This window comes from Nonomuraea sp. NPDC003754 (assembly GCF_053605785.1).
The window spans coordinates 1-56,548 of the sequence record NZ_JBSGJX010000044.1 but is presented as its reverse complement, the minus strand read 5'-3'; the positions used below and the strand labels follow the sequence as shown (position 1 = coordinate 56,548).

Below are 56,548 nucleotides of genomic sequence, written 5' to 3'. Positions count from 1 at the left end.
CTCGGGAGTACCCAGTTGAAGGTCCTGGCTCTGGCCGATTCCGACTCGTACCTGAAGTGGGCGGCCAGTCTCCTGGACGACCTGCCCGCCGACTGCGTGACGGAGCTCGCGGTCGTGCGCACCCCGATCACCCCCTCGCCGGAGCAGATCGCCGCCGCGGTCGCCGGGACGCGGTCCTCGGCCGTCCCCGTGCTGTCGGCGCGGGCGCTCAGGCGCGCGGCCGAACGGCTGCGGCCCGACGCGATCCTCGTGGCGTGCACGGGACCGGTCGTCGACGTGCTGGTCGCCGAGGTCCTCGACGGCCTGCGGCCGCGACCCGTCTTCGTCACGGGACTGCCCGGCATCTCGGTCCCCGCCACCGAGAAGGCCTGGCTCTTCCGCAGTGGCTGCGACCTGTTCGTCGTGCACAGCGGCAGGGAGGTCGCCGAGTTCGGCGCGCTGGCCGCCCGGCTCGGCGGGGGCGGCGCGGTGGGGCTGGCCAGGTTGCCGTTCCTGCGTGACGTGCCCCCCGTCGAGGGCGGCAACCGGGTGGTGTTCGCCACCCAGGCCAAGGTGCCGCGGCGGCGCGAGGACCGCGAGACGATCCTGCGCGCGCTGGCCACGCTCGCCGCCGCCCGGCCGGACCTCGACGTCGTGGTCAAGCTGCGGGCGCTGGAGGACGAGCGGCAGACCCACAACGAGCGCTACCACTACCAGCGGCTGTGGCGGGAGCTCGGCCTCGACGGCGACGTCCGCTTCGCGGCCGGCCCGATGCACGAGCACCTCGCGCACGCCGCCGGGTTCGTCACCGTCAGCTCGACCGCGGCGCTGGAGGCGATCGCCCAGCGGGTGCCGCTGCTGGTGCTGTCGGACTTCGGGGTGAGCGCCGAGATGATCAACCTGGTGTTCGAGGGCAGCGACGTCCTCGGCACGCTCGACGAGGTCGCGGAGGGCGCCTTCCGCTCGCCGTCGCCCGCCTGGTGCGCGGAGAACTACTTCCACCCCGCCAACCGCAGCGACTGGGTGGCGCTGCTCACCGCGCTGGTCATCGGGCCGCGCACACCGGCCAGGTCGTTGCTGGACGGGCCGGAGCACGTGGCCGCGCGCCGCCGCGCCCGCCTGCGCGTGGAGGTGCCGCCGCAGGTGCTGCGGGCCGGCTACCGCGCCAAGCGCAGGGTCCGCAGGTACATCAAGTCGTTCACCTGAACGCCACGTGCCCCGAGGGAGGCGGCTCCCTCGGGGCACGGAACACCGGTGGCCCAGTGGGCCTGAGGCCTGGCAGGCGGCCTCAGCCGAGCGTGCGGGACAGGCGGCGGCGGATGCGGCTCAGCGTGCCGGGCCGTTCCCCCTCCGGCAGCAGCCCCAGCGCCTTCAGCCGCTGCCTCTTGAAGTACCGGTCGGCGCCGTGCTCGGCGACGAACGTCTCGGTGCCGGCGCGCAGCTCGGGATGGGCTTCGCTCTGCATGCAGTACCCGACCGCGCCCACCAGGCGCGAGATCTCCACCGGCGGCGCCGCGGTGAGCCTCCCGTCCGCGGCCAGCCGGGGCAGCAGCGCGTCGATGATCGTCACCGGGATCCTGTTGCTGTTCTCGTACGGCGACAGCCGCTCCAGCACCGTCGACGTCCCGTACGAGGCCGCATCGAGCCCGAAGAAGCGGGCGGCCGTGACCAGGCCGGTCGAGAAGCATCCGACGACCAGCGCGGGCCGCAGCGCCGCGAAGCACACCTCGGCCGGCACGCTCTCGCCCGCCACGACCAGCCGCACGCCCAGCTCGTCGGCGCCGGCCCGCAGCAGCTGCGTGTGCCGCCGGCCCGCGGCGGGATGCGGCTTGAACACCACGCTGTCGTGCCCGCGCGCGACGAGCCCGCGCAGCATCGCCATGTGCAGCTCGTGCTCCTCCTCGGGCGTGACGATGTCGAGCGACGACAGGTACTGCCCCAGGATCATCGCCTCGCCGGCCATCATGTCGGGCGCGGTGCCCGCCACCTGACCGACCACCGAGAGGAACGCCTCCTGCGACAGGGTGGCGGCCGGCACGCCGTACTCCGACAGCAGCAGCGGCCGCAGCCCCGGGACCAGGTCCAGATGCAGGAGCCGGGTGACGCGCCGGAAGATCTCGGCCGGCAGCGGGTCGCGGGTCGGGCCGTAGCTCATGAGACCGTCGGAGTAGACGGTGATGGGGCAGTCACGCACCAGCCCGGCGATCGTGCGCGCCGGCGGCACCGCGATCGACTCGAGCACCAGCTCCTCGACCGTGTCGAGCCCCAGCGACGCCCCGATCAGCCTGCTCATCATCGGCACCTCGATGACGCGCGCCTTCCAGTCGGACGGGTGCAGCGGCGCGATGAGCTCGTTCCACGAGCGCACCTCGTCGAAGCGGGAGCGCAGCGCGGCGAACCCCGGCATCTGGTCCAGCGGCGTGGACACCTCCGGGACGGCCGTGTTCGTGGAGACGATCAACAGCCGGCGCCCGCCCTCGCCGAAGTGGCCCGCGTCGATCGCCGCGGCCAGTGACATCGCCCCGAACAGGGTCGAGGCGTAGAAGACCCGCGTCACAGCTCCTCCCTCCGCACCCGCACGCCGGCGGGGATCTCAGGCAGCAGCGCGCGCAGCGTCTGCTCGCGCTCGACGGACATGCGCGGCACGGCGTCGGCGACCAGCTCGGCCGGCAGCGACCGCACCATCGCCACGCCCCGCGCCTCGAACCGCCGGCGCAGCTCGGGCGTGAACCTGTCGGCCAGCTCCAGGTGGTGGGCCAACAGCGCGCAGAAGTTGCGCACCGCCTTCGGCAGGAACTCCGGCTCCAGGTCCTCGAAGACGAGCTCGAAGGCGTCGAAGAAGTGCAGCTGCCGCTCGTCGCCGATCTGGGTCAGCGAGCCGGTCACGCCCCTGCGGTAGAACAGCCCGGCCAGCGACGCCACCGCGAACGAGGCGGCCTGCCGGTGCAGGCGCCAGATCCACGGCCGGTCCTCGGCCGTGTGCAGCGATCCGGGGAAGCGCAGCAGGTCGCCCAGCGTGCGCCGGTAGATCCCGGCCCAGGCGTAGGGATAGTCGACCATCGTCCTGACATCGGCCGGCAGGATCGCGTCGCGCGGGTCGAGCACCAGGCCCCGGCGGGCCTCCGGAGCCCGGTGCACCACCCGCTTGCGTCCCTCGGCCTGCACGTGGTCGACGCGGACGAAGTCGCAGCCGAGCCCGTCGATCGCGGCGACGAGGTCGGACAGGTAGCCGGGGGCGAGCCAGTCGTCGCCGTCCATGAACGTCACATAGGTGCCCGAGGCGAGCTTCAGCCCCGTGTTGCGCGCGTCGGCCAGCCCGACGGGCGCCGGGTTGCGCACCAGCGACAGGCCCGGCACCTCCGACTCGGCGACGATGGCGGCCGTGTCGTCCACCGAGCCGTCGTCCACGACGATGAACTCGAAGTCACGCCGGGTGTTGCGGGCCAGCGAGGCGAGCGCGTCGGGGATGAAGCGCTCGCCGTCGCGGACCGGTACGACGACGGAGAGGGTGATCACTCGCCGTCACACCGTGACCCTGCGGAGCCTGGCCTTCGGTGCCTCCTCGCCGGGGAAGACTCGCTTGACGCCGTCGCCCATGGCCTGCTCGATGATCCTGATGTCGCGCACCAGGTGCTCGAGGCCGGCCGGCTCCAGCGAGGCGGCGTGGTCGGAGCCCCACATCGTGCGGTCCAGCGTGATGTGGCGCTCGACGGTGACCGCGCCCAGCGTGACCGCGGCCAGCGAGATCTGCAGGCCGCGCTCGTGCCCCGAGTAGCCGACCGGCACGCCGTACCGCTCCTTGAGCGTGGTGATCGTGCGCAGGTTGGCCTCCTCGGGAGGCAGCGGGTAGGTGGACGTGGCGTGCATCATGATCAGTTTGTCGGTGCCGAGGATGTCGACCGCCTGGTCGATCTCCTGCAGCGTGGACATGCCGGTCGACAGGATCAGCGGCTTGCCGGTCGCGGCCAGGGCGCGCAGCAGCTCGTGGTCGGCGACGCTGGCCGAGGCGATCTTGTGGACCAGGACGTCCATCTCCTCGAGGAACTCCACCGACGGCACGTCCCACGGCGAGGCGAACCAGTGCAGGCCACGCTCGTCGCAGTACTTGGCGATCTGGGTGTACTCCTCGCGGCCGAACTCGGTGCGCTCCTTGTACTCCAGGTAGGTCATCTCGCCCCACGGCGTCTGCCTCATCTGGGAGCGCTGCTCGACCGGCACGCAGATCTCGGGCGTGCGCTTCTGGAACTTCACCGCCTGGCAGCCGGCGTCGGCCGCCACGTCGATGAGCCGGCGGGCGATGTCGATGTCGCCGTTGTGGTTGATGCCGATCTCGCCGATCACGTAGACCGGCTCGCCGTCGCCGACCAGCAGGTCGCCGATGGCCACCGGCTTCGGCTGGCCGATCCGCAGCGAGGCCCTGCTGAGGGGCACGGGGGCCGGCGCCGGATCCTGGACGGCGGGCCGGGCGGCGAGCACGCGCTCGCACAGCTCCCTGACCGCGCCGTCGCCGCCGGACCTGGTCAGCACGACCCGCGCGGCGGCCTTGACGCTCGGGTGCGCGTCGGGCACCGTGACCGGCCAGCCGACCAGCGACATCGGTCCCAGGTCGTTGACGTCGTTGCCCACGTAGGCGACGCGCGCGGGGTCGAGGCCCTCGATCGTCAGCCAGTCGCGCAGCACGGTCCGCTTCTCGGCCAGGCCCTGCAGGACCGGCACACCCAGCTTGCGGGCGCGGGCGGCCACGACCGGGTTCTGCTCGGTGGACATCACCAGCAGCTTCACCCCCGAACGGCGCAGCAGCGAGATGCCCATGCCGTCGGAGCGGCTCACCAGGACCATCTCGCGGCCCTCGGAGTCGACGTAGGCCCGGTCGTCGGTGTGCACGCCGTCGAAGTCGGTGATGACCGCGTCGACGTCGATCGGCCCGGGCAGGTCGACCAGCGGCGCGAGCGCCCTGACCGTCTCCAGGTCCTCGGGCTCGTCGATCTCGATGGCGTGGCGGGTGGGCACCGGCTGCACGGTGACCTCGCCGAAGAAGCGGTGGCCGTGCTCGCGCAGGCCCGCCGTCCGCATGACGTAGAAGGCGCCGGTCTCGCGGAACTCCGCGGGCCGGTCCTGGCGCATCTGCCGGGTGGAGCGGTCGTGGTTGATGCCCGCGCCGTCCGGCGTCCACAGGAAGGCGTGGCTCGGCGCGCCCGACAGGACCGCGTCGGCCTCGCCGTCCAGCACCCTGCGCACCGCCTGCGACAGGTCGGCGGGGTCGATGAAGGCGCTGGTGCACTGCACGAGCACGACGACCTCGGGGTCGCCGCCGAGCGCGTCGAGCGCGTGGAGCACCGCCGACTCGCTCGAGGCCGCGCCGCCGCTCAGCTCGGCGGGTCGCTCGACGACCGTGGCCCCCGCCTCGCGGGCCGCTGCCGCGATCCCCTCATGGTCGGTGCTGACCACCACCTGGTCGACCAGCTCGGCGCCCAGCGCGGCCTTGACGGCGCGGGTCACCAGCGGGACGCCGCCCACCTGGGCGAGGTTCTTCAGGGGAATGCCCGCCGAACCTCCGCGGGCGGGAATGACGGCGAGGACTCGCAACGTGGCTCCTTGGATTGCTTGAGGTGCCAAGGAAGCTAGTCAGGCCATCCGACCGCGCCGGGGATCGCAGCTGAACTCCCTGTTAACGTTGCGTGCGGATCCGGTAGAGGAGTTCGGGCCTGCCCACCCCGCCGTACTGCGGCACCCTGTCGGCCGCCCCGGTCTCCACCAGGTGTTCCAGATACCGTCGCGCGGTCACCCGTGACACGCCGATCGCGGCGCCCACCGCCTGCGCGGTCCTGGCCGCCTTGCGCAGCTCGGCGGCCACCGCGTCCAGCGTGTCCTGCGTCATCCCCTTGGGCAGGGCCGAGGCGCCGCCGCGCAGGGTCGCCAGGGCCCGGTCGACGTCACCCTGTCCCGTCACCTCGCCCTCGCTGGCCCTGAACGCGGCGTAGCGCGTCAGCTTCTCCCTGAGGGTGGCGAAGGTGAACGGCTTGAGCAGGTACTGCGCGACGCCCAGCGACACCGCGTTGCGCACCACCTGCAGGTCGCGGGCCGAGGTCACCGCGATCACGTCGCACGACAGGCCCGCGGCCCTGACCGCCCGGCACACCTCCAGCCCGTGCATGTCGGGCAGGTAGAGGTCGAGCAGGATCAGGTCGACGGGCGTGGACCCGAGGAAGCGCAGCGCGTCCCGTCCCGACCTGGCCACGCCCGCCACGGTGAAGCCGGGCACCCGCTCCACGTAGACGCGGTTGGCCTCGGCGGTGATCTCCTCGTCCTCGACGACCAGCACCGTGATCGTCATCGCGGCACCCGCACCGTGAACACCGAACCGGCCACCTCGATGGTGCCGCCGAGCTGCCGCACCGCCTGGCCGACCAGGGCCAGGCCCAGGCCGCGGCCGTCGCCCTTGGACGTCCAGCCCTTGCTGAAGGCCGCCGTGTCGGCCAGGCCGGGGCCGTCGTCGGCCACCCTGATGACGAAGCTCTCCGCGTCGGCGTGCAGGTGCACCTCCACCCTGCCCGCCGCGTCGATCGCGTTGTCGATGAGGTTGCCCACGATCGTCACCACCTGCCGGGGGTCGAGGCCCAGGTCGTCCAGTTCGCTGTCGGGGGTGATGACCAGCTCGGCGCCGCGCTCGGCGGCTTCGGCCGACTTGCCGAGCAGGAGGGCGGCCAGCACGGGCTCGCGCACCGCGCCGACCACCCTGTCGGTCAGCTCCTGGGCGGCCTTCAGCTCGGCGGTGCCGAACGCGACGGCCTGCTCGATCCTGCCCAGCTCCACCAAGGTGACGACGGTGTGCAGCCGGTTGGCCGACTCGTGCGCGGCGGCCCTGAGGGAGTCGGCGAAGCCGCGCTCGGCGTCGAGCTGGCCGGCCAGGGCCTGCAGCTCGGTGTGGTCGCGGAGGGTCACGACGGTGCCGAGCCTGCTGCTGGCGACGTTGACGACGAGCACCCGCTCGCCGACCAGGTGCACCCGGTCCTCCAAGGGGTCCGGGACGCCCGCCTCGGGTGCGGGTCGCGGCTCCTCGGGGTGGGGGAGCGCGGGCGGGCAGGCCGCCCCCGTTCCCTGGAGAGGGCCGGAGCCCGCGGGAACGGGGCGCGGGGCGTGGGGGAGGGGGGCGACGATGTCGGCGATCCCCAGGTCCGCGACGTGGCGGCCCTCGGCGTCGGCCGGCAGGTCCAGCAGCGTGCGGGCGCCGTCGTTGCACAGCGTCAGCGTGCCGTCCCTGGCCACCAGCAGCAGACCCTCCCGCACCGCGTGCAGGATCGCGTCGTGGTGCTCGTGGATGCGGCCCAGCTCGACTGGGCCGAGCCCGTGCGTCTGGCGGCGCAGCCGGTCACCCACCAGCCACGTGCCGCCCGCGCCCACACCCAGCCCCAGCGCGCCGACCAGGCCGGCCCACGAGAGCTGCTCGCGCAGCCGCGCGTCGATCCGCTCGACCGTGATCCCCGCGCTGACCAGCGCCTTGACCGCGCCTGCCGCATCCCGCACCGGCACGACCGCGCGCACCGAAGGGCCGAGCGTGCCGGTGTAGGTCTCGGTGAACGTCTCGCCGCGCAGCGCGCGGTCGATGTGGCCGAGGAACAGTCCGCCGATCTGGGCGGGGTTCGGGTGGGTGTACCGCCTGCCCCTCGTGTCCATGATCGTGACGAAGTCGACGCCGGTGGCGGTCCGCACGCGTTCGGCGTACGGCTGCAGCCGTACGGAAGGGGAGGCGTCCCGCAGCGCCGACAGCACGTCGGGTGAGGTGGCCACGCTCACGGCGACGGCCCGCGCCCTGCCCTCGGCCTCCTCGTCGAGCAGCTCGCGGGTCTGGACCAGCGCCAGCGCCGCCGCCCCCGTCAGGGTCACCACCACCACCGCCAGCTGGAGGACCAGCATCTGCCTGGCCAGACTCCAGTTCTTCACAGACGCCTCCTCTCGTCGGTGAACGAAACTTACGTAATAGTGACCTGCGTCACTCCTGGGCGCATATTCGCACAACCAGCAGCCAAGCGTTCAAGGAGTGTCCCCATGCGTGACCGCACACGGTACCTGTACCTTGCGGTGATCCTCGCCGTGGTGGCCGGAGTCGTCGTCGGGTTCGTCGCACCCGAGGTCGGCAAGGAGCTCAAGCCACTCGGCACCGCCTTCGTCGCGCTGATCAAGATGATGATCAGCCCCATCATCTTCTGCACGATCGTGCTCGGTGTCGGCTCGGTCAGCCGGGCGGCCAAGGTCGGCAAGGTGGGCGGGCTCGCGCTCGGCTACTTCCTGCTCATGTCGACGGTCGCGCTCGCCATCGGCCTGGTCGTGGGCAACCTGCTCGACCCGGGTGCCGGGTTGCAGCTGACCGACGCCGCCAAGCAGGCCGCGGAGGCGGAGGCGGCCAAGGGCGGCGAGTCGAGCACCGTCGACTTCCTGCTCGGCGTCATCCCCACCACGCTGGTGTCGGCCTTCACCGAGGGCCAGGTGCTCCAGACGCTGCTCGTCGCCCTCCTGGTCGGTTTCGCCCTGCAGGCCATGGGGAGCAGGGGCGCGCCGATCCTCAAGGGCATCGAGCACATCCAGCGGCTCGTCTTCCGCGTCCTCGCCATGATCATGTGGGCGGCGCCGGTGGGCGCCTTCGGCGCGATCGCCGCGGTCGTCGGCTCCACCGGCATCAAGGCGCTGCAGTCGCTGGCGGTCATCATGGTCGGCTTCTACGCCACCTGCCTGCTGTTCGTCGCCCTCGTGCTGGGCCCGCTGCTGTGGGTGGTGGCCCGGGTCAACCTCTGGTCGCTGCTGCGCTACCTGGGCAGGGAGTTCCTGCTCATCCTGTCGACGTCGTCGTCGGAGTCGGCGCTGCCCAGGCTCATCGCCAAGATGGAGCACCTCGGCGTCTCCCGTTCGGTGGTGGGCATCACGGTGCCCACCGGCTACTCCTTCAACCTGGACGGCACCGCCATCTACCTGACCATGGCCACGCTCTTCGTCGCCTCGGCCACCGGGTCGCCGCTGATGCTCGGTGAGCAGGTCTCGCTGCTGCTCTTCATGATCATCGCGTCCAAGGGCGCGGCGGGGGTCACCGGCGCGGGACTGGCCACGCTCGCCGGCGGCCTGCAGTCCCACCGGCCCGACCTGGTGGACGGCGTCGGCCTCATCGTGGGCATCGACCGCTTCATGTCGGAGGCCAGGGCGCTGACCAACTTCGCCGGCAACGCGGTCGCGACGGTGCTGGTCGGCACGTGGACGGGCGAGTTCGACAGGGAGCGGGCCGCCGAGGTCCTGGCCGGTCGCGCCCCCTTCGACGAGGCGACGCTGCTCGACGAGCACGAGCCGGAGCCGGAGCAGCCGCCCGCCGCCGAGCGGGAGATGACGGCGGTCTGACCTCATGCCGTGCCCCTCACGCCAGGGGCAGCCTCAGCACGAAGAGCGCGCCGCGGGGACTGTCGTCCACCTTGATGTCCCCGCGGTGCGCGATCGCCACGTCCCGCACGATCGCCAGGCCGAGCCCGGTGCCCCCGGCGTCCCTGCTGCGGGCGGCGTCCAGCCGGGTGAAGCGCTCGAAGACGCGCTCCCGCTCCTCGGGCGAGATCCCCGCCCCGTCGTCCTGGACGGCCAGCACGGCGAACCCGTCCTCCTTGCGCACCGACACCGTCACCGAGCTGTCGGCGTGGCGCTGGGCGTTGTCCAGCAGGTTGGTCAGCGCGCGGCGCAGCTGCATCAGCACGCCCTCGACCACGACGTCCTCGGTCGTCTCCAGCCGGACGGGGATCTTGTCCAGGCGGCAGGCCAGCTCCTCCCGCACCAGTTCCGACAGGTCGATCCGCTCCTTGACCACGTCCACCCGCGACCCGATCCTGGCCAGCAGCAGCAGATCCGACATGATCGCTTCGAGCCGGTCGGTGTCGTGCAGGGCGCTGTCCACCAGCGCGTCCATGTCGGTGTCCTCGGGGTAGAGCTGGGCGCTCTCCAGCTGCGCCCGCAGCCCCGCGATCGGGGTGCGCAGCTCGTGGGAGGCGTCGGAGGCGAACTGCCGTTGCTGCTCGGCCGAGCGTTCGAGCCGGTCGAGGGTGCTGTTGATCGACCTGGCCAGCTGCGCCACCTCGTGCTCCCCGGACGGCACGCTCACGCGCCTGCTGAGGTCGGTGGCGTTGACCATGTCCAGCTCGGTGAGCATCGTGGTCACCGGGCGCAGCGTGCGGCCGGTCACCATCCACGTCACCCATCCCACGAGCGCGACGACGAGGGCCACCTGGGCGGCGATGGCGATCTCGAGGGTGCGGGTGGCCAGCAGGCCGGGCGTCGGCCGTGCCGCGTAGACCACCATGGAGTCGGGGGCCGTCGACAGCCTGACCGCGGTCATGTGGAGGCAGCTGGTCGCGCCGCAGGTGGTGAGGTTGACGACACGCCTGTCGGGCGAGGGCATGAGGTTGGTGAGCGGGGGCATGCCCGCGGCGGCGCTGCTGGAGGCCACCACCCGGCCGCCGCTGGTGACGACCTGCAGCAGGTTCACCTCGTCGGTCGTGACGGGGATCGTGCCGGTGACCAGATGCCCTTCGCGTAGCGAGGCGGCGACGGTGGCGGCGGCGTCCTTGGTGTTCTTCCACGCGCCGGCGTTCACCAGCGATCGTGTCACCAGCACACCGCCGGCTCCGGCTGGAATCAGCACGAAGGTCGCGACGGCCACGGCGATGAGCGTGATCCGTCCGCGGAGGGAGCTCGCCCACATGCGTGACACGCCACGAGGTTACTGAGCCACAACTTTCACAAAAGCCCTAAAGAGGGAAAAATTAGGTCATCCTTCCGCGTGGCTGGCCATACCTTGCGGGGCCCGCGATGCGGCTGATGTCAGGACCGCGGCGCGTGGGCCGCCAGCCCGTAGCCGGCCGGAGCCGTGCCCCGCCCCGTGACGAGGGCCGTGAGGTAGTGGCCGACCAGCGGGACGAACTTGAAGCCCTGCCCGCAGAAACCCGTCGCCACGCTGATGGGGCCCTTCCTGTCGATCACGAAGGTGTCGCGCGGGGTGTTGTCGTACAGGCAGCTGATCGGCGTCGAGTCGGCGGGGTCGAGGCCGGGGAGCCAGGTCCTGACGTACTCGAGCAGCTCCCGGTCGGCCCGCGCCTCGGGCGTGAAGTCGCGCAGGTCCGGGTCCACCACGGGACCCGTCCCGTGCAGCCCGACCTTGACGCCGGACCCCTGCTCGAACACCCCGTACGCCCCGGCGGTCGTGAACCGGTCGTCGCCCTCCCGCCAGTGCACGAAGCTCGGCCAGCCGTGCGCCGGGTCCCGCGGCACGAAGAACCTGGGCTGTTCCTGGGTCGCCACGATGGCCGGCAGGCCGAGGTGGCCGCCCAGCAGCCGGGGCGCCCACGCCCCCGCGGTCACCACGACCTGGCGGGCGCGCAGCGCCCCGTCGGGCGTGTCCACCTCCACCAGCCCGCCGTCCGGGCCGTCGCCGTGGGTCAGGACGCGCAGCGCCGTCGCCGGGCATCCGGGCCTGAACTCGGCGCCCCGCAGGCGAGCCAGCCGCTGGAGCACGGCGACGGCGCGGTCGGCCAGCAGCCTGCCCGACCCCGGCTGGTACAGCACGGGGGTCTCGAAGCGCATGCCCGGCCAGCGCTCGACGGCCTCGCGGGGGTCGAGGACCTCGTGCGCGACGCCGTGACGGGTGAACAGGGAGCGGAACCTCTCGACCGCCCGCTCGCCGACGCCGTGGTCGAGGCCGCCGGTGAGCTCCAGCAGCCGCTCGCCCGACTCCTCCTCGAGCTCGGCCCACATCCGGCCCGCCCGCCGCACCTCGAGCAGGTAGTGCTCGTCGTCGACGGCCGCCCTGAACAGCCTCGTCCCGCCGTGCGAGCCGCCCCGGTCATGGCCGAGCCCGTACTTCTCGAGTGTCACGACCTCGCGACCGGCGGCGGCCAGGGCCCGGCTCGCCGCCGACCCCATGGCGCCCGCGCCGATCACGACGACGTCATGCGTCCGCATGGTCCCGGCCCCCTTCGCTCGCGTACCCGCCCGACGGGCAGTATCGCGCAGCGGGCGGACGGGGCGCTCGCGGGGGCGCGGCGCTCAGTTCTCGCCGGTGGCCACCCACACGGCGGTGTCGGCGGGCACCGACCCGTCGGCCGTCAGCGGCCCGCTCGACAGCAGCACCCGGCCGGTGACCTGGACGGGCTCGTCGCCGAAGTTGACCAGCACCAGCAGGCCGGGCTCGCGCCGGAACGCCAGCACGTCCTCAGCCGAGTCGAGCCAGGTCAGCTCGCCGCCGCCGAGCGCCGGATGCTCCTTGCGCAGCCGCAGCGCGGCCCGGTAGAAGGCCAGTGTCGAGTCAGGGTCGCCCTCCTGCGCCGCATGGCTGAGCGGACCCCACGTCGAGGGGATCGGCAGCCACGGGTCGCGCCAGCCGAAGCCGTCGGCGGCGGTCCACGGCAGCGGCACCCGGCACCCGTCGCGGCTCTCGCCGGTACGCAGGAAGGCGGGATCCTGCTTGAGCTCGTCGGGCAGGTCGAGCACCTCGGGCAGGCCGAGCTCCTCGCCGTTGTAGAGGTAGGCCGAGCCGGGCAGCGACAGCATGAGCTGGGTGGCGGCGCGGGCGCGGGCCAGGCCGCCGTGCCTGGTGACGTGGCGCGGCTTGTCGTGGTTGGACAGCACCCACGTCGTCGGCGCGCCCACCAGCTCGGCCTCCGCCAGCGCCTTGTCGATGACCTCGCGGAAGGACTTGGCCCCATAGGCGGCCATCATGAACTCGAAGTTGAACGCCTGGTGCAGCTCGTCGGGCCCGACGTAGCGGGCCAGCCGGGCGGGCGAGGACACCCACGCCTCGGCGACCGCCATCCGGCCGCCGGGGTAGGAGTCGAGGATGGGCCGCCACTCCCGGTAGATCTCGTGCACGCCGTCCTGGTCGAAGTACGGCACGCTCTCGTCGCCGAGCATCTCGGCCTGGCGCCCCTCCTTGGGCCCCACGGACGGCAGCCCGGGCGCCTTGACCATGCCGTGCGCCACGTCGATCCGGAACCCGTCGACGCCGCGGTCGAGCCAGAAGCGCAGGATCGAGCGGAACTCCTCGCGGACGGCGGGGTGCTCCCAGTTGAGGTCGGGCTGGGTGGGGTCGAACAGGTGCAGGTACCACTGGCCGTCCTCGACCTGCGTCCAGGCCGGGCCGCCGAAGATCGACTCCCAGTCGTTGGGCTCGTCGCGGAAGATGTAGCGCTCACGCAGCCCGGCCTTGAACCACGGGTGCTCGGAGGAGGTGTGGTTGGGCACGATGTCGACGATCACCCTGAGGCCCAGCGCGTGGGCGTCGGCGATCATCGCGTCGAAGTCGGCGAGCGTGCCGAAGCGGGGGTCGACGTCGCGGTAGTCGGCCACGTCGTAGCCGCCGTCGTTGAGCGGGGAGGTGTAGAAGGGGCTCAGCCAGACGGCGTCCACGCCCAGGTCCGCCAGGTAGCCCAGGCGCTCGCGGAGCCCGATCAGATCGCCGGTCCCGTCTCCGTTGCCGTCGGCGAAGCTGCGGGGGTACACCTGGTACACGACGGCGTCCCGCCACCAGTCGTCGTTGCCGTGCATGAAGCCGTCCTTCCCCGATGTCCACGATGTCGGCAAGAAGGATCCCGTGTGAAGATGGTCAAGCGCAAGTTTCGGAAAGTTGCAGTCATGTCGATCGTCCGCACGGTTGTTCAAAGACGCTTCATGGCAGGTAGCGGTGAGGTAACTCTCCTGCGCAAGTTCTTCCAATTCTTGCAAAGACTCGCTAACGTCCCCGAAACATAAGCCGCAAAGGCGGCTGTTTCAGGATCTTTCAGCGGCGCTCCCCCACATGCGCCGCTTGACCTCAGGAGGGTCCCATGCGCATCCGGGCACTGGGTGTGGCCGCCCTGACGACCGTGGCGTTCGGCGCCACGGCATGCGGTGGTTCGGAGCCGGCGCCGTCAGCGGCGCCGAGCTCGGCCGCGCCGTCCGCCACGGCGTCGGCTTCCGCCGACAAGGGCAGCGGCAAGCTCGTGATCTGGGCCGACCCCAACCGCACCAAGGCGCTCAAGCCCTTCGCCGACCAGTTCGGCACCGAGAACGGTGTCACGGTGGAGGTGAAGGAGATCAGCAAGGACAACCAGCAGACCTTCCTCACCGCCTCCCAGCAGGGCAGCGGCCCCGACGTGATGATCGGCGCGCACGACTGGATCGGCAACCTCGTGCAGAACGGCGCCATCGACCCGGTCAACCTGACCGAGGAGCAGAAGGCGAGCTTCTCGCCGATCGCGCTCAAGGCCGTCACCTTCAACGGCCAGGTGTACGGCGCGCCGTACGCCGTGGAGAACGTCGCGCTCATCCGCAACACCAAGCTCGCCCCCGACGCCCCCGCCACCTTCGACGACGTGCTCGCCAAGGGCAAGGAGCTCAAGAAGGCCGGCAAGGTCGACGAGGTGCTCTGCCTGCCCGTCACCGCCAAGGGCGACGCCTACCACGTCTACCCGCTCTTCTCCTCCGCCGGCGGCGCCATCTTCGGCACCACCTCCAGCGGCGACCCCGACCCCAAGCAGGTGCTGGTCGGCTCCAAGGACTCGCAGGCCGCCTTCAAGAAGCTGGCCGAGCTCGGCGAGAAGGGCGACGCGGCGCTGAAGACCTCGCTCACCAACGAGAACAGCATCCCGACCTTCGCCGGCGGCAAGTGCGCCTTCCTCGTCTCCGGTCCGTGGGCGATGGCCGACGTGAAGAAGAGCGGCCTGTCCTACGACATCAGCCCCGTCCCCGGCTTCAAGGACGGCAAGCCCGCCACGCCGTTCGTGGGCGTGCAGAGCTTCTTCGTCGCCGCCAAGGGCGCCAGCAAGACCCTCGCCCAGGAGTTCGTCACCAACTACGTGACCAACGCCGACGTCGCCAAGGCCCTCTACGACGCCGACCCGCGCCCGCCGGCCCTGACCTCCGCCCTGGAGGCCGTCAAGGCGAGCGACCCCGACGCAGGCAAGTTCCTCGAGGCGGGCGCCGGCGGCATCCCCATGCCCGCCATCCCCGAGATGTCGGCCATCTGGGAGCCGTTCGGCATCGCCGAGGCCGCCGTCGTCAAGGGCAGCGACCCGGTGAAGGCCGCCGAGTCGGCGCAGAAGACCATCGACGGCTCGCTGAAGAACTAGCCGATGTCCCTGGACGTGCGTGAGGCCGCGGAGGTCAGGTCCACTCCGCGGCCCCGTCGCGAACTGACCACCGCGTTCGTGGTGAGCAGGATCGCCGTGCTGGCCGTGGCCGCCGCGATCCTGCTCTACGCCGTGCCGCCGCTGGTCGCCGCCGAGTCATGGGTCTCGCTGACCGTGCTCGGCCTGGCCAGCGCGATCATCGGATACCTCTACCTGACCCGCCGCTTCGTGCCCGCGAAGTATCTCGTCCCCGGCACCGTCTTCCTCATCGCCTTCCAGGTGTTCCCGGTCCTCTACACCGTGAGCACCGCCTTCACCAACTTCGGTGACGGCCACCGCGGTGACAAGGCTGCCGCGATCACCGCGATCGAGACCGGGTCGGTACGGCAGGCGCCGGGCTCGCCCGAGTACGGCCTGAGCGCCGCCCTCAAGGGGGACACGCTGGTGTTCCTGCTGGTCGACCCCAAGACCAAGCAGGTCCAGGAGGGCACGGCCGCGGGGCTCGCCCCCGTCCAGGGCGCCCGGCTGGGCGTGACCGGCAAGGTCATCGAGGCGCCCGGCTACACCGTGCTCAAGGCGCCGGAGGCGGCCGCCCGCGCCGGCCAGATCGCCGGGCTGGCGGTCCCCACGCGGGGCGGCCTGATCAAGGCCAACGGCCTGAGCCGCGCGGTGGAGGGCAGGGCGGCCCTCGCCTACGACGCCGGCTGCGACTGCGTGCGCGGCGAAGGCGACACCTGGACGGCCGACGAGTCGCAGGGCTACTTCGTCAACGCCAGGGGCGAGCACCTCGCGCAGGGCTGGCAGGTCAACGTGGGCCTGGCCAACTTCGCCCGCGTCGTCACCGACCCCACGCTCTCGGCCCACTTCCTCGGCATGTTCAGCTGGAACGTCGCCTTCGCGCTGCTGTCGGTGCTGGGCACGTTCGCGCTCGGCATGTCCGTGGCGCTGGCCCTGCACCACCCGAAGATGCGCGGCACCAGGATCTACCGGATCGCGCTGATCCTGCCGTACGCCATGCCCGCGTTCGCGATGCTGCTGGTCTGGCGCGACATGTTCAACCGCGACTTCGGCCTGATCAACAACCTGTTCGGGCTCGACGTCGACTGGCTGGGCGGGGCGGTGTCGGCCAAGGCCGCCGTGCTCCTGGTCAACCTGTGGCTGGGCTTCCCCTACATGTTCCTGGTCACCACCGGCGCGCTGCAGGCGATCCCGCGCGAGCTGAACGAGGCGGCCTCGATCGACGGCGCGCCGCCGTCCTACGCCTTCCGCAAGGTCACGCTGCCGCTGCTGCTGGTGTCGCTCAGCCCGCTGCTGATCTCCTCGTTCGCCTTCAACTTCAACAACTACAACGCGATCGCGCTGACCACCGACGGCGGGCCGTTCCCCGCCGACAGCCCGACGGTCGGCGCCACCGACCTGCTGATCAGCTACACGGTCAGGCTCGCCTTCGGCCAGGGGGCGGCGCAGTTCGGCCTGGCGGCCACCATGTCGGTGTTCATCTTCGCGATCGTGGCGACCATCTCGGCGATCACGTTCAGGCGGACCCGCAAGCTGGAGGACGTCTACGCATGAAGCTGATGCTGCGGCACGCCTACGTGCTGCTGGTGTGCGCGTTCGCGCTGTTCCCGATCCTGTTCGTGGTCTCGGCGGCGATCAACCCGCTGGGCACGCTGGCCTCCTCCGACCTGCTGCCCACCGGCGCGAGCCTCGACAACTTCGCCAAGTTGTTCAGCTCGGACGTCTACCCGTTCGGCCGCTGGTTCTTCAACTCGGTGTTCATCGCGCTGGCCTCCTCGTCGGCGAGCCTGCTGCTGTCGATGTTCGCCGCCTACGCCTTCAGCCGCATGCGCTTCGCCGGCCGCCGGGTCGGCCTGCTGTCGCTGCTGCTGATCCAGATGTTCCCGCAGTTCCTGGCCATCGTGACGATCTTCATGATCTTCACCAGGGTCACCGAGCTCTACCCCGCCTTCGGCTTCAACACCACGTGGGGCATCCTGCTGCTCTACCTGGGCGGCGCGCTCGGCGTGAACACCTGGCTGATGAAGGGTTTCCTCGACACCATCCCGAAGGAGCTCGACGAGTCGGCCACCGTCGACGGCGCCACCCACGCGCAGATCTTCTGGAAGATCATCCTGCCGCTGGTCACGCCGATCCTCGCGGTCACCGCGCTGCTGGCCTTCATCGGCACGATGAGCGAGTTCCTCATGGCCAACATTTTCCTTCGCGACCCGGAGAGCAAGACGCTCGCCGTGGGCATGTACGGCATGATCGCCGGCGACGGCCGCAACGCCAACTTCGGCATGTTCGCCGCGGCCACGCTCCTCACCGCGATCCCCACGGTCAGCGTGTTCCTCTGGCTGCAGAAGTTCATCGTTTCCGGTCTGACCGCGGGCGCGGTCAAGGGCTGAGGAAGGCAGACGGCACGTGCACCACCTCGACCAGCCGCACCACGACGGCTCGTCCCTCTACATCTCCACCCCCGCTCCCGCGCTGGGGGAGGAGGTGACCGTGTGGCTGCGCGTCCCGCCCGCCTTCGCGCTGGACGCGGTCCATGTGCGCGCCGTCCACGACGGCGAGCCGCGCTACATGCCGGCCGCGCAGGACCCGTCGAGGCGGGGCGCGGGCGGGTACGGCGCCGCCGACACCTGGTGGAAGGCGACGGTCACGGCGGTCAACCCGGTCGTGCCGTACCGTTTCCTGCTGCTGACGCCGGGCGGGCAGCAATGGCTGACCGCCCGGGGCCTGGTCGGGCACGACGTGACCGACGCCACCGACTTCCGGCTCGTCGCCCACGAGCCGCCGCCGGACTGGATGGCCGACGCGATCGTCTACCAGATCTTCCCCGACCGGTTCGCCCGCTCGGGCGCCGGCGGCGAGCCGCCCGCGTGGGCGCTGCCCGCCGAGTGGGACACCGACGAGGTCATCGGCGAGGGGCCGGGCACGCCCGAGCAGTTCTACGGCGGCGACCTCGACGGCATCGTCGAGCATCTCGACCACATCCAGGAGCTCGGCGCCGACACCGTCTACCTGACGCCGATCTTCCCCGGCCGGTCCAACCACCGCTACGACGCCGCCCGGTTCGACGCCGTCGACCCGCTGCTGGGCGGTGACGAGGCGCTGGAGCGGCTGTCGGCGGCGGTGCACGCGCGCGGGATGCGGCTGCTCGGTGACATCACCACCAACCACACCGGCGACTCGCACGAGTGGTTCACCGCCGCCGTCTCCGACGTCCACGCGCCGGAGCGGGAGATGTACTACTTCGACGACGACACCGGCGACTACGAGTCGTGGTGGGGCGTGAAGACGCTGCCCAAGCTCAACTGGGGCAGCCCGCTGGTCCGCGCCAGGATGGGGGAGGCCATCACCAGGTGGCTCGGCCGGCTGGACGGCTGGCGCGTCGACGTGGCCAACATGACCGGCAGGCGCGGCGGCGACGACCACAACCACGAGGTGGCCAGGCTGCTCAGGCCGCGGGGCGCCGCCTTCATCGCCGAGCACAACCACGACGCCTCCGCCGACCTCGACGCCGGCGGCTGGCACGGCACCATGAACTACGGCGGCTTCACCCGGCCCGTGTGGGCGTGGCTGCGCGGCGAGTCGCTCGAGCTCGCCCACTTCCTCGGCGTGCCGGGCGGCGTGCCCTCCCGCGACGGCGCCGCCACGGTCGCCACCTTCAAGGAGTTCGCCGCGCACATGTCGTGGCGCTCGCTGGTCCACTCCTGGCAGCTGCTCGACTCCCACGACTCGCCGCGCATCCGCACCGTCACCGGCTCGCGCGAGCGGCACCTGGTCGCGCTCGGCCTGCAGGCCACGCTGCCCGGCACGCCGATGGTGTTCGCCGGCAGCGAGTTCGGGCTGACCGGCGACAACGGCGAGTACTCCCGCACCCCGATGCCGTGGAACCGGCCCGAGGACCGCGACGAGGAGACCCACGCCGCCTACCGGCGGCTGCTGGGCCTGCGCAGGGCCGAGCCGGCGCTGCGCAGGGGCGGCCTGCGCTGGGTGCACGCCTCGGCCGACTGCCTGGTGTTCCTGCGGGAGAGCGCGAGCGAGTCGCTGCTGGTGTGCGCGCGCAGGGCGCCGGGCGAGCCGCTGGCGCTGCCCCTGGACGGCACGCTGACCGGCGTCCACGACGCCGACGATCTTGACTCGCCGGTCCTACCGGGAGAAGGGCCGTCGTTCAAGGTTTGGCGTCTCGCCGCACGCGGCTGATCACGCTACGGTATGCACCTGACGATTCGTTCTTCAACTAGATGAGTGGTGCGCCGATGAAGTCGCTGGTCGTGGCCGTTCTGCTGTTGCCCGCCGGCCATCTGGAGAGCAACGTGGCGGGGACGACGTACTACGTCGACTCCAAGGCGGGCGACGACGCGGCGGCCGGCACCAGCGCCGCCACCGCGTGGAAGAGCCTGGCGACGGTCAACGCCGCCACGCTGCGGCCCGGCGACACGGTCAACCTCAAGCGTGGCAGCAGCTGGAGCGAGACGCTGACCCTCGCCGCCAAGGGCAGTGCCGCCAGGCCGATCGTGGTCCAGCCGTACGGCACGGGCGCCGCGCCCAAGCTGAGCGGCCAGGACCAGCCCTGCGTCGTGATCACCGGCAACCACTGGCGCGTCTCGGGCATCAGGGCGAGCAACTGCCAGTGGTCGGGCTTCGAGATCAGCGGTGACGGCAACGAGCTGACCGGCGTGACGGCCGACGGCAACATCGCCGGCGTCCACGTCGGCACCGACGGCAGCCGCAACACCATCAGGAACAGCACGCTGACCGGCAACAACCGGATGAGCGTCAACGACGACGGCGGCGACAACGACTCCGGTGCCTTCGGCGTCCTGCTCAACGGCGACGACAACCTCGTCACCGGCAACACGATCACCGGCAGCTTCGCCACCAGCAAGGACTACGGTTTCGACGGCGCGGCCGTCGAGATCTTCAACGGCGACCGCAACAGGATCACGCACAACCGCTCCCACGACAACGTCACCTTCACCGAACTGGGCGCGCAGAAGGGCAAGACGGCGACCGGCAACGTCTTCGCCTTCAACGTCGTGACCTCCGGCCGCAAGCTCGCCTCGTTCCTCGTCACCCGCGGGCCCCGGCACGTCGTCGGGCCGGTGAAGGGGACAGTCGCCGTGCACAACTCGGTGTACCTGCCCGCCGCCAAGACCATCGGCTGGTCCTGCCACGACGGGTGCGCTCCCGACATCCTCAAGCTGCGCAACAACGTGATCGCGGTCGGCGGCGAGATGGGCTGGGAGGACGGCAAGGGCGCCGACGAGGCCGGCAGCGTCTACATGGGCCGCAAGAAGCGCTTCACGCTCGGTCCCGGATCGGTGATCGCCGACCCGCGCTTCGTCTCCAGGACCGACCTGCGCCTGCGGCCCGGCTCGCCGGCGCTGGGGCGCGGCGCCGTGCTGAGCCCCGTGTGGTTCGGCGGCTCGGCCGTCACCAAGGACTTCACGGGTAAGCCCCTCGGCGCCGCGCGCGACGCAGGGGCCTACCAGCACTGAGCGGGAGCGGCCTCGACCACGGCGCCGGTGACCGGGGCCCTGACGAGCTGGGCCCCGACGAGCTGAGCCCCGACGAGCTGGGCCCCGGCACGGTGGCGCCTTACGGGATCCGCTCCAGCACGGTCGCGTTGGCCAGGCCGCCCGCCTCGCACATCGTCTGCAGCGCGTAGCGGGCACCCCGCTGCCGCATGGCGTTGACCAGGGTGGTCATGATGCGGACGCCGCTGGCGCCGAGCGGATGGCCGAGCGCGACGGCGCCGCCGTTGACGTTGACCTTCGCCGGGTCGGCCCCGGTCTCCCGCAGCCAGGCCAGCACCACGCTGGCGAAAGCCTCGTTGACCTCGAACAGGTCGATGTCGGCCAGGCTCAGCCCCGCCTTCCTCAGTACCTTCTCCGTGGCGGGGATGACGCCCGTCAGCATGAGCAGCGGGTCGGAGCCCGTCACGGCGAAGGAGTGCAGCCTGGCCAGCGGGCGCAGGCCGAGCCTGGCCGCCGTGTCGGCGCCGGCGATCAGCACGGCCGCGGCGCCGTCGTTGGTGGGGCTCGCGTTGCCCGCCGTGACCGACCAGTCGATCTGCGGGAAGCGCTCGGCGTAGCCGGGGTCGGCGAAGGCGGGCTTCAGCCCCGCGAGCACCTCCATCGTCGTGCCGGGCCGTACGGACTCGTCCCTGTCGAGCCCGGCGATCGGGGCGAGCTCGGCGGAGAAGTCGGCGGCGGCCGCCTTGCGGTGCGAGCCCATCGCGAAGGCGTCCATCTCCTCACGGCTCAGGCTCCACTTGGCGGCGATCAGCTCCGCGCTGACTCCCTGCGGGACCAGGCCCTCGGGGAAGCGGGCGGCGACGCCGGGACCGAAGGGGTCGGCGCCGGGCGGCACGTTCGACCACATGGGCACCCTGCTCATCGACTCGACCCCGCAGGCCACGACCAGGTCGTAGGCGCCCGACATGACGCCCTGGGCCGCGAAGTGCACCGCCTGCTGGGAGGAGCCGCACTGCCGGTCCACGGTCACGGCCGGCACCTCGTCGGGGAAGCCCGCCGACAGCCACGCGTAACGGGTGGTGTTCATCGCCTGCTCGCCGACCTGGTCGACGCAGCCGCCGATCACGTCGTCCACGAGCGCGGGGTCCACGCCGCTGCGCTCGATCAGCGCGCGCAGCGTGTGCGCGAGCAGTTCCACCGGGTGGACCTGGGCCAGCGCGCCGCTGGGCTTGCCCTTGCCGATGGGGGTTCGTACGGCCTGCACGATCACGGCGTCGCGCATCGCGCCTCCTGGTTCATTGGAAAACTGGACTGTCTTCACGCTACAACGTCCGGTTTTCCAACGCGCTACGGGTGGGGGGTAGGGGTCATCGACAAATGCCCTATCGGGCATCATTCTGGACATAGCCCGGAAACGCGCGCGAAATCTCCCTGCGGCACTGTTTGGAGCCTTCGGAAGGGGGAGATGCGATGTTGCTGAGACTCAGGGTCTCGTTGCCGGACCGCCCCGGCGGTCTGGGTCAGGTCGCCCGGGTGCTGGGTGTGCTCGGGGCCGACATCTTGCAGGTCACCGTGCTCGAACGCGAGGCGGGCAGGGCCGTGGACGACTTCGTCATCTCGTGGCCGGGCGCCACCACTCCCGCCTCGGTCCGCGACAGGCTGTCGGCCGTCCCGGGCGTCAAGGTCGAAGGCGTCTGGCCCACCCGTGAGGTCCCAGGCTCCGCGCCCGACTACGATCTCCTCCTGCACGTCGCCGCCGACCCCGCACGCGGCCTCGCCACACTGGTCGACGCGCTGCCCTCGCTGTGCGGGGGAGAGTGGGCGCTCGCCCTGGGCGAGGGCGTCGTACGGCACGCCAGCCCCGCCGCCCCACCCACCTTCCAGCTGCTCGAGCTGCCGCCCAGGGCGCTGTCCCACGAGGCCGGCGAACACCGCCTGATGGTGCTCCCCGTGACCAGCCCGGCCGTGCACGTCATCGTCGCCCGCGCCGAGGGCCCGCCCTTCCACCGGGCCGAGCTGGAGCGCGCGGCCCGCATCGTCGAGATCGTCTCCCGCATGGCCACCCGCTTCGAGCCGGTCGCCGACTGACCGTCAGCCGCCCGCGCGGGTCCCAGGGCAGCGGCCACCACCCGCGCGGGCCCCATCGACCGTCCCGTCTCGCGCGTCCCGTCTCAGCGTGGCCCGTCTCACGCGTCCCTATCGACTGTCCGGTCTCAGCGTGGCCCCGTCGAACGTCCCGTCATCCCGTCGCGGGGAGTCAGCGGCGCGGCGGGTCGATCCGCGCGCCGTCCATCGTGAACAGCATCAGGCGGCTGACATCCACGCCGATCTTGGCGGCGTCCCCGGTCCGCCACGCCGGCCGCACGCCCAGCCGGACGATCAGGTCCGCCCTGCGGTGGCTGCCGTCGCGCATGGTGTGGCCGACCTGTTCCTGGTCGGCGTGGTCCTCCTCGACCGGCCCGAGGAGCCGCCGCATCATCCCGCGCAGCCCGCCGCCCCCCTGGTCGCGGCCGTTGGCGTTGCGCCGGGGATCGGGCGGCTCCGGGACGGCCACCCCCGGCACCCCGCACTCGACGTAGGCCAGCCACTCGTGGCCGTGGTACTCCAGCGCCCTGACCCTGCCGTAGAAGCTCGGCCCCTCGTACGACTCCGGGACCGGCGCGAGCCCGTCGGGGCGCAGCCCCACGATGATCTGGCCGCCGGTGTGCTGGGAGATGGCGTACGCCCGGGGGTCGCTCCACGGGATCACCAGCTGGTGGGGGCCGAAGTCGAGCAGCACGTACTGGTTCTGCGGCGTCCGCACGGTCGCGGCCAGCAGGTTGAGCTGCTGGGAGCTCAGGAAGGCCGCCACGAAGGCGGTCGCCGGGTCGTTGTAGATCTGGGCGGGGGTTCCGACGTCCTGCAGCACGCCCCTGTTCATGATGGCGATGCGGTCGGCCAGCGTGAGCGCCTCGACCTGGTCGTGGGTGACGTAGACGGTGGTGACGCCGAGCGAGCGGACCAGGGAGGAGATCTCCATGCGCAGCTCGGTGCGCATGCCGGCGTCGAGGTTGGACAGCGGCTCGTCCATCAGGAAGATCTTCGGCTGGCGGACGATGGCGCGGCCCATGGCCACGCGCTGGCGTTGGCCGCCCGACAGGGTGCCGGGCCTGCGGTCGAGGGTCTCGTCGATGTGTAACGCCTTGGACAGCTCGGTCACGCGTTCCCTGACCACGGCGGGGTCGGCCTTGGCGATCTCCAGGGGGAAGGCCATGTTGCCGCGCACCGTGCGGTGCGGGTAGAGGGCGCCGTTCTGGAAGACCATCGCGACGTCGCGGTCGCGCGGGGCCACGTGGTTGGCGAGCTTGCCGTCGAGCCACAGGTCGCCGGAGGTGACCTCTTCCAGCCCGGCGATCATCCGCAGCAGCGTCGACTTGCCGCATCCCGACGGTCCGAGCAGGACGAGGAACTCCCCGTCGGCGGCGCGCAGGCTCAGCCGGTCGACCGCCAGGTATCCCCCGGGGTAGACCTTGGTTACCTTGTCCAGGACGACCGTGCTCATGGGTCTGCTCCACCCTCGTCGACGCGCATCAGACTCCCGAGCGCGAGGGAGTCATCGCTGCTTGGCGGGCATGAGACGTCACCTGTGACGGGGCTGATTGATGAGGTAGTACATCGCGTGTTCACCCCGGTGTCCAGACTTGACATGAAAAATCTGTAACCGTGCGTGGCTGATTCAAGACGGCGGCCCGCGAAGCGCCCGAATCCCCGCTCCCGCCCACGTATCCGGTCGGCTTCGGTACGCCGGCAACCATCCCCTGCCTCGACTTATTGCGAAAAATCCCACTTTGGAAAGGCTTGCGTAAACTTGCGGCAAGCCCTTTCATATGAAGTGGTCCCGTCGCGTTGGCGGGACCTGCTTGTTGTCGGTTCGCGGGGGACATCACATGACCCACTCGTCGGCACCGGCCCGCTGGTGGCGGGACGCGGTGATCTACCAGGTGTACGTGCGCAGCTTCGCCGACGGCGACGGTGACGGCGTCGGCGACCTGATGGGCGTGCGCGACCGCCTCGGCTACCTCGCCGACCTCGGCGTCGACGCCGTCTGGCTGACGCCCTTCTACTCGTCGCCGATGGCCGACTTCGGCTACGACGTGGCCGACTACCGCGACGTCGACCCGCTGTTCGGCACGCTGGCCGACGCCAAGGCGCTCATCGACGAGGCGCACGGCCTGGGCATCAGGGTGATCGTCGACATCGTGCCCAACCACACCTCCTCCGCCCACCCCTGGTTCCAGGAGGCGCTGCGCGGCGTCAACCGCGACCGCTACATCTTCCGCGACCAGCCCAACGACTGGGAGTCGATCTTCGGCGGCCCCGCGTGGACCCAGGTCGAGGACGGCCAGTGGTACCTGCACCTGTTCGACTCCTCGCAGCCGGACCTCAACTGGGACCACCCCGAGGTCCGCGCGGAGTTCGAGTCGATCCTGCGCTTCTGGCTCGACCTGGGCGTCGACGGCTTCCGCGTCGACGTCGCCCACGGCATGGTCAAGCCCGAGGGGCTGCCCGACATCGGCCACGCCGACCAGGTCCGCCTCATCGGCAACGACGTCGTGCCGTACTTCGACAACGACGCCGTGCACGACATCCACCGCGCCTGGCGCAGGATCCTCGACTCCTACCCCGGCGAGCGCATCGGCGTGGCCGAGGCGTGGGCGCCCACGCCGGCCAGGCTCGCCCGCTATGTCCGCGAGGACGAGCTGCACCAGGCCTTCAACTTCCACTACCTCAACGCCCGGTGGGACGCCGACGCGCTGCGCGAGGTCATCACCGAGTCGCTGCAGACCGCCGACTCCGTCGGCGCCCCGTCCACGTGGGTGCTGTCCAACCACGACGTCAAGCGGCACGTCACCCGCTTCGGCGGCCTCGGCAGGGCGCGCGCCGCCGCGCTCCTCATGCTCGCGCTGCCCGGCTCGGCCTACGTCTACAACGGCGAGGAGCTCGGCCTGCCCGAGGTGCTCGACCTGCCCCCCGAGGTGTGCCTGGACCCCCAGCGGCTGCGCGACCCCGACAGCGGCCGCGACGGCTGCCGGGTGCCGCTGCCGTGGACCGCCGCCGACGGGTACGGCTGGCGCGACCCGTGGCTGCCGATCCCCGCCGACTGGGCGCACATGTCGGTCGAGGCCCAGGCCGACGATCCCGGCTCGATGCTGTCGCTGTACCGGCAGGCGCTGCGGCTGCGCCGTACCGTGGCGGGGGAGCTGCGCTGGCACGACTCGCCCGCCGGCACGCTCGTCTTCAGCCGGGACGACGGCTTCGTCTGCACGGTCAACCTGACCGGACAGGAGATCGGATACCCGGTCGACGGCACGCCGATCCTGTCCAGTGGCCCCCTCGGGCAGGGACGTCTGGCTCCCGATTCCACCACGTGGTGGCGGGCAAAGGTTGCGTAAAGTGTCCATCATGAACGGTCACGCCCGTCTCGCCGACATCGCCGCCCAGGCAGGGGTGAGCGAAGCCACGGTCAGCCGGGTGCTCAACGGCAAGCCAGGCGTCTCCTCGGCGACCCGCCAGGCCGTCATGACCGCGCTCGACCTCATGGGGTACGAGCGCCCGCCGCGGCTGCGCCAGCGCAGCAACGGGCTCATCGGGCTGGTCACGCCCGAGCTGGACAACCCGATCTTCCCGGCTTTCGCGCAAGCCATCGAGAAGGCGCTCACCCACCACGGCTACACGCCCGTGCTGTGCACCCAGCTGCCCGGCGGCGCGCCCGAGGACGAGTTCACCGAGCTGCTGGTCGACAGAGGGGTCAGCGGCATCGTCTTCGTCTCGGGGTTGCACGCCGACACCACCGCCCGCATGGACCGCTACACCAGGCTGACCGACCGCGGGCTGCCGATCGTGCTGGTCGACGGCTACAACGAGAACATCGACGCGCCCTTCATCTCGCCCGACGACCGGCTGGCCTCGCGCCTGGCCGTCCAGCACCTGGTCGACCTCGGCCACGAGCGCATCGGCCTGGCGCTGGGGCCGCGCAGGTTCGTCCCGGTGATCAGGAAGATCGAGGGCTACCGGCAGGCGATGGCGCAGCTGCTGGGCGCCGACGACGTCGACGACCTGATCGCCCACTCGCTGTTCTCGGTCGAGGGCGGGCAGGCCGCCGCGGCCCAGCTGCTGGCCAAGGGCTGCACCGGCATCGTGTGCGCCAGCGACCTGATGGCGCTGGGCGCGATCAGGGCCTGCCGGGAGCGGGGCAGGTCGGTGCCGGGCGAGGTCTCCGTGGTCGGCTTCGACGACTCGCCGCTGATCGCCTTCACCGACCCGCCGCTGACCACCGTCCGCAAGCCGATCGGGGCGATGGCCTCGGCGGCGGTGCAGACGCTGCTGGAAGAGGTCAACGGGACCCCTGGGCGGCACCTCGAGCTGATCTTCCAGCCCGAGCTGGTGGTGCGCGGCTCGACGGGCTCGGGGCCGCTCGTCAACCGCTGATCCTCGTCATCGGCCGGCCCTGAGGCGAGGCCGGCCAGTCCCTGGAGGGGTGCGAGATGTACGACGTGCTGGTCATCGGCGGCGCGGGGGTCGACACCACCGCCTACGTGCCCGAGCTGCCCCTGCCGTACGCCGACACCTACGCGGTGCCGCCGGTCGTCGACCGCATCGGCAACACCGGCTCGGGCGTCGCGCTCGGCTGCGCCGCGCTGGGACTGCGGACCAGGTTCGCCGACCTGATCGGCGACGACCCCCAGGGCAGGCTGATCAGGGAGCACCTGGCTGCCAGGGGCGTCGACTTCGCGTGGGCGCCGTCGGCCGCGGGCACCAGGCGCAGCATCCTGCTCGTCGGCCCGGACGGCCGCAGGACCTCGCTGTTCGATCCGCGCGGGGTGCCGGGCGAGCGGCTGCCGCGCGAGCTGTACCTGCGCCCGGCCCGCCACGTGCACGTCTCGATCACCGACTTCTCCCGCCACGTCTACGCCGACTTCCCCGACGTGCCCACCTCCACCGACCTGCACGACTGGGACGGTGTCTCCGACTACCACAAGGACTTCGCCTACCGCTCCGACCTGGTCTTCCTGTCGGCCACCGCGCTGGCCGACCCGCCCGCGACCATGCGCCACATCAGGCGGCACGGCCGCGCCCACACCGTCGTCTGCACCGACGGCGCGCGGGGCTGCCTCGTGCTGAGCGGCGACGGCGAGGTGACGGCCTTGCCCGCCGTGCCCCTGCCCGCGCCGATCGCCGACTCCAACGGCGCGGGCGACGCGTTCGTCTCCGGCTTCCTGTACGGCCTGCTGCGCGGCGAGCCGGTGGCCACGTGCGCGCGCCTGGGTACCATCGCGGGCGCCCACGCGTGCGTCTCCGAGGGCACGCACGAGGACCCGATCACCGAGGCCGCGCTGCTGGCCCGCGCGGCTACTGCCTAGTGCATCTGGTGGGCCGCACGACCAGCACGACCCGCCGCTCGGCGTCGCCCACGGGCGCCTCGTAGTCCAGCCCGTAGCGCCTGGCCAGCACGTCGAAGAACACCCCTTCCGGATCGGGGTCGATGCGCTCCACCACGCCGCGCACCTCCAGGTAGCGGTACGGCGCGTCGGGGTCGTTGATCGACAGGGCGACAGAGGGGCGCTCGGCCGCGTTCCTGCCCTTGCGCCGGTCCGTGGTGGTGGTGAAGCGGAGGAACTCCCCGTCCCAGATCGTCCACACCGGCGTCACCTGGGGTGTCCCGTCCGGCATCAACGTCGCCAGGTGGGCGAACAGCGGCCGGGTCAGCAGATCGAGATGGCTGTCTGGAATAACGCTCATGGCCCGGCACACTATCAAAGCTTTGATAGATGTCCATGCTTGTATAGTTTGGCCATGCGCATGCCCGCGGAGGAGCGACTCGGTCTCGACGTGAAGCGGGCCGAGCACCTGCTGATGGCGGCCAAGCACGCCGCCGTGAAGCAGGCCGGCCTGACGGTGCCGCAGTACGCGGCCCTGCTCGTGCTGGCCGACGCGCCGGGCATCTCCAACGCGGCCCTGGCCAGGCAGTGCCTGGTGACCCCGCAGGCCTCCAGCGTCGTGGTCAGGAACCTCATGGAGCGCGGGCTCGTCGAGCGCCGCCCGCACCCCTGGCACCGGCAGATGCTCGAGACCCACCTCACCGAGGAGGGCAGGCGCGCGCTCGAGACGGCGGACGCCGCCGCCGTGGCGATCGAGCGGAAGATCGCCGACGCCTTCACGCCGCGGGAGCGCGACCAGCTCCGCGACCTGCTCGCCCGCTTCGGGCAGGCGCTGTCGCGGCCCGACGCCCCGTCAGATCCGCAATGACGTCGCACGATTTCCTCCCTGTGATGCAAGGTCGCTACGATCGCTCGGCGTGTCCTCTCAGCGCCGTCGTCCCGACTCCCCGCCGCAGGCCGTGTTCGTCGACCAGAGCGGCCGCCGCAGGCGGCTGGTCATGGCAGGGTCCATCGCCGCGAGCACGCTGGCGTTCGTGCTGCTCGCCGTCGTCCTCGGCGGCATGTTCACCGGCACGACGCTGTCGGTGAGCGGCTGGCCGGGTGACGGCTCACCGGCGAAGGGCACGGCTTCGCCCACGCGGTCCAGGAGCGCGTCGCCGTCGGCAACGCCGACCGCGTCACGCACCCCGCCCGTGTTCAGGCCCACACCCGCCTCCAGCGCCACGCGGCAGGCCCCGCCGTCACGCGCACCCCGCGCCACGCCGAGCGCCCGGGCGATTCCACCCGCGGACAGCGCCGAAACCCCCGAGGCGCCCACCCGGGCCCCGAGCGCCGAGCCGGACCCGGTCACCGACCCTCCCGCCACCGCCGAGCCGACCGGCGAGCTGCCGCCGGGTCTGGACGGCAAGACGCCGCCGGGCCACGACCCCGACAGGCCGAAGGGGCCGAAGGGATGACGCTTCCCACCGACCGGAACCCGCCCGCCGACGGCCACCCGCCCGCCCAGGGGCGGCCGCCCGCCGAACGCCGGCCGCTCGCCGCCTGGCAGTCGCTCGACGGACACCGGCCGCCCGCCGTGCCGCAGCCGCCCGCTGCCGGTCCGATCACCGCGCCGCTCCCGCGGACGAAGGCGGCCGACCCACGCGGCCACTGGTTCCTGCTGGCCGTCGGCATGCTGCTGCTCGCCTGCGCGCTGGCGCTGAACGGCTACGTGACCAACGTCGCGGGGGAGACCCAGGCGCCCGCGCCGGCGACCGACGAGTCCACCCCGGAGCTCGACAAGCTGCGCGGGGGCGGACCCGTGCTCAACCTCACGGCCGGAACGGTCGCCAGCGCCGCGCCGGCCGCCAGGAAGGTGGCGCTGACCTTCGACGACGGACCCGATCCCCGGTGGACGCCGCTCGTGCTCGACGTGCTGCGCCGGCACGGCGCCAAGGCGACCTTCTTCACCGTCGGCTCGAAGGTCGCCCAGTACCCGGAGCTGGCGCGGCGGATCGTCGCCGAGGGACACGAGATCGGCAACCACACCTACGCCCACGCCGACCTGACGAACGTGCCGGAATGGCGGCTGCGGCTCGAACTGTCCCTGACGCAGAAGGCGCTGGCCGGGGCGACGGGGCAGCACACCACGCTGGCCCGCCCGCCGTACTCGTCGACCCCCGCCGCCGTCACCCTGCCGCAGTGGCGGAGCCTGCGCGCCGTCGCCGCCGAGGGCTACCTGATCGCGCTGACCGACCTGGACACCAAGGACTGGAGCCGGGTGACGGCGGACAGCATCGCCAAGAGCGCGCTGCCCGCCAGAGGACGCGGCGCGATCGTCATGATGCACGACTCCGGCGGTGACCGGAGCCGGACGGTCCAGGGCCTGGAGACGGCGCTGAAGGAGCTCGACCGCCGGGGATACCGAGCGGTCACCGTGACCGCCGCCCTCGGCATGCCGTCCGCGCACCAACCGGCCGGACCGGTCGAGCGCTTCACCGGCTGGGCGCTCGCCCTGGCGCAGCGCGCCTCCGGCGCCTTCACCGGCGCGCTGGCGTGGGTCCTGGTCGCGGCAGGCGTGCTCACCCTGGCCAGGCTCCTCCTCTTCGCGGTGCTGGCCTGGGTGCACGCGCGCCGCAACCGGGGCGGCAGGCGCCGCAGAGGCCGGGCGCGCTGGGACACGCCGCCGCCGGTGACCGTGATCGTGCCCGCCTACAACGAGGAGGCCGGCATCAGGGCGACCATCATGTCGCTCGTCCGCACCTCCTACGAGGGTCCGCTCGAGGTGATCGTGGTCGACGACGGCTCCACCGACGCCACCGCCGACCTGGCCATGTCGCTCGGCCTGCCCAACGTCAGGGTGCTGCGCCAGTCCAACGGCGGCAAGCCCGCCGCGCTCAACACCGGCATCGCGCACGCCGCCCACGAGGTGCTGGTCATGGTCGACGGTGACACGGTCTTCGAGCCCGACACCATCGGCCATCTGGTGCGCCAGCTCGCCGATCCCGAGGTCGGCGCCGTCAGCGGCAACACCAAGGTCGGCAACCGGCGGGGCATGATCGGGCGCTGGCAGCACATCGAGTACGTCATCGGCTTCAACCTCGACCGACGCGCCTTCGAGCTGCTCGACTGCATGGCGACGGTGCCCGGCGCGATCGGGGCCTTCCGCCGGTCCGCCCTGGTCGCGCTCGGCGGCGTCAGCGTCGACACCCTCGCCGAGGACACCGACCTGACGATGGCGCTGTGCAGGGCGGGCTGGCGGGTGGTCTACGAGGAGAAGGCGCTGGCATGGACCGAGGCGCCGACCTCGCTGGGCCAGCTCTGGAAGCAGCGCTACCGGTGGTGCTACGGCACCCTCCAGGCGATGTGGAAACACCGGCGCGCGGTGATCGAACCAGGCCCGTTCGGGCGCCGCTGCCTGGGCTACCTGACCCTGTTCCAGGTGGTGCTCCCGTTGCTGGCGCCGGTCGTCGACCTCATGGCCCTCTACAACACCGCCGTCGGCGATCCGCTGCCCGTCGTCGCGGTGTGGGCCGCGTTCGTCGTCGTGCAGGCGCTCACCGGCTGGTACGCGTTGCGGCTGGACGGCGAGCGGGCCTCCGCCCTGTGGGTGCTGCCCCTGCAGCAGTTCGTCTACCGGCAGCTGATGTACCTCGTGGTGATCCAGTCGGTGGCCACCGCGATCCTCGGGGTACGGCTGCGCTGGCACACGGTGCGCCGGCAGGGCACCTTCGGCGAGACGCTTCCGCAACAGGCCGGCTGACTGACCGGCGCCCCGGCCGAGCGGCACCCCGGCCCCGCCTTGAGCCGTCGCGCGGCTCACCGGGGGCGCCCCTGCTCCGCCTTGAGCTGTCGCGCGGCTCGGCTGAGCGGCAGTTTGACGCCGCAGGTCAGTCGAGCGGCACTCTGACGCCGCGGCTCAGCCCCGAGTCGTGCAGCTCGACCTCGGCCGGGTCGGCCGCCTTCGGCAGCTCGAACACCAGCCCGCCGGTGAACGACTCGCCAGGCCCGATCCTGATCGGCTGGATCTGCTCGCCCGCCTTGTCCAGCAGCGTGGTCGCGCCGTGCGAGACGGCGTCGTCGTCGAGCAGCTTCTGCTGGCCGGGGTAGAGCACCCGGCCCTCCTGGCCGATGTTGCTCACCTTCAGCGTGACCTTGCACCGCCGAACCGCCGCCGACCTGGCCGCCTTCGCGCACGTGTGGCCGGCCACGGTGAAGCGCAGCTTGCCGTCCTGCACCGGCCCCTCCGCCCCGATGGCGGGCGGCTTGAAGATCCACGCGATGAGCGCGATCAGCAGCAGCGCCAGCCCCACGACGACGGCCGCCGCCACCAGGCAACCGGTGAGCACTCCGCCCCTGCGCGCCTGCGGGCGCGGCAGCGGCCCCTGCCCCGTCGTGTGGTACGGCGGGCGCGGCCCCTGTCCCGTGCCGTGGTAGGCCGCCAGGGAGCCGGGCCCGGTCGTCTCGGCGGGATTGGCGCCGTGCGGGATCGGGCCGCGCCGCGTCGGCGGGATGGTCGTCTCCGCCGGCGGCACCGGCGGCACCGGCGACCCGGCTCGCCGATGGTCGACGGGCGGCCCGGACCGGCGGTCATCGACAGGTGGCCCAGGCGGCCCGGGCGGACCAGGTGGCCCGGACCGGCGGTCATCGACGGGCGGCCCAGGTGGCCCGGGCGGCCCGGGCCGGCGGTCATCGAGAGGTGGCCCGGACGGACCAGGCGGACCGGGCGGCACCGGTGCTCCGGGTCGCCGGTCGTCGACGGGCGGCCCCGGCGGACGGAGCCGCGGATCGTCGCCCTGCGGCGCGGGCGGCCGCGGCTGCCGTTCCGGACCGGCCGGGTGCGGAGCGCGGGCGTGCGGGCCTTGCGGAGACCTGCCGCCCGGTGGCACGCCCGCCCCGGGCGGGGGCGCCCAGCCGGGCGGCGGCTGGTGCACGCCGACATCGGCCGGGTTCCACGAGTTCGTCAGGTGCCGGGTGGCGGCCAGTTGCGCCCCCGCCACGTCGGGCGCCCCCACCAGCTCCAGCAGCAGGTCCCTGGCCTGCGGACGGCGCGCCGGATCGGGGTGGATGGCGGCGGCCACCAGCCGGTCGAGCGGCGCGGGCAGCCCCCGCAGGTCGGGGGGAGCGGTGCGGGCACGCGCCGCCATCACGTAGGCGTCGCCCGAGCCGAACGGGTGCCCGCCCAGACCCGCGTAGGCGATCAGCGAGCCCCAGGCGAACACGTCGGCCGCCGGGCTGGTGCGGCCCTCGAAGACCTGCTCGGGGGCGATCCACCCGGGTGTGCCCATGACCAGGCCGACGTTGGTGTGCCGGGAACCCATCTGGGTGGAACGCGCCAGACCGAAGTCGATCACCCGGGGACCGGCGAGCGTCAGCATCACGTTGGCGGGCTTGAGATCGCGGTGGACGAGACCGGCGGCGTGGATCGCGGTGAGCGCCGCGGCGACGCCGACCGCCGCCGAGTGCAGCACCGACGGCGACAGCGCCCCGTGCTGGATGAGATGGTCCTCCAGCGAGACGCCGTCGATGTACTCGGTGACGAGATAGAGCAGCCCGTCGTCGTCGCCGTGGTCGAGCACGCGCGCCGTGCAGAAGGAGGCCACGCGCCTGGCGTTGGACACCTCTTCGTGGAAGCGCGCCCGGTAGACGGGGTCGGCGGCGAAGTCGCGCCTGATCGCCTTGACCGCGACCTTGGCCCCGTCGGGCGCCTGCGCGAAGTAGACCGTGCCCATGCCGCCCGAGCCCAGGCGGCTCTCGAGCCGGTAGGGCCCGATCGAGACCGGGTCGTCAGAGGTCAGCGGCGATCCCACCGTCGCTGCCCCCTCGCCTTCGTGCTCCCGTCCCAACCGACCGTCCTTCGCCCGGCATGACCGTATTCACCCGGAACTCTAACCGAGAACGGCCTGCGAGGGGCTCGACTGCGCCTCAGCCGTCTCGTCGGCGGGCCGCCGGCCGCCCATCCCCCAGCCCTCCACCTGGAAGTGCGCGGTCTGCGACCCGGGCTCGACCGCCTGGCCGCAGGACGCGCACGTCACCACCGCCTCGAGCGGCGCGCCGCACGCGTGGTCGAAGACCACCGGCGGCGTGCCGGTGAGGTGCCTGTCGCCCCACTGGCGCAGCAGGTGCAGCACGCCCTGCAGTTCGAGGCCCGCGGCCGTGGGCCGGTACTCGTGCCTGAGCGGCCGCCGGCTGTAGGCGACCTTCTCCAGCACGCCGGCCTCGACCAGCCTGCGCAGCCTGGCCGCCAGGATGTCGCGGGGCGCCCCGATGTTGCGCACCATCGCCTCGAAGCGGCGCACCCCGAAGAACACCTCTCGCAGCACCAGCAGGGAGTACTTCTCGCCCACGACGGCGAGTGCGTCCGCGATCGAGCAGGGGCGGGCTTCGGCCATGACCTCAGCCTACTGCGTTGGATATCCGGACCGACCTGGCTTTCCCTCCGCAGGGGGAGCGCGCCGCCTCTGGGGAGGGAGGCGGGGCGGGCCTCTCCCTCGACACCCTGGGCGCATGAACGTGTTGATGGTGTGGGCCTGCGTGTACGCGGCCGTCCAGGTGGGCTGGGTCGTGACGGGAACATCGGTGGGGTGGGTGGGGCCGCTGAGCTCTTCGCCCGCGCTCCAGCTGGCGGCGGCGGGTCTGGCCGTCGCCGCGGCCTGGGCGGGACGAGTGGCACGGGTGGCCGGGATAGCGGGGGTGGCCGGGCGCGGCGGCGTGGTGGTGGCGGCGACGCTGTGGGTGGCCGTCGCCGTCTTCGCGGCGGGCACGGCGGGCGCGCCGATGATCTTCGTCACGTTGATGTCGTTCGCCGGGGTGGACAGCGTGCCCGGCCTGGTGCAGGTGGCGCTGCACGCGGTGGGCGTCGTCCTGCTGCTCGGGGCGGCGGTGCCGGCCACGAGGCGGCTGCGCGGGCGCTGCCCGAGGTGCGGCGGCCGCCACGCGGGCGAGGGGCGGCCGACCCGCCCCGAGCCGACACGCGCGTCCACGCGGACGCGCGTGACGGTCTACGCGCTGACGTGCGGGCTGCTGCCGTGGGCGGGGGTCAAGACGATCTGGCTGCTGGGCGGCGACGCGCTCGGCGTGTCCGGCGCGGCCTGGCAGCGGCTGATGGCGGTGCAGGGCGAGGGCCTGGCGGCGGCTCTGGCGTCGGTGGGCGTCGACCTCACCGTGGTGGCCGCGCTGCTCGGCGTCCTGCTGCTGACCGGCCTGATGTACCGGTGGGGCCAGGTGTTCCCGCGCTGGACGCTGCCGCTGGCCGGACGGCGGGTGCCGCGCCTGCTGCCGCTGATCCCCGCGTGGCTGACCGCCGGCACCCTGACGGTGTACGGCGTGCTGCTCCTGGCCTACACCGCGCTCGCCGTGGCCGGCGTCGTGCCCGGGATGCGGGCCACCCCGCCCTTCAGCGTCGCGGGCATCACCTGGATGACGCTGTTCGGCGGTCTGGCCTTCGCCGGCCTCGGCATCGGCCTCGTCGTGGCCGCCCTGTCCTACCAGAGCCGCTCACGCCCGTTCTGCGTGCCGGCCGAGATCTGATCGGGTACGCCGGACACCGCCGGACACCGCCGCCGCCCCGGGGACGGCCTCCCGCTCACCGAGGTGAGCCGGAGCGACGCGGCCGTCACCCCTTCTCCATGAGCGTGAACGCCCCCCTGGCCAGCGCGACCAGCTCGGACCCCACGTTGCCCTCGTCGAGCGGCGCGGCGGGGTCGGAGGCCATGGCCGTGACGAAGAACGTCCGTCCGTCCCTGGTCCTGGCCGAGAAGCCGAGGTCGAGGAGTCCCGACTCCGATCCACCCTTGAACCACACCGACCGCCACGTCTTCGGGTCGAGGCCGAGCCCGGCGTCGTTCTGGGTCATGACCTCCTCGACCCGCCGGTCCTTCAACCCGCGCAGCCTGGCGTGGGCGGCGCAGACGTCGGCGGGCGAGCCGAACCACTCGATGGTGTCCAGCTCGCGCGGCTGGAGCCAGGCCTTGACGGCGCTGAGCGGCACCTTGGCGACCACCTCGGCCAGGTACTTCTCGCGCTGCTTCGTCCCGAGCGACAGGTACCGCCTGGCATGGGCGGGATAGTCGGCGCCCTTCAGCACGAACATCTCGCGCGTGGTGAGGAAGGGGACGTCGCGCGACCGGGTGGTCTCGACCGCCTTCCTGCCCACCCGGTGGATGAGCAGGTCGGCGGCGGTGTTGTCGCTGATGGCGATCATCAGCTTGGCCGCCTCCAGCACCGAGACCTCGCTGTTGTCCGGCCGGGTCTGCAGCTCGCCGCTCGGCAGGCTCTTCAGCTCGGGCCGGATGACGAGCGTGCTGTTCCAGTCGGGGATCTTCCTGGCGACGGCCTGCAGGACGTACAGCTTGAACATCGAGCCGAGCGGCCGGGCCGTACGGGGGGCGAGGCCGCGCACCGGGCGGCAGGAGCCGTCCCTGGTGATCTCGGCGGCCATGAACCCCATCCTGGCCGCCGCCTTGCGGGCGCGCCGGTCGATCTCCTTCCAGCTCGCCGGGGTCGGTTTCGGCGTGATGGGGTTCATCAGGCGCGCCATGGCGATCCTGCCGGACGCGTCGACCGACAGCTCCATCCACTGCTTCCTGCCTCCCGCCGTCACCTCCGCGAGGATCGCGGCCGGCTCGGCCTGGAGAATCCTGTCCAGACGCAGGTCCCCGATGGTGGCGAAGTACTCGTTGAGCTGGGCGGGCGGCAGCAGGCGCAGCATCTCCTCGGTGAAGTGCTCGGTGAGCTGGTCTTCCGGGATCGGCGCGTCCGGCACGGCCGCGAGCAGCCAGCGCAGCTGCCTGCCCGCCGGGGTGTCGGGGATGGGGACGTCGAGCCCGGCCACAGCCCCGGAAGCGGGCACGGCGGCGCGCACGGGGACGGCGGCGGCCGGCACGGCGGTGGCGGCGCCCGCCGCCAGGAGGAGTGACGAGGTGGTCAGTGCGACGGCGACGGTTCTCATGCCGTCCAGCCAACCGATCGGGGCGGTGGAAACCCACCAGGCCCGCCTCACCATCAGGTGTGCGGACAACCTCATAGACGCCGCCGGGCCGGCTGGTGACGATGGGTGCCTATGCGTTCGAGGCTGACTGCCGGGCTCCTCGCGGCGATCGCGGCCGCGGGGATCATCACGGGCAGCTTGGTGGAGACGGGGTTGCCGGTTCCGCTCTCCCAATGGCTCTTCATCGCCATCGCCCTGCCCTTCCCGGCGCTGGGCTGGCTGCTGGCCGTCCGGCGGCCCCTCGTCCCGTACGGCTGGCTGCTGCTGACCACGGCGGTGTGCCTGGGCCTCGGCGCCCTCGCCGCCGGCGCCGCGTTCGGACTGGCGCCCGCGATGGGCTGGGCCGCCGTGCCAGGCGCGATGCTGTTCGCCGTCTACTACGGGCTCAACTCGATCTTCATTCCGCTGCTGTTCCCCGAGGGGCGGCCGCCGTCCAGGCGCTGGCGGCCGGTCGCCTGGCTGGGGGCCGCCGCGATCGCCGTCCACGCGGGCGGCCTCGCGCTCCTCGGCCCCCTGCCGTGGCGGGAGGACGCGCCGCCCCCTGTCGCCGCGGCCATGACGGCACTCGGGCAGTCGGTCGCGTGGCTGGTCGCCCTGATCGTGCTGGTGGGGCTGGTCGTGCGCTGGCGGCGCAGCGGGCAGGCCGAACGCGGGCAGTACGCCTGGATGGTCGCCGGCGCCTCGGCCAACCTGGCGGCCTTCGTCGCGCTCACCGTCTTCCTGATCGGCGGGCACATCGGATGGGGCGTCGCAGGGCTGGCCGTCGGCATCGGCTCGCTGCCCGCGGCGGTGGCCGTCGCCATCGCCCGGCACCGGCTTCTCGACATCAGGATCGGCATCCGCGGCTCCCGGCTGCTCCTGGTCTTCGACATGCGGCCCACGGTCGGCGAGGTGCTGTCCAGCCTCGGCTCCGCCCTCGACGACAGCCCCGAACCGGTGGAGCTGCTCGGCAGGCTGGCCGCGGCCGTGCGCACGGCGCTGAACACCACCTGGGCGGCGGTACGGCTGGCCGACGGCACCCGCGTCGTGGCCGGGAACGAGGAAGACCCGGCGGCCCTGGTCGTCCCCGTCAGGGGCGGGCTCGGGCAGCTGGAGTGCGGCCCGCGCGACCATGGCGGGCTCACCGCGGAGGACCGCCGCCTCGTCGAGGCGCTCGCCGTCCCGGCGGGCCTCGCCATCCAGAGCGAACGGCTGGCCGCGCGCCTGGTCAACGCCCAGGAGGCCGAACGGCGGCGCATCGAGCGCAACATCCACGACGGTGTCCAGCAGCAGCTCGTCGCCCTCATCGCGGGCCTGGAGCTGGCCAGGGCCACCGGCGGCGGTCCGCAGCTGCTCGCCGAGCTGCGCGAGCAGGCCCGCCAGACGCTCGCCGACCTGCGCGAGCTGGCCGCCGGCATCCACCCGTCCGCGCTCGGCCAGGGCGGTCTCGTCGAGGCCGTCGAGGAGCGCTGCGCCAGGCTGCCCGTGCCCACCAAGGTGAGCGCCGGTGAGGGCATGCGCGCGGCCCGCTTCCCCGACGAGGTCGAGGGCGCGATGTACTTCACCGTCAGCGAGGCGGTGGCCAACGCGCTCAAGCACGCCCGTGCCACGAGGATAGAGGTGCGGCTGGCCCGCGAGGACGGCCGCCTGCACGCCACCGTCGCCGACGACGGCGGCGGTTTCGACCCGGAGGCGACGGCCAGGAGGGGCCTGGCCACCCTGTCGGACCGGCTCGACGCCCTCGGCGGCAGGCTCGAGGTCACCAGCGAGAAGGGGAAGGGGACGCGCATGGCGGCGTGGGTGCCGGTCGATGGCTGACCCGATCAGGACAGTCGTGGCCGACGACCACTACCTGGTGCGGGAGGGCACCAGGCGGCTGCTGGAGCTGTCGGGCGAGGTCGTCGTCGTGGGCGCCGTCGGCACCGCCGGCGAGCTGGTCGACGCGGTCCGCCGGCTCGGCCCCGACGTGGTCGTGACCGACATCAGGATGCCGGGCGGCGACTGGCGGGAGGGCCTGGAGGGCATCGACGCCGCCCACCGTGTCCACGCCGACCACCCGGGCCTCGGCGTGGTGGTGCTGTCGCAGTACTCCGACGCGCTGTTCGCCTTCGAGCTGTTCAAGCACGGCACCGAGGGGTTCGCCTACCTGCTGAAGGACCGGGTGGGCGACCTGGAGGAGCTGCTCGGCGCGATCAGGGCCGTGGCCGCGGGCGGCTCGGTCATCGACCCCAAGGTGGTGGAGGGGCTGCTGGCCCGCAGGGACGTGCGGCAGGGGCAGGAGGAGCTGACGCCGCGCGAGCGCGACGTGCTGCGCGAGATGGCCCGCGGGCGGTCGAACGGCGGCATCGCGCGCGCACTGCACCTGTCGATCTCGTCGGTGGAGAAGAACGTCAACGCCATCTTCACCAAGCTGGGGCTGGAGAACAGCGCCGACGTCCACCGCCGTGTCGCCGCCGTTCTCGCCTACCTCGGCCCCTGACCTGCTACTTCTTCAGCGCCGGTTGGGAGAAGGTCTCGGGGATGTCGAGCGAGCTCCACCGCGCCACCGGCCACATGATCACGAAGGCTCTGCCCAGCACGTTGTCCACCGAGATCGTGCCGCCGCCGGGGTCGCCGATGTGGCCCCGCGAGTCGTAGGAGACGGACCTGTGGTCGCCCATGACCCAGAGCCTGCCCTCCGGCACCGTGACCTTGAACTCCTTCTCCGACGGCGCGTCACCCGGATACAGGTAGCTCGACTCGTCGAGCGGCACCCCGTTGACCGTGACGCGTCCCTTGGAGTCGCAGCACTCGACCGTGTCGCCCTCGACGCCGATGACGCGCTTGATGTAGTCCTTCTCGCCCGGCACCAGCCCGAACAGCTCGCCCACCCAGTGCAGCGCGCCGGTCACCGGGTTGCTCGGCTCCTCGGTCACCACCTCGGGATCCCAGGAGTCCTCGCCGTTGAAGACGATGACGTCTCCGCGTTCGATCTCGCGCGTGTGGTAGACGAGCTTGTTCACCAGCACTCTGTCGTTGATCAGCAGGGTGTTCTCCATCGACTCCGAGGGGATGTAGAACGGCTGCACGATGAAGGTCTTGATGAGCAAGGCGAGGCCGAGCGCCACAACGATGAGGATCGGCAACTCCTTCCATGAGGAGCCCTTCTTCTTGCTCTTGCCGTCATCGGCGCGGCGTTGCGCGTCTTTGGCCGTCACGTCCACCTCGTCCCCCCCGAAAGGCGCCTTCGGCGCCGCGGTTGCTGGCTCCATCCTCACTGATGGGACAGCTCAGCTTCCTGATCTCTCGCCCAACAGTCAATTCGTATCCTCTCGCGTCCCGCGTCAAGCGGACATACAGGCCGCTGAATCATGAGCCAATGCTCAGGGACCGGAGAAAAGGCATGGGAAAGGCCCGTGGGCGCGGGTTCGCCCCCACGGGCCCGTTCCATGAGCTCGGCGCCGGGTCACGGCTCACCCATGGCCGCGGCGGGCGAGGGAGGTTGTCCCGCCGGCGAGTCTGCGGTTGTCCGCTCTGCGGTTGTCGGCTCGGTGGCCGTCGGCTGGGAGGCTGACGGGTCCGCGCTCGGCCGCGCCGTTCAGCGCAGCGCCGCCGCCTCGGCGGCGAGCTTCTCCACGCGCCCCCAGTCGCCGGCGGCCAGCGCGTCGGCCGGGGTGAGCCAGGTGCCCCCGACGCAGCCGACGTTCGGCAGCGCCAGGTAGTCGCGGGCGGTCTGCGGCCTGATCCCGCCCGTCGGGCAGAACCTGACGTCGGGCAGCGGCCCGGCCAGCGACTTCAGGTACGGCAGGCCGCCCGCGGCCTCGGCAGGGAAGAACTTGAGCTCCCGGATCCCGCGCTCGGCCAGCGCCATCGCCTCCGAAGCGGTCGCCGCGCCCGGCAGGAAGGGTATCCCGGCGGCGCCGAGGGCGTCCACCAGCGCCGGCGTCGTGCCGGGCGAGACCAGGAACTTCGCGCCTGCCTCCACCGAGGCCGTGACGTCGGCGGGCGTCCTGACCGTGCCGGCGCCGATCACCGCGTCGGGGACCTCGGCCGCGATGCGCGCGATCGCCTCGAGGGCGGCGGCCGTGCGCAGCGTCACCTCGATGACCGGCAGCCCGCCCGCCACCAGGGCACGCGCCATCGGCACGGCGGTCTCCGCGTCGTCGACGACGACGACGGGGATCACGGGGGCCAGGTCGAGCAGACTCATGGGACGAGCTCCTTCAGCGATTGCTGCGCCAGCCAGGCGGCGGCGCCGACGAGCGCCGGCTGCGGCGCGACGATCAGGGTGGTGGCGATGGCGGACAGGTAGTCGACCAGGTGCGGCGTGGCCTCGAACCGGCGGCGGAAGTCGCTGGCGCGAACCCTGTCCACGATACGGGGCAGCACGCCGCCGCCGAGGTAGACCCCGCCCCTCGCGCCGAGCGTGAGAGCGACGTTTCCGGCGAAGCTGCCCAGCATCCCGCAGAACACCTCGACGGTCTCCGCGCACAGCGAGTCGTCGAGGCGGGCGACGATGTCGGAGGCGCCCAGGCGGGGGGCCCGCACGCCGTTCACCACGGCGAGCGCGCCGTGCAGGCGGGTCAGGCCGGGGCCCGACAGCAGGTGCTCGGCCACCACGTGCGCCATGCCGCTCGCGCGCAGCACGCGGACGATCTCCAGCTCGCGGTCGTCGAGGATGGGCACGGTGACGTGGCCGCCCTCGCCGGGGACCGGCACCCAGCCGCGATCGGCGGGCACCAGCCCGGCCACGCCGAGCCCGGTGCCGGGGCCGAGGACGGCCTTGACGCCGTCCGCCGGCGCCGGGACGCCCAGCGAGGCCAGGTCGTCGCCGGCCAGATGCGGCAGCGACACCGCCAGCGCCTCGAAGTCGTTCAGCAGCGTGGCGTACGGCAGGCCGAGGTCGCGCACCGAGCCCGCCCATGGCAGGTTGGTCAGGCGGTAGGTGTCACCGTCGATCGGGCCCGCCACCGCCAGGCACGCGGCTCCCGGCCGCACTCCGCCCGCGTGGTCGGCGAGGTATGCGGCTACGGCGTCGGGAAGCGTGGCATGGTCGGCCCCGGCCAGCACGGCGACCTCGGTGGGCGCGCCGCCGTGCTCGGTGACCAGGCCGAACCTGGCGTTGGTCCCGCCGATGTCGGCGACCAGCCAGGGCAGCTCGAACGTGCTCACCCGGCGCTCCCGGGCACGGCCGGGCCCGGCGGCGAGCACGCCGGTCGGGCGCCGGGCGGCCGGTGCGTGGTGGCGCCGATCACTGGGCGACCTCCGTGTGGGCGAACCCGGCGGGCGCCGCGAAGCCGATGCCGGGCCCGTGCGTGGCCGACTCGGCCCCGTTGACGCCGAAGAGGCCGGCCCCGTGCTCGGCGTGCCCCGTCATCCGGCGGAACGCCGAGAACAGCTCGCGCCCCGTGCCGACCCACTCGGCGTCGCTGAGCGCCCGCCCCTCCGGCGTGCGCCCCGACAGGTCGGCCAGCACGTCGAGGGTCCCGGCCGCCGAGTCGAGCCTGATCAGGTCACCGTCGCGGACCAGCGCGATGGGCCCGCCGTCGGCCGCCTCGGGCGACAGGTGGATCGCCGCCGGCACCTTGCCCGACGCGCCCGACATCCGGCCGTCGGTCACGATCGCCACCCGCTGCCCGCGGTCGAGCAGCACGGCCAGCGGCGGGGTCAGCTTGTGCAGCTCGGGCATGCCGTTCGCGCTCGGCCCCTGGTAGCGGATGACCGCCACGAAGTCCTGCCCGTCCAGTTCGCCCGCCTCGAAGGCGCGCAGCAGCTGCAGCTGGTCGTCGAAGACGCGCGCGGGCGCCTCGATCACCAGGTGCTCGGGCTTGACCGAGGAGACCTTGCTGACCGCGCAGCCCAGGTTGCCGTCGAGCATGTGGATGCCGCCGTCGGCCGAGAACGGCGCGGAGACGGGCCGCAGCACGTCGAGGTCGGCGCTGCCGGCGGTGACCTCCTCCCAGACCAGCGCGTCCTCCTTGAGGGCGGGAGCCGACCGGTAGTGGTCCAGGCCCCTGCCCGCGATCGTCAGCACGTCACCGTGCAGCAGGCCGTTGTCCAGCAGGTCGCCGATCAGGACCTGCATGCCGCCCGCGTCGCGGAAGTGGTTCACGTCGGCCTGGCCGTTGGGGTACATCTTGGTCAGCGAGGGCACGACCTTGGACAGCGCGGCCAGGTCGTCCCAGGTCAGCACGATGCCCGCGGCGGCCGCGATGGCGACCAGGTGCAGCGTGTGGTTGGTCGAGCCGCCGGTGGCCAGCAGCGCGACGCAGGCGTTGACGATCGCCTTCTCGTCGACGACCTCGCCCACGGGGGTGTACTCGGGGCCGTGGGCGGTGATCTCGACCGCCCGCGCGCCGGCCGCCTCGGTGAGGGCGTGCCGCAGCGGGGTGTGCGGGTTGACGAAGGTCGAGCCCGGCAGGTGCAGGCCCATGACCTCGACCATCACCTGGTTGGAGTTCGCGGTGCCGTAGAAGGTGCAGGTGCCGGGGGAGTGGTAGGACTTCGACTCCGCGTCCAGCAGCTCGTCCCTGCCGACCTTGCCCTCGGCGAACAGCTGGCGGGTGCGCGCCTTGACCTTGTTCGGCAGCCCCGATGTCATCGGCCCGGCGGGCACGAAGACGGCGGGCAGGTGGCCGAAGTGCAGGGCGCCGATCAGCAGGCCGGGCACGATCTTGTCGCAGACGCCCAGCATGAGGGAGGCGTCGAACATGTCGTGCGACAGCGCGATCGCCGTCGCCATCGCGATCACGTCGCGGCTGTAGAGGGACAGCTCCATGCCGGCGCGGCCCTGGGTGATGCCGTCGCACATGGCCGGCACGCCGCCGGCCACCTGCGCGACGCCGCCTGCCCTGCGCACGGCGGTCTTCAGCTCACCGGGGTAGGTCTCGTACGGCTGGTGCGCGCTCAGCATGTCGTTGTAGCTGGTCACGATCGCCACGCCGGGCTTGGCCGCCCCCCTCAGCAGGGGCTTGTCCTCCGGACCCGCGGCGGCGAAGCCGTGGGCCAGGTTCGCGCACCCGAGGTGGGCGCGGGCCGGCCCGCGCGAGCGGGCCAGCTCGCCCTCGCGCCTGACGCGCTCCAGATAGACGGTACGGCTGGCGAGGGAGCGCGCGGCCACCCGCTCGGTCACCTGCTGGATGATCGGATTCACTACTACGCCTCCTCTTCGTGCCAGGCCCGGCCACTGCGGCCGAGCAGTTCGTGCGCGCCGGCCGGGCCGGTCGTCCCCGCGGGATAGGGCTCGGGCAGCTCGGCCGACGACTCCCACGCCGCGAGGATCGGGTCGATCCAGCGCCAGGCGGCCTCGACCTCGTCGCGCCGCATGAACAACGTCGGGTTGCCGGCGAGCACGTCGGACAGCAGCCGCTCGTAGGCCTCGGGCACCCGGGCGGTGAACGTCTTGCCGAAGCTGAGCGACAGCGGCACCGGCTTCAGCAGGGTCTCGCCCGCGCCCGGCTCCTTGGCCATGATGTGCAGCTCGATGCCCTCCTCGGGCTGCAGCCGCAGCACCAGGCGGTTGGGCGTGCCGCCGGGGAAGATCGAGTGCGGCACGTCCTTGAACTGGATGACGATCTCCGAGCGCCGGTACGGCATGCGCTTGCCGGTGCGCAGGTAGAACGGCACGCCCGCCCACCGCCAGTTCTTGACCTCGGCCCGGATCGCGGTGAACGTCTCGACCCTGCGCGAGGCCTCGGTCGGCGGCGTGGAGGCGGGCTCGTCGAGGTAGGACGGCATGTCGCCGGTGCCGGTGTACTGGCCGCGCACGGTGAAACGGTCCACCTCGGTGCCGACGATGGGCCGCAGCGACTGCAGCACCTTGACCTTCTCGTCGCGGATCGCCTCGCGGTCGTTGCGGGCCGGCGGCTCCATGGCGACCAGGGTGAGCAGCTGCAGCAGGTGGTTCTGCACCATGTCGCGCAGCGCGCCCGCGTGGTCGTAGTAGCCCCGGCGGCCCGGGGTGCCGACGGTCTCGGCGGCGGTGATCTGCACGTGGTCGATCCAGAGGGAGTTCCAGATCGGCTCGAGGAAGGCGTTGGCGAAGCGCAGGACCAGCAGGTTCTGCACCGTCTCCTTGCCGAGGTAGTGGTCGATGCGGAAGACCTGCTGCTCGTCGAAGATCTCGCCGACCTCGTCGTTGATGCGCTGGGCGCTCACCAGGTCGCGTCCGAGCGGCTTCTCCAGCACCACGCGCGAGCGGGGCGTGACCAGCCCCGCCTGCTGCAGCTCGCGGCAGAAGGGGCCGAACGTCATGGGCGGGCTGGCCAGGTAGAAGACCCGGTCCCTGTCCTCGTGCCCGGCCAGCATCTTCACCAGGTCGGACCAGCCGCTGCCGTCGTCACCGCCCACGTCGACCGACACGTGGTACAGGCGGCCGAGGAAACGCTGCCACGCCTCCGCGTCGTCCGGTACGGCCGAGCGCACCTCGGCGTCGACCTTGCCGCGGAAGTCGGCGTCCGTCAGCCCGCCGCGCGACATCGCGATGACGCGCGTCTCGGGGGCGAGCCTGCCTTCCAGGTCGGAGTGGAACAACGCGGGCAGCAGCTTGCGCATCGACAGGTCGCCGGTGCCGCCGAAGACGACCAGATCGGCGATGTGACAGGTGGGGGAGAGCACGGCTGGGACTCCGGTGATCAACCAAGCAAGGACAGAACGGACACTAGCCAGAGTTCGGGGAGGACACAAGCGGGCTTTTGCTATTTGAGATGAGAAAGTCTGGAGTTTTCATTACGTAACCGGCTGTGATTCACTTAGCCGATGCCCAGACGTACCGCAGCCTCGCTCGCCACCAGCGGGGAGGTCCTCGACCTCATCCGCACGGGTGAGGCCGTCACGCGCGCGGACCTCGGACGGGTGACCGGCCTGTCCCGGCCGGCGGTGTCGCTGCGGGTCGGCGAGCTGCTGGAACGCGGCCTGGTCGTCGAGCGGACCGACGCGCCGTCGACGGGCGGACGCCCTCCGGTGCGGCTGGAGTTCAACGCCTCGGGCGGTGTGGTGCTGGTCGCCGCGCTCGGCGCGAGCCGTACCAGGGTGGCCGTGTGCGACCTGGCGGGCCGCGAGCTGGCGGGCCGCGAGTTCGTCATCGACGTGGAGCAGGGGCCGGACGTGGTGCTGCCGCTGCTCATGGACACCTGGGACGAACTGCTCGACGGCACCGCCCGCGACCGGGTCAAGGGCGTGGGGATGGGCGTGCCCGCGACCGTCGAGTTCGCCGCGGGCCGGACGGAGTCGGCCAGGGTGATGGCCAGCTGGACGGGCGTGGTGATCCCGCCGCTGATCCACGAGCGCTTCCCCGTCCCGGTCTTCGTCGACAACGACGTCAACGTCCTGGCCATCGGCGAGCACCGCGGCGCCTACGCCGAGGAGACCGGCGACCTGGTGTTCGTGAAGATCTCCACCAGGATCGGCGCGGGCGTGATCGCGGGCGGCGAGATCCTGCGCGGCGCGCTCGGCGCGGCCGGCGAGATCGGGCACATCCCCGTGCGCGACGGCGGCGGCGTGCTGTGCAGGTGCGGCAACGTCGACTGCGTCGACTCGGTGGCCAGCGGCACCGCGCTGCTGCGCGAGCTGCGCGCGGCCGGCCGCGACGTGAAGACCATCGCGGACGTGACCGCGCTGGTGCGCGCGGGCGACGCCGAGACGATGGCGATCGTGCGCGCGGCGGGCCGCCGGATCGGCGAGGTGATCGCCGGGGCGGTCAACATCCTCAACCCCGCCGTGGTCGTCCTCGGCGGGGACGTGGCCGAGGCGTTCGGGCCGCTCGTCTCGAGCATCCGCGAGGTGGTCTACCGGCGTTCGACCGCGCTGGCCACCCGCAGGCTGCGGATCGAGACCAGCCGGATGGGCGCGGCCGCCGGCATCACCGGGTGCGCGGTGATGGTGCTCGACCACGTCCTGTCACCGGACGCCGTGGACGAGACCCTGACCCAGCGCCACCAGCGCTGACCGGGCGCCCGGGAGGCGCAGGGGCTCAGGGGCTCAGGAACCGTCGCTCCGCTCACCGCCTGGCTCGGCGACGTCCTTGAGCTCCGTGCCCTGCTGCAGGCGCTTCTTCGGCTTCTTCGGCGGCTTCCTGGTACGGCGCGGCGGCTCGGGCGTGGTCGAGGTGGCCTCGATCAGCCCCGGCGCGGGCGGCCTGGCCGCCGCCGGCATCTCGGGATCCTCGCTGGGCGTGTCGGGAGCGACCAGGCCAGGGCTACGCTGCGGCTCGGCCCTGACGGGCGTCGGCTCGGCGGAGGCGGAGGAGCGGCTCGGGTGGGTCGCGATCGGCTCGGGCGCCTCCTGGCGGGCGAAGGGACGTTCGCTCGCGCGCGGGGTGCTGCTCGCCGCGTGCGTCTGCGTCGTGCGCTCGGCGGGGGTGGGCGGCTCGACCTCCCCCCTGGCTCCCCACGGCCCCGGCGACGGCAGGGACCCGCCGATGAGGATCGCCGAGAACGCCAGCATCGCCGTGCCGGCCAGAGCCGCGATGGTCATCATGGCGCGCTCGCGCCGCCCGGTATCGCTCACCTGATGCATGGTAGGTGAGGCGTCGAGCGGATGGATCAAGCACGCCCGCCGGTCCCGTCTCAGCAGGTGCAGAGAATGGCCCGGAGCGCCGTCTCCAGGCACAGCCCCGATCCGGCGGGCACCGGCCAGGGGAAGCGCACCAACGCGGGGTCGTCGTCGCCGATCCTGACCGTCGCGCCGTACCTGTCGAGCTCCCACAGCCAGGCCTGCTCGGCGGGCAGCCCGAGCAGGCGCTCGACGCCCGCGGCCAGCTGTGACCGGTGCGAGCCGTTGACGTGCGCGAGCACCCGTTCGGCCACCTCGGCCAGCGGGTCGGGCGCCGCGTCCAGGTACTCGTCGGCGTCCAGCACCCCGGACTGCTCGCCCGTCAGGTAGACCACCTGGCCGACGTCGAGCCGCAGCAGGCGGGGCGCGTCCGGCGCGCCGTACCGCTCCAGCGCCTCGAACAGCCCCTCGTCGGCCGCGTGCGCCGAGATCGCCACCGCCGCCTCCCTGGCCTCGTCCTCGGGCACGGCCTCGGCCCAGCCCTGCACCTCGATCAGCCCGCGGGGGTGCTCCACCTCGCCCAGCAGCCGCGTCGCCGACAGGTTCACCGAGACGACCGCGTCGCCCCGCAGCCCGTGCAGCGGCTCGCCCGGGCGGACGAGCAGGACGGGACGGCCGCGCGAGTCGACGGCGCCGCTCACCGGGCACCGCGTGCCGTCGACGATCAGCTGCGCCGCGCGCGATGAGGCGGCCAGGGTGCGGACGAGCTCGGGCAGCGGAGGGGCGGCCAGGGGCATTGGCGTCTCCTTGAGGTCGACAACGAATATAGGTTAGGCTTCCCTTAGTAAGGATTACCTAATCACATTGAGGTGAACGTGCGCTACACCGGCCCCAAGGTGCGACTGTCCCGACGCGCGGGCGTCCCGCTGACCAGGAAAGCCGTCCGCTACTTCGAGCAGCGCCCCTATCCGCCGGGCGAGCACGGCCGCAAGACCAACCGCCGCACCACCGGCGACTACGGGCTGCGGCTGATGGAGAAGCAGAAGCTGCGCTGGTACTACGACGTGTCCGAGCGCCAGCTGCGCCGCTACTGGGACCTGGCCGTGCGCAGGTCCGGCGCCTCGGGCGCCGAGCTGGTCGTGCTGCTGGAGAGCCGCCTGGCCTCCCTCGTGCTGCGGGCCGGCCTGGCCCCGTCCATCTACGCCGCCAGGCAGTACGTCGCCCACGGCCACATCACCGTCGACGGCCGCAAGGTCGACATCCCCAGCTACCTGGTCAAGCCGGGGCAGGTCGTCGCGGTCCGCGAGCGGTCGCGGAAGATGCAGCCGTTCGTGGCGGCGGCCGAGGGCCTGTACGCCGACGAGCGGACCGCGGGCTACCTGAGCGTCGACCACGCCGGCCTGACCTTCACGCTCACCGCCAGGCCCGAGCGCGAGCAGATCGTGGTGCCCGTCGACGAGCAGCTCGTGGTCGAGTTCTACTCGCGCTAGCGGGGCGAGCCGACGCTCATCTCCTCGCGCAGCTGCCTGACCTCCGCCCGCAGGGCGGCGAGCTCGGCCATGATCGCGCCGGTCGCCTGGGCCGAGGTCGTCTCCACGACCTCGGCCAGCGTCTCCTCCTCGGCGTGTTTCTCGTCGTCCATGGCGCTCACCACGACCGCCATGAACAGGTTCAGCACCACGAAGCTGCAGAGGAGGATGAAGACGACGAAGAAGATCCACGCCGAGGGGTGCGTGACCATGACCTCGCGGGCGATGTCCGGCCACGCCTCGCCCGTCATGGTCTGGAACAGCGTGAACAGCGAGACCGGCAGCGAGCCGAAGTGCTCCGGCGCGGTGCCCCCGTAGAGCTTGGTCGCCATCACGCCGCCGACGTACAGCACCAGCGTGAGCAGCACCACGATCGAGCTCATCCCCGGCATCGCGGCCAGGAGCGCGTTGACCACCCGGCGCAGGCTCGGCACGACCGACACCAGCCGCAGCACCCGCAGGATGCGCAGCGCCCTCAGGACCGACAGCCCTCCGGTGGCCGGCAGGACGGCGACGGCGACGATGAGGGTGTCGAAGATGTTCCACGGGTCGCGGACGAAGCCCGAGCGGTGGACGTAGACCTTGGCGAGCAGTTCGGCGACGAAGATGTACAGCGCCACGTGGTCCACGAGGTTCAGGACCGGCCCGGCGCGTTCCATCACCCACGGGAAGGTCTCCAGGCCCAGGGTGGCGGCGTTGATCAGGATGACGGCGACGACGAATCGCTGGAAGCGGGGGCTCTCGATGATCAGACGAGCGCGCTCGCGCACAGAGGAACTCCTTGCGGGGTGGTACAAGATCCCGTGGACGGTCAGCCGACGGGTGTCAGTCGGAAGACGCGCAGGTGCCTGCCTGACTTGACGGTGTAGCGGTCGTAGACGGGCCACTGCGCTACCAGGCCGGGCCAGGCTCGCTCGCGCTCCTCGCCCTCCAGCAGCCTGGCGACGACGGCGATCCGCCTGCCCCGGAAGCTGACCGCGGCCTCGGGGGTCTTGAGCAGGTTGCCGCTCCAGGCAGGGTGGTGGTCCCTTCCGAAGTTGCTGCCCACGATCAGGAAGGCGCCGTCCGGCTCCGGCAGGCAGGCCAGCGGCGTCTCCCGTGCCTGCCCGGTCTTGGCCCCGGTCGTGGTGAGCACCAGCGTGGGGATCATCTTGTCGCTGATCGGCCGCCCTCCGGTGACCTTGTGGACGAGACGGTCCATCGCGGGAACGATCTTCGGGCCGACCTTCATGAACGCGTCAGTGCCCGCCAGCCACTGGAAGAACGGCTTTAAGCGCTCGATGATCGTCACATTCGCACACAGTATCCCGAGATCCCGCTTTCCAGAAGATCGAAGGCCTGTTCGGTCTGCCTCTGGAGCTGAGGCAGGATCTCCGCCCAGCTCTCGCCCGCGAGCTTGCGCGCGACCGCGTGCCGCGACAGCAACCTGGTGGTCTCGAGGATCTGCGCCGCCACCATGCGGGGCGTCAGGTCGTCGGGGTCGGCGTCCGTCTCCTCCGCCAGGGTGGCGGCCAGGTGCTGGATCTGCTCGTATTCCAGCTCCCTGAAACGCGCCGTCAGCGAGGGGCTCGCGACCACGATGGCCTCGAACAGGTCGGCGCCGTCGTTGAGGCCGTAGCGCCAGTCGCGCGTCTCGATCGCGTCGAGGAAGTCGCGGCGGAAGGCGGCCACGACGCTCTCGCCCGGTCGCCGCTCCCTGACCACCCTGCTCTGCAGGTCCTCGACCTCCTCGCGGCGGTCGAGGAACAGGTCCTCCTTGGTGCCGAAGTAGTTGAAGACGGTGTTGACGGACACGTCGGCCGCCCGTGCCACGTCGGCGACCGTCACCTGCTCGAACCCGCGCGCCATGAACAGGCCCATCGCCATGTCGGCGATCCGCGTCCTGGTCTCCCGCTTCTTGCGCTCCCGCAGCCCCTCTTCCATGTGGACATGCTACAAGCTTGCAGTCACTCCAAAATTGTGGCTACTCTAAAAATATGATCGATGTACACGGTCTGACCAAGACCTTCGGCAACGGCGTGCACGCCGTGAACGGCGTTGACTTCTCCGTCGCGCCCGGCGAGATCGTCGGCTTCCTCGGCGCCAACGGCGCCGGCAAGACCACCACCATGCGCATGCTGACCACCCTGCTCACCCCGACCTCGGGCACGGCCGCCATCGCCGGGCACGACCTGCTGTCCGACCCCCGCGGCGTACGGCGCAGCATCGGCTACGTCTCGCAGAGCGGCGGGATCAACCCGGTCAACCCCCTCGGCGACGAGCTCGAACTGCAGGCCATGCTGTACGGCATGCGCCGCCGCGAGGCCCGCGCCCGCATCACCGAGACGCTGGAGACGCTGCGGCTGACCGGCATGGAGAACCTGCCCGGCGGCGCGCTGTCCGGCGGGCAGCGGCGCCGCTTCGACATCGCCTTCAGCCTGCTGCACCGCCCTCCGGTGCTCTTCCTCGACGAGCCGACCACCGGTCTCGACCCGCAGAGCAGGGCGGAGCTGTGGGAGCACATCCGCTCCCTCGGCCTGACGGTGTTCCTGTCCACCCACTACCTGGAGGAGGCCGAGGCGCTCTGCGACCGGCTGCTGGTCATCGACAGCGGCCGGATCGCCGCCCAGGGCACGCCCGCCGAGATCAAGGGCGAGCGCACGCTGACGGAGGCGTTCATGGAGATCGCGTCATGAGGGACACCTGGCTGATCTTCCGGCACGACGCGCGCATCATGCTGCGCCACAAGTTCGGCATCCTCATCTCGGCCGCCCAGCCGCTGTTCTTCCTGGTGCTGTTCGGCCCGATCTTCGCGACCATCGGCACGTGGGAGACCCTGGTCCCCGGCCTGATCATCCAGCTCGGGCTGCTCAGCGCGGGCCTGGCCGGGTTCGGCGTCGTCTTCGACTGGCGCTCGGGCGTGCTCGAACGCCTCAGGGTCACCCCCGCGGGCCGGCTGTCGCTGCTGCTCGGACGGGTGCTCACCAACGCGTTCACCCTGGTGATCCAGACCGTGCTGCTGGTCGCCGTCGCCTACGCCATCGGCCTGCGCGCCCCTGTCGCCGGGGTGGTCGCCGGGCTGCTCCTGGTGATCGTGCTCGGCGTCAGCCTGGCCGCGCTGTCCTACGCGGCGGCGATGCGGCTGAACGAGCACCTGTTCGCGCCCGTCATGATGACCGCGGTGTGGCCGCTGATGCTGCTGTCCGGCACCTTCCTGCCGATGTCGATGGCGCCGGCCTGGCTCAACACGCTGTCGTACGCCAGCCCGTTCCGCTACGTGCTCGAGGCGATGCGCGAGCTGTTCGCCGGACATTACGCGACCGGCACGGTCGGGATCGGCGTGCTGGTCGTGGCGCTCTTCGCGGCGATCAGCCTGACGATCGGCAACCGGGTCTTCAGCCGCGCGAACGCCTAGACGGACCGGCTCCACCGGCCCGCCCGGGCGCGGCGGAGGGCGGATCGGCCCTCCCCACCCTCCTACGTCGGTGGGCCGTAGGGCTCGATCCGGGGGTCGGCGAAGGGCGGACCGGCCCTGCGGCCCGCCTCCTCCGTCACCCGCAGCCCGTACAACCCCTCGTCGGGGTCGATGAGGACCAGGCCGTAGGCGGTGTCCACGTCCTCCTCCGACAGGCCGAGCCGCGCCGTCGCGTCGGCGAGCGTCGCGCCTCGCGGCAGCCGTACCGTCACCAGCACGAGGCGGCGGCCCTGGCCGGCGGATCCACGCTCCTCCATGGGGTCAGGCTACGCGCTTGGCCCTGCGGCGCAGCGCGGCCAGGATGCCCGCGGCGTCCACGACGCCGTAGCCGTAGTCGAAGTCGTAGCCGACCTCGCTGCGGTCCTCGGCGGTACGGCGCAGCAGCGAGCGCAGCTGGCTCGGAGACAGGCGCGCGGCCGGCCAGTGGGTGCGGATCGCCGCCACCAGGCCGGCCGCCACCGGGCAGGCCGCCGAGGTGCCCGAGTCCGGCTCCTCGTCGCCGAACGCCTTCGACCCGGAGAAGTGGGTGTAGGCGCACAGGTCGGGCTTGCGCGCGGTCAGCCGGCCGGGGCCCTGGGAGGAGTAGCCGACGCGCTCGCCGCTGACGTCGACGCCGCCGATCGACAGCACCTTCGGATGGGAGTTGGCACCCACGATCGGCCGGTCGGGGTAGGCGCACCTGCCGTCCTTGCACTCGCGCCCGCAGTTGCCCGCCGCGAACAGCACGTCCGCCCCCGCCCGCTCGAGGGAGGCGACGATCAGGTTGAACGGGTGGGCGGCGTTGTCGGAGTAGTTGCCCGGATGGCCCGGCGGGAAGTCCCACCGCGGGGAGAACGAGCCCCACGAGTTGCTGATCACCAGCGCCCTGGTCTCGGCGGGCTGCGCCTCCAGGACCGTCCGCAGGTGCGCGAAGGCGGCCACCGCGTCCGACAGCAGCCCGTCCAGCGCCGACCCGCCAGGACGGGTGGACAGCAGCACGGGGATGTCGATCAGCGACGCCTGCGGCGCGCCGATGAGCGTGTCGAACGCGCACATCGTGCCGTGGTCCACCTCGAACTCGCCGGGACGGCCGGACACGCCGGCGGGGTTCCAGCTGCGCTCGGCGTCGAGGTTGACGCCCCGGCCCAGATGCCTGGCCACGTGGGCGGCGTTGATGCCGGTGTCGAGGACGGCCAGCGCCACCCCCGTGCCGTCGAGCCCCTCGGCGTGCAGCGCCGCGGTGCTCAGCAGCCGCTCGACGTCGTGCCAGTCGCCGACCGGCGCGTCGCCGCCGCAGGTCAGGCTCGACTCGATGACCGGGTCGGCGTAGACCCCGACCACGTCGGAGCGCAGCGTGGGCAGCAGCGCCACCCTGGCGGCCAGCTCGTCGTCGGCGATCTCCCCGCGCACGAGCACCGTGGCGTCGTCGGCGGCCAGCGAGAAGTCGAGCGGCTGGTCGAGCGAGAGCGGGTCGCCGCCGGGCCCGGGCACCGGACGCGGAACGGCGACGGGAACGAACGACGGGTCCAGCGCCACGCCCGGCAGGCCGTCGGCCACGTCGGCGGTGGTGGCCTGCCGTCCGGGGTCGGCGACCGCCGCGACGAGGTCGGGGGAGGGGCGAAGCTGGATCAGGACTCGCATGGGGGCATCACCGATTCTGCCGGAGGGAATGGACCACCCCCACATTCCTTCAACATCACCGCCGCGTCCAGCGACTCTTGAGGGTTGTGACCTGCAATAACACGGCAAATCGCCCGTACCGGGACGCTGGGTGGGGGCTTCCCTGCCGACCGCCGGTTCACTAGCGTGTGACGGCATGACCGCACAGGTGCAGGCCACCTCTCCAGACCGTGAAAGTGATCACTGGATGGCCGTGCGGCCCCGGCTGATCCTGGCGAGCGGATTCATGCTCTTCCTGGAGCTCGCGCTGATCCGCTGGACCGGCTCGAACATCGTGCACCTGAGCTACTTCACCAACTTCGTCCTGCTCGGCTCCTTCCTCGGGATCGGTCTCGGGTTCCTGCGGGTCGGCCGGAGCCGGCGGCAGCCGTACTACTCGCCCATCGTGCTGGCCGCGCTGGTGCTGGTCGTGCTGATGTTCCCGGTGACCGTCGACCAGCAGGCCGACGGCGTCCTGTACTGGACGAGCCTGGAGACCACGGGTCCGCCCGCCTGGGTGATCCTGCCGATCGTCTTCGCGGCGGCCGCGACCGTGCTCATGGGTCCCGCCGAGCTCGTCGGGCGCTGCTTCCCCGAGCTGCCGCGCCTGGAGGCCTACCGCTACGACCTCATCGGCTCGCTCAGCGGGATCGCGCTGTTCACGGCGCTGTCGTTCCTGAGCGCCCCGCCGGTCTTCTGGGGCGTGCTGGTGGCCGTCGCCTACGCGCTGCTGCTGGTGCCGCGGCCGCCGGTGCCGTATCTGCTGCTGGTCGTGACGCCCTCCCTCGTGGTCGTCGGGCTGCTGCTGGCCGAGACGCTCACCGCGGGCGCGCTGTGGTCGCCCTACTACAAGGTCACCTACCGGCAGCTCGAACGGGCGGGCGAGAAGGTGATGAACATCCAGGTCAACGGCATCCCGCACCAGGAGGCCGTGCCCGCAGCCGCCCGCCTGCAGTGGGAGGCGCAGTACGGCCTGCCGTACGAGAGGGCGGTGAGCACCCCCAAGGACGTGCTGATCGTCGGCGCGGGCAGCGGCACCGACGTCGCCATCGCCCTGTCCAAGGGGGCCCAGCGGGTCGACGCGGTCGAGATCGACCCCAAGCTGCGCGAGCTGGGCGGCACCTACCACCCCGACCATCCCTACAGCGACCCGCGCGTCACCACCACCATCACCGACGGCCGCGCCTACCTGGAGCAGACCGACAAGAAGTACGACCTCATCCTGTTCGCCCTGCCCGACTCGCTGACGCTGGTGTCGGGGGCCTCGTCGCTGCGCCTGGAGAGCTACCTGTTCACCGAGGAGGCCATGCGGGCCGCCCGCGACCACCTCAAGCCCGGCGGGGCGTTCTCGATGTACAACTACTACCGCGAGAGCTGGCTGGTCGACCGGCTGGCGGCCACCATGGGTGAGGCCTTCGGCCACAAGCCGTGCGTCGACGTGGTCAGCCAGGCGGGCCAGCAGGCCGTCATCACCGCGGGGCTCACCCTCGCCGACCAGCGCTGCGGCGGCCAGTGGGCGGGCGCGGCGGCCGGCACGCCCCCGCCGACCGGCGACGACCGGCCCTTCCTGTACCTGAAGGACTCCACGATCCCGTCGCTGTACGTCATCACGCTCAGCCTCATCCTCATCGTCTCCTTGCTGGCGGTGCGGGTGGTGGCGGGCCCCTTCGCCAGGATGCGCCCCTACGCCGACCTGTTCCTGCTGGGCGTGGGCTTCATGCTGCTGGAGACCAAGAGCGTCACCGGCTTCGCCCTGCTGTTCGGCACCACCTGGGTGGTCAACGCCATCGTGTTCGCCGGGGTGCTGGTGGCCGTGCTCGCCGCCGTCGAGGTCACCCGCCGCTTCCGCACCCCTCCGCTTCCCGTCATGTACGGCGTGCTGTTCGCGGGGCTCGCGCTGTCCTGGCTGGTGCCGAACTCGTGGCTGCTGAGCCTGCCGGTGCCGCTGCGCGCGGTGGCCGCGGTGACGGTGGCGTTCCTGCCGATCTTCGCGGCGAACGTCGTCTTCGCCAAGCGCTTCGCCGACACCGCCGACGCGACCACCTCCTTCGGCGCGAACCTGCTCGGGGCGATGGTGGGCGGCTGCCTGGAGTACCTCGCCCTGGTCACCGGCTACAAGGGGCTGCTGCTGGTGGCCGCCGTCCTGTACCTGGGCGCCTTCGCCCTGCTGCCCCGCCGGGCCGCGGCATAACGGGATGACCTGGAGAGCGCGGAACCCGTGACACACCGGATTGGGGGTTGACAAGCGGCCTCGCGTACGGCATTCTGAAGATGCGACCGGGAACATGGGTCTGCGTTAGCGTGGACAAATTCAGGCAGGGCGAGTACGCTCGTGCTTCCACGCTGCCTTTCTGACGACCTTCACGTGGCGAGGTCGTCCGGCGTGCCTCTGGTCAGTCCGCCTTCGGAAGGACATCTGTTGGCAGCCTCGCGCAACGCCTCCGCCGTACCCGCCGGTCCCCGTCGCGTTTCCTTTTCGCGCATCCAGGAGCCCCTCGA

The 56,548-nt window shown here is 72.1% G+C and carries 49 protein-coding genes (1 of these 49 cut by a window edge); 23 read left to right on the top strand and 26 right to left on the bottom strand.

Annotation, left to right across the window (positions count from 1 at the left end; genetic code table 11):
* Together ACWEVS_RS37660 and ACWEVS_RS37655 are read left to right on the top strand one after the other, a co-directional pair.
* Positions 1-19, top strand: partial view of a hypothetical protein gene (locus ACWEVS_RS37660; protein ID WP_452555494.1) — the end only. Its footprint begins 950 nt before the window's first position; the window shows 19 of its 969 coding nt (coding positions 951-969); its start codon lies beyond the left edge, outside the window; the stop codon is at positions 17-19.
* Positions 16-1,185 carry a DUF6716 putative glycosyltransferase gene (locus ACWEVS_RS37655; protein ID WP_354920692.1) on the top strand — a complete coding sequence of 390 codons (1,170 nt, stop codon included), beginning with the start codon at positions 16-18 and terminating at the stop codon, positions 1,183-1,185. The genes ACWEVS_RS37660 and ACWEVS_RS37655 overlap by 4 nt, the downstream gene beginning before the upstream one ends.
* A gap of 82 nt (positions 1,186-1,267) precedes the next feature.
* Here the strand turns inward: ACWEVS_RS37655 and ACWEVS_RS37650 are convergent, their stop codons facing one another.
* From ACWEVS_RS37650 to ACWEVS_RS37630, 5 genes are all read right to left on the bottom strand, one after another.
* The gene (locus tag ACWEVS_RS37650) at positions 1,268-2,536 is read right to left on the bottom strand and encodes an alpha-2,8-polysialyltransferase family protein (protein ID WP_449930903.1); all 1,269 of its coding nucleotides are present in this window, start codon (positions 2,534-2,536) and stop codon (positions 1,268-1,270) included.
* Entirely contained in the window at positions 2,533-3,495 is a 963-nt protein-coding gene (locus tag ACWEVS_RS37645; RefSeq protein ID WP_354920686.1) for a glycosyltransferase family 2 protein, read from the bottom strand. The genes ACWEVS_RS37650 and ACWEVS_RS37645 overlap by 4 nt, the downstream gene beginning before the upstream one ends.
* Before the next feature lie 6 nt (positions 3,496-3,501).
* Positions 3,502-5,565, bottom strand: coding sequence for an N-acetylneuraminate synthase family protein (locus tag ACWEVS_RS37640; RefSeq protein WP_452555492.1), 2,064 nt, complete (start codon positions 5,563-5,565; stop codon positions 3,502-3,504).
* 82 nt (positions 5,566-5,647) lie between these two features.
* A complete protein-coding gene (locus ACWEVS_RS37635; RefSeq protein WP_354920680.1) occupies positions 5,648-6,313 on the bottom strand; it encodes a response regulator in 666 nt (221 codons plus the stop codon).
* Positions 6,310-7,920 (bottom strand): sensor histidine kinase, encoded by a 1,611-nt coding sequence (locus tag ACWEVS_RS37630; protein WP_452555489.1) that lies wholly within the window; start codon positions 7,918-7,920, stop codon positions 6,310-6,312. Before ACWEVS_RS37630 ends, ACWEVS_RS37635 begins: the two co-directional genes overlap by 4 nt.
* Positions 7,921-8,025: 105 nt before the next feature.
* Between ACWEVS_RS37630 and ACWEVS_RS37625 the strand changes: the two genes are divergently transcribed.
* Positions 8,026-9,360, top strand: a complete 1,335-nt coding sequence (locus tag ACWEVS_RS37625) for a cation:dicarboxylate symporter family transporter (protein ID WP_449930896.1) — start codon at positions 8,026-8,028, stop codon at positions 9,358-9,360.
* A 16-nt stretch (positions 9,361-9,376) separates the two neighbouring features.
* Here ACWEVS_RS37625 and ACWEVS_RS37620 read toward each other — a convergent pair whose 3' ends face one another.
* From ACWEVS_RS37620 to ACWEVS_RS37610, 3 genes are all read right to left on the bottom strand, one after another.
* Positions 9,377-10,705 carry a sensor histidine kinase gene (locus tag ACWEVS_RS37620; RefSeq protein ID WP_449930952.1) on the bottom strand — a complete coding sequence of 443 codons (1,329 nt, stop codon included), beginning with the start codon at positions 10,703-10,705 and terminating at the stop codon, positions 9,377-9,379.
* A gap of 119 nt (positions 10,706-10,824) precedes the next feature.
* Positions 10,825-11,961, bottom strand: coding sequence for an FAD-dependent oxidoreductase (locus ACWEVS_RS37615; RefSeq protein ID WP_452555487.1), 1,137 nt, complete (start codon positions 11,959-11,961; stop codon positions 10,825-10,827).
* Between the two features lie 84 nt (positions 11,962-12,045).
* A complete protein-coding gene (locus tag ACWEVS_RS37610; protein ID WP_354920668.1) occupies positions 12,046-13,542 on the bottom strand; it encodes a glycoside hydrolase family 13 protein in 1,497 nt (498 codons plus the stop codon).
* 278 nt (positions 13,543-13,820) lie between these two features.
* Here ACWEVS_RS37610 and ACWEVS_RS37605 point away from each other — a divergent pair, with 278 nt between their 5' ends.
* From ACWEVS_RS37605 to ACWEVS_RS37585, 5 genes are read left to right on the top strand one after another with little or no spacing between them, the layout of a single operon-like run.
* The gene (locus tag ACWEVS_RS37605) at positions 13,821-15,104 is read left to right on the top strand and encodes a sugar ABC transporter substrate-binding protein (RefSeq protein WP_452419365.1); all 1,284 of its coding nucleotides are present in this window, start codon (positions 13,821-13,823) and stop codon (positions 15,102-15,104) included.
* A 3-nt stretch (positions 15,105-15,107) separates the two neighbouring features.
* Positions 15,108-16,676 carry an ABC transporter permease subunit gene (locus tag ACWEVS_RS37600; RefSeq protein WP_449930888.1) on the top strand — a complete coding sequence of 523 codons (1,569 nt, stop codon included), beginning with the start codon at positions 15,108-15,110 and terminating at the stop codon, positions 16,674-16,676.
* A complete protein-coding gene (locus tag ACWEVS_RS37595) occupies positions 16,673-17,512 on the top strand; it encodes a sugar ABC transporter permease (RefSeq protein ID WP_449930886.1) in 840 nt (279 codons plus the stop codon). Before ACWEVS_RS37600 ends, ACWEVS_RS37595 begins: the two co-directional genes overlap by 4 nt.
* Positions 17,513-17,528: 16 nt before the next feature.
* The gene (locus tag ACWEVS_RS37590; protein WP_449930884.1) at positions 17,529-19,316 is read left to right on the top strand and encodes a glycoside hydrolase family 13 protein; all 1,788 of its coding nucleotides are present in this window, start codon (positions 17,529-17,531) and stop codon (positions 19,314-19,316) included.
* Positions 19,317-19,372: 56 nt separating this feature from the next.
* Positions 19,373-20,614 (top strand): hypothetical protein, encoded by a 1,242-nt coding sequence (locus ACWEVS_RS37585; RefSeq protein WP_452555484.1) that lies wholly within the window; start codon positions 19,373-19,375, stop codon positions 20,612-20,614.
* A 100-nt stretch (positions 20,615-20,714) separates the two neighbouring features.
* On the opposite strand, the gene ACWEVS_RS37580 is transcribed toward ACWEVS_RS37585, so the two are convergent.
* Positions 20,715-21,875, bottom strand: coding sequence for a thiolase family protein (locus ACWEVS_RS37580; protein ID WP_449930880.1), 1,161 nt, complete (start codon positions 21,873-21,875; stop codon positions 20,715-20,717).
* A 188-nt stretch (positions 21,876-22,063) separates the two neighbouring features.
* On the opposite strand from ACWEVS_RS37580, the gene ACWEVS_RS37575 reads away from it, so the two are divergent.
* Positions 22,064-22,681, top strand: coding sequence for an ACT domain-containing protein (locus ACWEVS_RS37575; protein ID WP_354920648.1), 618 nt, complete (start codon positions 22,064-22,066; stop codon positions 22,679-22,681).
* Between the two features lie 169 nt (positions 22,682-22,850).
* Here ACWEVS_RS37575 and ACWEVS_RS37570 read toward each other — a convergent pair whose 3' ends face one another.
* Positions 22,851-24,134: an ABC transporter ATP-binding protein gene (locus tag ACWEVS_RS37570; protein ID WP_449930878.1), complete on the bottom strand. Its 1,284-nt coding sequence runs from the start codon at positions 24,132-24,134 to the stop codon at positions 22,851-22,853.
* Between the two features lie 385 nt (positions 24,135-24,519).
* Here ACWEVS_RS37570 and ACWEVS_RS37565 point away from each other — a divergent pair, with 385 nt between their 5' ends.
* From ACWEVS_RS37565 to ACWEVS_RS37555, 3 genes are read left to right on the top strand one after another with little or no spacing between them, the layout of a single operon-like run.
* Entirely contained in the window at positions 24,520-26,025 is a 1,506-nt protein-coding gene (locus tag ACWEVS_RS37565; RefSeq protein ID WP_452555481.1) for a glycoside hydrolase family 13 protein, read from the top strand.
* A gap of 10 nt (positions 26,026-26,035) precedes the next feature.
* Positions 26,036-27,061: a LacI family DNA-binding transcriptional regulator gene (locus tag ACWEVS_RS37560; protein WP_354920639.1), complete on the top strand. Its 1,026-nt coding sequence runs from the start codon at positions 26,036-26,038 to the stop codon at positions 27,059-27,061.
* A 56-nt stretch (positions 27,062-27,117) separates the two neighbouring features.
* Positions 27,118-27,993, top strand: a complete 876-nt coding sequence (locus ACWEVS_RS37555; protein ID WP_452555479.1) for an adenosine kinase — start codon at positions 27,118-27,120, stop codon at positions 27,991-27,993.
* Here the strand turns inward: ACWEVS_RS37555 and ACWEVS_RS37550 are convergent.
* Positions 27,983-28,372 carry a PPOX class F420-dependent oxidoreductase gene (locus ACWEVS_RS37550; RefSeq protein WP_452555477.1) on the bottom strand — a complete coding sequence of 130 codons (390 nt, stop codon included), beginning with the start codon at positions 28,370-28,372 and terminating at the stop codon, positions 27,983-27,985. The two genes, ACWEVS_RS37555 and ACWEVS_RS37550, sit on opposite strands and share 11 nt — an antisense overlap.
* Before the next feature lie 54 nt (positions 28,373-28,426).
* Between ACWEVS_RS37550 and ACWEVS_RS37545 the strand changes: the two genes are divergently transcribed.
* Genes ACWEVS_RS37545 through ACWEVS_RS37535 form a run of 3 tightly spaced genes read left to right on the top strand, consistent with a single transcriptional unit; the run spans position 28,427 to position 31,753 of the window.
* Positions 28,427-28,879 (top strand): MarR family winged helix-turn-helix transcriptional regulator, encoded by a 453-nt coding sequence (locus ACWEVS_RS37545; protein WP_449930872.1) that lies wholly within the window; start codon positions 28,427-28,429, stop codon positions 28,877-28,879.
* Between the two features lie 49 nt (positions 28,880-28,928).
* On the top strand, positions 28,929-29,468 hold the full coding sequence (locus ACWEVS_RS37540) for a hypothetical protein (protein ID WP_452555475.1): 540 nt from the start codon (positions 28,929-28,931) through the stop codon (positions 29,466-29,468).
* On the top strand, positions 29,465-31,753 hold the full coding sequence (locus ACWEVS_RS37535; RefSeq protein ID WP_452555473.1) for a bifunctional polysaccharide deacetylase/glycosyltransferase family 2 protein: 2,289 nt from the start codon (positions 29,465-29,467) through the stop codon (positions 31,751-31,753). The genes ACWEVS_RS37540 and ACWEVS_RS37535 overlap by 4 nt, the downstream gene beginning before the upstream one ends.
* 127 nt (positions 31,754-31,880) lie before the next feature.
* Here ACWEVS_RS37535 and ACWEVS_RS37530 read toward each other — a convergent pair whose 3' ends face one another.
* Complete coding sequence (locus ACWEVS_RS37530; protein WP_452555471.1) at positions 31,881-33,800, bottom strand: protein kinase domain-containing protein; 1,920 nt, start codon at positions 33,798-33,800, stop codon at positions 31,881-31,883.
* Positions 33,801-33,878: 78 nt separating this feature from the next.
* Complete coding sequence (locus ACWEVS_RS37525; protein WP_449930864.1) at positions 33,879-34,382, bottom strand: winged helix-turn-helix transcriptional regulator; 504 nt, start codon at positions 34,380-34,382, stop codon at positions 33,879-33,881.
* Between the two features lie 115 nt (positions 34,383-34,497).
* Between ACWEVS_RS37525 and ACWEVS_RS37520 the strand changes: the two genes are divergently transcribed.
* Complete coding sequence (locus tag ACWEVS_RS37520) at positions 34,498-35,520, top strand: hypothetical protein (protein ID WP_452555469.1); 1,023 nt, start codon at positions 34,498-34,500, stop codon at positions 35,518-35,520.
* 85 nt (positions 35,521-35,605) lie between these two features.
* On the opposite strand, the gene ACWEVS_RS37515 is transcribed toward ACWEVS_RS37520, so the two are convergent.
* Complete coding sequence (locus ACWEVS_RS37515) at positions 35,606-36,940, bottom strand: serine hydrolase (protein ID WP_452555467.1); 1,335 nt, start codon at positions 36,938-36,940, stop codon at positions 35,606-35,608.
* Between the two features lie 111 nt (positions 36,941-37,051).
* On the opposite strand from ACWEVS_RS37515, the gene ACWEVS_RS37510 reads away from it, so the two are divergent.
* Positions 37,052-38,776 (top strand): ATP-binding protein, encoded by a 1,725-nt coding sequence (locus ACWEVS_RS37510; RefSeq protein WP_452555465.1) that lies wholly within the window; start codon positions 37,052-37,054, stop codon positions 38,774-38,776.
* Positions 38,769-39,437, top strand: coding sequence for a response regulator transcription factor (locus ACWEVS_RS37505; RefSeq protein ID WP_354920606.1), 669 nt, complete (start codon positions 38,769-38,771; stop codon positions 39,435-39,437). The genes ACWEVS_RS37510 and ACWEVS_RS37505 overlap by 8 nt, the downstream gene beginning before the upstream one ends.
* Positions 39,438-39,441: 4 nt before the next feature.
* Here ACWEVS_RS37505 and lepB read toward each other — a convergent pair whose 3' ends face one another.
* The 5 genes from lepB to zwf all read right to left on the bottom strand — a co-directional run bounded on the left by lepB (position 39,442) and on the right by zwf (position 45,574).
* On the bottom strand, positions 39,442-40,161 hold the full coding sequence (gene lepB / locus ACWEVS_RS37500) for a signal peptidase I (protein WP_449930950.1): 720 nt from the start codon (positions 40,159-40,161) through the stop codon (positions 39,442-39,444).
* 374 nt (positions 40,162-40,535) lie between these two features.
* On the bottom strand, positions 40,536-41,147 hold the full coding sequence (eda, locus tag ACWEVS_RS37495) for a bifunctional 4-hydroxy-2-oxoglutarate aldolase/2-dehydro-3-deoxy-phosphogluconate aldolase (protein ID WP_452419352.1): 612 nt from the start codon (positions 41,145-41,147) through the stop codon (positions 40,536-40,538).
* Positions 41,144-42,109, bottom strand: coding sequence for a glucokinase (glk, locus tag ACWEVS_RS37490; RefSeq protein ID WP_452555463.1), 966 nt, complete (start codon positions 42,107-42,109; stop codon positions 41,144-41,146). The genes eda and glk overlap by 4 nt, the downstream gene beginning before the upstream one ends.
* A 79-nt stretch (positions 42,110-42,188) precedes the next feature.
* Entirely contained in the window at positions 42,189-44,090 is a 1,902-nt protein-coding gene (gene edd / locus ACWEVS_RS37485) for a phosphogluconate dehydratase (RefSeq protein WP_452555461.1), read from the bottom strand.
* A 2-nt stretch (positions 44,091-44,092) separates the two neighbouring features.
* Complete coding sequence (gene zwf / locus ACWEVS_RS37480; protein WP_449930850.1) at positions 44,093-45,574, bottom strand: glucose-6-phosphate dehydrogenase; 1,482 nt, start codon at positions 45,572-45,574, stop codon at positions 44,093-44,095.
* 120 nt (positions 45,575-45,694) lie between these two features.
* Here zwf and ACWEVS_RS37475 point away from each other — a divergent pair, with 120 nt between their 5' ends.
* Positions 45,695-46,882, top strand: a complete 1,188-nt coding sequence (locus tag ACWEVS_RS37475) for an ROK family transcriptional regulator (RefSeq protein ID WP_354920588.1) — start codon at positions 45,695-45,697, stop codon at positions 46,880-46,882.
* Between the two features lie 33 nt (positions 46,883-46,915).
* Here ACWEVS_RS37475 and ACWEVS_RS37470 read toward each other — a convergent pair whose 3' ends face one another.
* Positions 46,916-47,443, bottom strand: coding sequence for a hypothetical protein (locus ACWEVS_RS37470; protein ID WP_452555459.1), 528 nt, complete (start codon positions 47,441-47,443; stop codon positions 46,916-46,918).
* 59 nt (positions 47,444-47,502) lie between these two features.
* Entirely contained in the window at positions 47,503-48,225 is a 723-nt protein-coding gene (locus tag ACWEVS_RS37465; protein WP_452555457.1) for a DUF2470 domain-containing protein, read from the bottom strand.
* 78 nt (positions 48,226-48,303) lie between these two features.
* On the opposite strand from ACWEVS_RS37465, the gene rpsD reads away from it, so the two are divergent.
* Positions 48,304-48,918, top strand: coding sequence for a 30S ribosomal protein S4 (gene rpsD, locus ACWEVS_RS37460; protein ID WP_354920757.1), 615 nt, complete (start codon positions 48,304-48,306; stop codon positions 48,916-48,918).
* On the opposite strand, the gene ACWEVS_RS37455 is transcribed toward rpsD, so the two are convergent.
* The 3 genes from ACWEVS_RS37455 to ACWEVS_RS37445 are packed head-to-tail and all read right to left on the bottom strand — an operon-like array spanning position 48,915 to position 50,880.
* Positions 48,915-49,727, bottom strand: a complete 813-nt coding sequence (locus ACWEVS_RS37455; RefSeq protein ID WP_449930843.1) for an ion transporter — start codon at positions 49,725-49,727, stop codon at positions 48,915-48,917. The genes rpsD and ACWEVS_RS37455 overlap by 4 nt on opposite strands.
* Before the next feature lie 41 nt (positions 49,728-49,768).
* Positions 49,769-50,248, bottom strand: coding sequence for a nitroreductase family deazaflavin-dependent oxidoreductase (locus ACWEVS_RS37450; protein WP_354920577.1), 480 nt, complete (start codon positions 50,246-50,248; stop codon positions 49,769-49,771).
* Positions 50,245-50,880, bottom strand: a complete 636-nt coding sequence (locus tag ACWEVS_RS37445; protein WP_449930839.1) for a TetR/AcrR family transcriptional regulator — start codon at positions 50,878-50,880, stop codon at positions 50,245-50,247. The genes ACWEVS_RS37450 and ACWEVS_RS37445 overlap by 4 nt, the downstream gene beginning before the upstream one ends.
* Before the next feature lie 53 nt (positions 50,881-50,933).
* On the opposite strand from ACWEVS_RS37445, the gene ACWEVS_RS37440 reads away from it, so the two are divergent.
* Both ACWEVS_RS37440 and ACWEVS_RS37435 read left to right on the top strand, forming a co-directional pair.
* Complete coding sequence (locus ACWEVS_RS37440; protein ID WP_354920571.1) at positions 50,934-51,632, top strand: ABC transporter ATP-binding protein; 699 nt, start codon at positions 50,934-50,936, stop codon at positions 51,630-51,632.
* Positions 51,629-52,351 carry an ABC transporter permease gene (locus tag ACWEVS_RS37435; protein ID WP_449930837.1) on the top strand — a complete coding sequence of 241 codons (723 nt, stop codon included), beginning with the start codon at positions 51,629-51,631 and terminating at the stop codon, positions 52,349-52,351. The genes ACWEVS_RS37440 and ACWEVS_RS37435 overlap by 4 nt, the downstream gene beginning before the upstream one ends.
* 62 nt (positions 52,352-52,413) lie before the next feature.
* Here ACWEVS_RS37435 and ACWEVS_RS37430 read toward each other — a convergent pair whose 3' ends face one another.
* Both ACWEVS_RS37430 and ACWEVS_RS37425 read right to left on the bottom strand, forming a co-directional pair.
* Complete coding sequence (locus ACWEVS_RS37430) at positions 52,414-52,668, bottom strand: hypothetical protein (protein ID WP_449930835.1); 255 nt, start codon at positions 52,666-52,668, stop codon at positions 52,414-52,416.
* A 4-nt stretch (positions 52,669-52,672) separates the two neighbouring features.
* Positions 52,673-54,031 carry a S8 family peptidase gene (locus ACWEVS_RS37425; protein ID WP_449930833.1) on the bottom strand — a complete coding sequence of 453 codons (1,359 nt, stop codon included), beginning with the start codon at positions 54,029-54,031 and terminating at the stop codon, positions 52,673-52,675.
* 175 nt (positions 54,032-54,206) lie between these two features.
* Here ACWEVS_RS37425 and ACWEVS_RS37420 point away from each other — a divergent pair, with 175 nt between their 5' ends.
* Positions 54,207-56,240 carry a spermidine synthase gene (locus tag ACWEVS_RS37420; RefSeq protein ID WP_452419350.1) on the top strand — a complete coding sequence of 678 codons (2,034 nt, stop codon included), beginning with the start codon at positions 54,207-54,209 and terminating at the stop codon, positions 56,238-56,240.
* Positions 56,241-56,548 lie beyond the last annotated feature (308 nt).

Excerpts from the sequence above, each read along its gene's own strand:
- ACWEVS_RS37515 (WP_452555467.1), bottom strand. The coding sequence starts at position 36,940 with ATGAGAACCGTCGCCGTCGCACTGACCACCTCGTCACTCCTCCTGGCG.
- ACWEVS_RS37445 (WP_449930839.1), bottom strand. The coding sequence starts at position 50,880 with ATGGAAGAGGGGCTGCGGGAGCGCAAGAAGCGGGAGACCAGGACGCGG.
- ACWEVS_RS37595 (WP_449930886.1), top strand. The coding sequence starts at position 16,673 with ATGAAGCTGATGCTGCGGCACGCCTACGTGCTGCTGGTGTGCGCGTTC.
- ACWEVS_RS37425 (WP_449930833.1), bottom strand. The coding sequence starts at position 54,031 with ATGCGAGTCCTGATCCAGCTTCGCCCCTCCCCCGACCTCGTCGCGGCG.
- ACWEVS_RS37525 (WP_449930864.1), bottom strand. The coding sequence starts at position 34,382 with ATGGCCGAAGCCCGCCCCTGCTCGATCGCGGACGCACTCGCCGTCGTG.
- ACWEVS_RS37435 (WP_449930837.1), top strand. The coding sequence starts at position 51,629 with ATGAGGGACACCTGGCTGATCTTCCGGCACGACGCGCGCATCATGCTG.
- ACWEVS_RS37420 (WP_452419350.1), top strand. The coding sequence starts at position 54,207 with ATGACCGCACAGGTGCAGGCCACCTCTCCAGACCGTGAAAGTGATCAC.
- ACWEVS_RS37510 (WP_452555465.1), top strand. The coding sequence starts at position 37,052 with ATGCGTTCGAGGCTGACTGCCGGGCTCCTCGCGGCGATCGCGGCCGCG.
- ACWEVS_RS37585 (WP_452555484.1), top strand. The coding sequence starts at position 19,373 with ATGAAGTCGCTGGTCGTGGCCGTTCTGCTGTTGCCCGCCGGCCATCTG.
- ACWEVS_RS37615 (WP_452555487.1), bottom strand. The coding sequence starts at position 11,961 with ATGCGGACGCATGACGTCGTCGTGATCGGCGCGGGCGCCATGGGGTCG.
- ACWEVS_RS37560 (WP_354920639.1), top strand. The coding sequence starts at position 26,036 with ATGAACGGTCACGCCCGTCTCGCCGACATCGCCGCCCAGGCAGGGGTG.
- ACWEVS_RS37605 (WP_452419365.1), top strand. The coding sequence starts at position 13,821 with ATGCGCATCCGGGCACTGGGTGTGGCCGCCCTGACGACCGTGGCGTTC.
- ACWEVS_RS37600 (WP_449930888.1), top strand. The coding sequence starts at position 15,108 with ATGTCCCTGGACGTGCGTGAGGCCGCGGAGGTCAGGTCCACTCCGCGG.
- ACWEVS_RS37610 (WP_354920668.1), bottom strand. The coding sequence starts at position 13,542 with ATGCACGGCAACGACGACTGGTGGCGGGACGCCGTCGTGTACCAGGTG.
- ACWEVS_RS37620 (WP_449930952.1), bottom strand. The coding sequence starts at position 10,705 with ATGTGGGCGAGCTCCCTCCGCGGACGGATCACGCTCATCGCCGTGGCC.
- ACWEVS_RS37520 (WP_452555469.1), top strand. The coding sequence starts at position 34,498 with ATGAACGTGTTGATGGTGTGGGCCTGCGTGTACGCGGCCGTCCAGGTG.
- ACWEVS_RS37465 (WP_452555457.1), bottom strand. The coding sequence starts at position 48,225 with ATGCCCCTGGCCGCCCCTCCGCTGCCCGAGCTCGTCCGCACCCTGGCC.
- ACWEVS_RS37505 (WP_354920606.1), top strand. The coding sequence starts at position 38,769 with ATGGCTGACCCGATCAGGACAGTCGTGGCCGACGACCACTACCTGGTG.
- ACWEVS_RS37625 (WP_449930896.1), top strand. The coding sequence starts at position 8,026 with ATGCGTGACCGCACACGGTACCTGTACCTTGCGGTGATCCTCGCCGTG.
- ACWEVS_RS37580 (WP_449930880.1), bottom strand. The coding sequence starts at position 21,875 with ATGCGCGACGCCGTGATCGTGCAGGCCGTACGAACCCCCATCGGCAAG.
- ACWEVS_RS37535 (WP_452555473.1), top strand. The coding sequence starts at position 29,465 with ATGACGCTTCCCACCGACCGGAACCCGCCCGCCGACGGCCACCCGCCC.
- ACWEVS_RS37545 (WP_449930872.1), top strand. The coding sequence starts at position 28,427 with ATGCGCATGCCCGCGGAGGAGCGACTCGGTCTCGACGTGAAGCGGGCC.
- ACWEVS_RS37635 (WP_354920680.1), bottom strand. The coding sequence starts at position 6,313 with ATGACGATCACGGTGCTGGTCGTCGAGGACGAGGAGATCACCGCCGAG.
- ACWEVS_RS37550 (WP_452555477.1), bottom strand. The coding sequence starts at position 28,372 with ATGAGCGTTATTCCAGACAGCCATCTCGATCTGCTGACCCGGCCGCTG.
- ACWEVS_RS37575 (WP_354920648.1), top strand. The coding sequence starts at position 22,064 with ATGTTGCTGAGACTCAGGGTCTCGTTGCCGGACCGCCCCGGCGGTCTG.
- ACWEVS_RS37570 (WP_449930878.1), bottom strand. The coding sequence starts at position 24,134 with ATGAGCACGGTCGTCCTGGACAAGGTAACCAAGGTCTACCCCGGGGGA.
- ACWEVS_RS37440 (WP_354920571.1), top strand. The coding sequence starts at position 50,934 with ATGATCGATGTACACGGTCTGACCAAGACCTTCGGCAACGGCGTGCAC.
- ACWEVS_RS37430 (WP_449930835.1), bottom strand. The coding sequence starts at position 52,668 with ATGGAGGAGCGTGGATCCGCCGGCCAGGGCCGCCGCCTCGTGCTGGTG.
- ACWEVS_RS37555 (WP_452555479.1), top strand. The coding sequence starts at position 27,118 with ATGTACGACGTGCTGGTCATCGGCGGCGCGGGGGTCGACACCACCGCC.
- ACWEVS_RS37565 (WP_452555481.1), top strand. The coding sequence starts at position 24,520 with ATGACCCACTCGTCGGCACCGGCCCGCTGGTGGCGGGACGCGGTGATC.
- eda (WP_452419352.1), bottom strand. The coding sequence starts at position 41,147 with ATGAGTCTGCTCGACCTGGCCCCCGTGATCCCCGTCGTCGTCGTCGAC.
- ACWEVS_RS37475 (WP_354920588.1), top strand. The coding sequence starts at position 45,695 with ATGCCCAGACGTACCGCAGCCTCGCTCGCCACCAGCGGGGAGGTCCTC.